Source organism: Paraglaciecola mesophila KMM 241, assembly GCF_000315015.1.
Taxonomy (GTDB): Bacteria; Pseudomonadota; Gammaproteobacteria; order Enterobacterales; family Alteromonadaceae; genus Paraglaciecola; species Paraglaciecola mesophila.
The window spans coordinates 1-57,671 of sequence record NZ_BAEP01000005.1 but is presented as its reverse complement, the minus strand read 5'-3'; the positions used below and the strand labels follow the sequence as shown (position 1 = coordinate 57,671).

At 44.1% G+C, this 57,671-nt stretch carries 53 protein-coding genes (1 of these 53 running past the window's edge); 26 read left to right on the top strand and 27 right to left on the bottom strand.

The window, feature by feature from the left end; all coding sequences use genetic code 11:
• Positions 1-279, top strand: the 3' portion of a protein-coding gene (locus tag GMES_RS01810) for a CIA30 family protein (protein WP_006990841.1). It extends 204 nt beyond the left edge of the window; the window shows 279 of its 483 coding nt (coding positions 205-483); the start codon falls outside the window, past its left edge; its stop codon occupies positions 277-279.
• Positions 280-328: 49 nt separating this feature from the next.
• Positions 329-2,620, top strand: coding sequence for an exonuclease domain-containing protein (locus GMES_RS01805; protein WP_006990840.1), 2,292 nt, complete (start codon positions 329-331; stop codon positions 2,618-2,620).
• Between the two features lie 98 nt (positions 2,621-2,718).
• On the opposite strand, the gene GMES_RS01800 is transcribed toward GMES_RS01805, so the two are convergent.
• Positions 2,719-3,123: a DUF1801 domain-containing protein gene (locus GMES_RS01800; protein WP_006990839.1), complete on the bottom strand. Its 405-nt coding sequence runs from the start codon at positions 3,121-3,123 to the stop codon at positions 2,719-2,721.
• An 84-nt stretch (positions 3,124-3,207) separates the two neighbouring features.
• Positions 3,208-3,915 (bottom strand): SOS response-associated peptidase family protein, encoded by a 708-nt coding sequence (locus GMES_RS01795; protein ID WP_039986275.1) that lies wholly within the window; start codon positions 3,913-3,915, stop codon positions 3,208-3,210.
• Positions 3,916-3,979: 64 nt separating this feature from the next.
• Between GMES_RS01795 and GMES_RS01790 the strand changes: the two genes are divergently transcribed.
• Both GMES_RS01790 and GMES_RS01785 read left to right on the top strand, forming a co-directional pair.
• Positions 3,980-4,384, top strand: a complete 405-nt coding sequence (locus tag GMES_RS01790) for a LexA family protein (protein ID WP_006990837.1) — start codon at positions 3,980-3,982, stop codon at positions 4,382-4,384.
• On the top strand, positions 4,384-5,649 hold the full coding sequence (locus GMES_RS01785; protein ID WP_006990836.1) for a Y-family DNA polymerase: 1,266 nt from the start codon (positions 4,384-4,386) through the stop codon (positions 5,647-5,649). Before GMES_RS01790 ends, GMES_RS01785 begins: the two co-directional genes overlap by 1 nt.
• Positions 5,650-5,752: 103 nt before the next feature.
• On the opposite strand, the gene GMES_RS01780 is transcribed toward GMES_RS01785, so the two are convergent.
• From GMES_RS01780 to GMES_RS01770, 3 genes are all read right to left on the bottom strand, one after another.
• Entirely contained in the window at positions 5,753-6,250 is a 498-nt protein-coding gene (locus GMES_RS01780) for a GAF domain-containing protein (protein WP_006990835.1), read from the bottom strand.
• 87 nt (positions 6,251-6,337) lie between these two features.
• A complete protein-coding gene (locus GMES_RS01775) occupies positions 6,338-6,574 on the bottom strand; it encodes a hypothetical protein (protein ID WP_006990834.1) in 237 nt (78 codons plus the stop codon).
• Between the two features lie 53 nt (positions 6,575-6,627).
• A complete protein-coding gene (locus GMES_RS01770) occupies positions 6,628-6,933 on the bottom strand; it encodes a hypothetical protein (RefSeq protein ID WP_039986273.1) in 306 nt (101 codons plus the stop codon).
• Between the two features lie 150 nt (positions 6,934-7,083).
• Here GMES_RS01770 and GMES_RS01765 point away from each other — a divergent pair, with 150 nt between their 5' ends.
• From GMES_RS01765 to GMES_RS01730, 8 genes are all read left to right on the top strand, one after another.
• On the top strand, positions 7,084-9,015 hold the full coding sequence (locus GMES_RS01765) for an alpha-amylase family protein (RefSeq protein WP_407636005.1): 1,932 nt from the start codon (positions 7,084-7,086) through the stop codon (positions 9,013-9,015).
• 48 nt (positions 9,016-9,063) lie between these two features.
• Complete coding sequence (locus GMES_RS01760; protein WP_006990831.1) at positions 9,064-9,930, top strand: alpha/beta hydrolase; 867 nt, start codon at positions 9,064-9,066, stop codon at positions 9,928-9,930.
• Positions 9,931-10,071: 141 nt separating this feature from the next.
• Entirely contained in the window at positions 10,072-12,498 is a 2,427-nt protein-coding gene (locus GMES_RS01755) for a glycoside hydrolase family 31 protein (RefSeq protein WP_006990830.1), read from the top strand.
• A 198-nt stretch (positions 12,499-12,696) separates the two neighbouring features.
• Positions 12,697-13,488 (top strand): substrate-binding periplasmic protein, encoded by a 792-nt coding sequence (locus GMES_RS01750; RefSeq protein ID WP_006990829.1) that lies wholly within the window; start codon positions 12,697-12,699, stop codon positions 13,486-13,488.
• Positions 13,489-13,637: 149 nt separating this feature from the next.
• Complete coding sequence (locus GMES_RS01745) at positions 13,638-13,973, top strand: excalibur calcium-binding domain-containing protein (RefSeq protein WP_006990828.1); 336 nt, start codon at positions 13,638-13,640, stop codon at positions 13,971-13,973.
• 173 nt (positions 13,974-14,146) lie between these two features.
• Positions 14,147-14,785 carry an HD domain-containing protein gene (locus GMES_RS01740; RefSeq protein ID WP_006990826.1) on the top strand — a complete coding sequence of 213 codons (639 nt, stop codon included), beginning with the start codon at positions 14,147-14,149 and terminating at the stop codon, positions 14,783-14,785.
• Positions 14,786-14,923: 138 nt separating this feature from the next.
• Positions 14,924-15,310 carry a ribbon-helix-helix domain-containing protein gene (locus tag GMES_RS01735; protein ID WP_006990825.1) on the top strand — a complete coding sequence of 129 codons (387 nt, stop codon included), beginning with the start codon at positions 14,924-14,926 and terminating at the stop codon, positions 15,308-15,310.
• A 222-nt stretch (positions 15,311-15,532) separates the two neighbouring features.
• Positions 15,533-16,453, top strand: a complete 921-nt coding sequence (locus GMES_RS01730) for a M14 family metallopeptidase (RefSeq protein ID WP_006990824.1) — start codon at positions 15,533-15,535, stop codon at positions 16,451-16,453.
• Between the two features lie 68 nt (positions 16,454-16,521).
• Here the strand turns inward: GMES_RS01730 and GMES_RS01725 are convergent, their stop codons facing one another.
• Positions 16,522-17,328, bottom strand: a complete 807-nt coding sequence (locus tag GMES_RS01725) for a class II aldolase/adducin family protein (protein ID WP_006990823.1) — start codon at positions 17,326-17,328, stop codon at positions 16,522-16,524.
• An 87-nt stretch (positions 17,329-17,415) separates the two neighbouring features.
• Between GMES_RS01725 and GMES_RS01720 the strand changes: the two genes are divergently transcribed.
• Both GMES_RS01720 and GMES_RS01715 read left to right on the top strand, forming a co-directional pair.
• Positions 17,416-18,333: a LysR family transcriptional regulator gene (locus tag GMES_RS01720; RefSeq protein ID WP_006990822.1), complete on the top strand. Its 918-nt coding sequence runs from the start codon at positions 17,416-17,418 to the stop codon at positions 18,331-18,333.
• Between the two features lie 495 nt (positions 18,334-18,828).
• Positions 18,829-20,109, top strand: a complete 1,281-nt coding sequence (locus GMES_RS01715; RefSeq protein ID WP_006990821.1) for a DEAD/DEAH box helicase — start codon at positions 18,829-18,831, stop codon at positions 20,107-20,109.
• A gap of 159 nt (positions 20,110-20,268) precedes the next feature.
• Here the strand turns inward: GMES_RS01715 and GMES_RS01710 are convergent, their stop codons facing one another.
• Together GMES_RS01710 and GMES_RS01705 are read right to left on the bottom strand one after the other, a co-directional pair.
• Positions 20,269-21,708 (bottom strand): MFS transporter, encoded by a 1,440-nt coding sequence (locus GMES_RS01710; protein WP_006990820.1) that lies wholly within the window; start codon positions 21,706-21,708, stop codon positions 20,269-20,271.
• Between the two features lie 108 nt (positions 21,709-21,816).
• Positions 21,817-23,550: an RluA family pseudouridine synthase gene (locus GMES_RS01705; RefSeq protein ID WP_006990819.1), complete on the bottom strand. Its 1,734-nt coding sequence runs from the start codon at positions 23,548-23,550 to the stop codon at positions 21,817-21,819.
• A 301-nt stretch (positions 23,551-23,851) separates the two neighbouring features.
• On the opposite strand from GMES_RS01705, the gene GMES_RS01700 reads away from it, so the two are divergent.
• Complete coding sequence (locus GMES_RS01700) at positions 23,852-24,259, top strand: DoxX family protein (RefSeq protein WP_006990818.1); 408 nt, start codon at positions 23,852-23,854, stop codon at positions 24,257-24,259.
• A gap of 132 nt (positions 24,260-24,391) precedes the next feature.
• Entirely contained in the window at positions 24,392-25,165 is a 774-nt protein-coding gene (locus GMES_RS01695; protein ID WP_006990817.1) for an IclR family transcriptional regulator, read from the top strand.
• A gap of 397 nt (positions 25,166-25,562) precedes the next feature.
• On the opposite strand, the gene GMES_RS01690 is transcribed toward GMES_RS01695, so the two are convergent.
• From GMES_RS01690 to GMES_RS01665, 6 genes are all read right to left on the bottom strand, one after another.
• Positions 25,563-27,032 (bottom strand): sodium:solute symporter family protein, encoded by a 1,470-nt coding sequence (locus GMES_RS01690; RefSeq protein WP_006990816.1) that lies wholly within the window; start codon positions 27,030-27,032, stop codon positions 25,563-25,565.
• A 79-nt stretch (positions 27,033-27,111) separates the two neighbouring features.
• Entirely contained in the window at positions 27,112-27,912 is an 801-nt protein-coding gene (locus tag GMES_RS01685; protein WP_006990815.1) for an SDR family NAD(P)-dependent oxidoreductase, read from the bottom strand.
• A complete protein-coding gene (locus tag GMES_RS01680) occupies positions 27,912-28,256 on the bottom strand; it encodes a cupin domain-containing protein (RefSeq protein ID WP_006990814.1) in 345 nt (114 codons plus the stop codon). Before GMES_RS01680 ends, GMES_RS01685 begins: the two co-directional genes overlap by 1 nt.
• A 91-nt stretch (positions 28,257-28,347) precedes the next feature.
• Positions 28,348-29,280, bottom strand: a complete 933-nt coding sequence (locus tag GMES_RS01675) for a 3,5-dioxohexanoate:acetyl-CoA acetone transferase (RefSeq protein ID WP_006990813.1) — start codon at positions 29,278-29,280, stop codon at positions 28,348-28,350.
• A gap of 3 nt (positions 29,281-29,283) precedes the next feature.
• Entirely contained in the window at positions 29,284-30,195 is a 912-nt protein-coding gene (locus GMES_RS01670) for a 3-hydroxyacyl-CoA dehydrogenase family protein (protein WP_006990812.1), read from the bottom strand.
• A 125-nt stretch (positions 30,196-30,320) separates the two neighbouring features.
• Positions 30,321-31,196, bottom strand: coding sequence for a cyclase family protein (locus tag GMES_RS01665; protein WP_006990811.1), 876 nt, complete (start codon positions 31,194-31,196; stop codon positions 30,321-30,323).
• A gap of 320 nt (positions 31,197-31,516) precedes the next feature.
• Between GMES_RS01665 and GMES_RS01660 the strand changes: the two genes are divergently transcribed.
• Positions 31,517-33,814, top strand: coding sequence for a TonB-dependent receptor (locus GMES_RS01660; RefSeq protein ID WP_006990810.1), 2,298 nt, complete (start codon positions 31,517-31,519; stop codon positions 33,812-33,814).
• A gap of 299 nt (positions 33,815-34,113) precedes the next feature.
• The gene (locus tag GMES_RS01655; protein ID WP_006990809.1) at positions 34,114-35,439 is read left to right on the top strand and encodes a transporter; all 1,326 of its coding nucleotides are present in this window, start codon (positions 34,114-34,116) and stop codon (positions 35,437-35,439) included.
• 112 nt (positions 35,440-35,551) lie between these two features.
• On the opposite strand, the gene GMES_RS01650 is transcribed toward GMES_RS01655, so the two are convergent.
• From GMES_RS01650 to GMES_RS01635, 4 genes are all read right to left on the bottom strand, one after another.
• A complete protein-coding gene (locus GMES_RS01650; protein ID WP_006990808.1) occupies positions 35,552-36,034 on the bottom strand; it encodes a hypothetical protein in 483 nt (160 codons plus the stop codon).
• A gap of 13 nt (positions 36,035-36,047) precedes the next feature.
• Entirely contained in the window at positions 36,048-36,719 is a 672-nt protein-coding gene (locus tag GMES_RS01645; protein ID WP_006990807.1) for a C39 family peptidase, read from the bottom strand.
• Between the two features lie 19 nt (positions 36,720-36,738).
• The gene (locus GMES_RS01640; RefSeq protein WP_039986265.1) at positions 36,739-37,086 is read right to left on the bottom strand and encodes a hypothetical protein; all 348 of its coding nucleotides are present in this window, start codon (positions 37,084-37,086) and stop codon (positions 36,739-36,741) included.
• Between the two features lie 81 nt (positions 37,087-37,167).
• Positions 37,168-38,904 carry a hypothetical protein gene (locus GMES_RS01635; RefSeq protein ID WP_006990805.1) on the bottom strand — a complete coding sequence of 579 codons (1,737 nt, stop codon included), beginning with the start codon at positions 38,902-38,904 and terminating at the stop codon, positions 37,168-37,170.
• Between the two features lie 620 nt (positions 38,905-39,524).
• Here GMES_RS01635 and GMES_RS01630 point away from each other — a divergent pair.
• Positions 39,525-40,352: a winged helix-turn-helix domain-containing protein gene (locus tag GMES_RS01630; RefSeq protein ID WP_006990804.1), complete on the top strand. Its 828-nt coding sequence runs from the start codon at positions 39,525-39,527 to the stop codon at positions 40,350-40,352.
• A 31-nt stretch (positions 40,353-40,383) separates the two neighbouring features.
• On the opposite strand, the gene GMES_RS01625 is transcribed toward GMES_RS01630, so the two are convergent.
• The 3 genes from GMES_RS01625 to GMES_RS01615 all read right to left on the bottom strand — a co-directional run bounded on the left by GMES_RS01625 (position 40,384) and on the right by GMES_RS01615 (position 44,989).
• Complete coding sequence (locus tag GMES_RS01625; RefSeq protein ID WP_039986306.1) at positions 40,384-41,319, bottom strand: LysR family transcriptional regulator; 936 nt, start codon at positions 41,317-41,319, stop codon at positions 40,384-40,386.
• A gap of 235 nt (positions 41,320-41,554) precedes the next feature.
• Entirely contained in the window at positions 41,555-42,676 is a 1,122-nt protein-coding gene (locus GMES_RS01620; RefSeq protein WP_006990802.1) for a zinc-binding dehydrogenase, read from the bottom strand.
• A 156-nt stretch (positions 42,677-42,832) separates the two neighbouring features.
• Positions 42,833-44,989, bottom strand: coding sequence for a tetratricopeptide repeat-containing diguanylate cyclase (locus GMES_RS01615; RefSeq protein WP_006990801.1), 2,157 nt, complete (start codon positions 44,987-44,989; stop codon positions 42,833-42,835).
• Positions 44,990-45,334: 345 nt separating this feature from the next.
• Here GMES_RS01615 and lepB point away from each other — a divergent pair, with 345 nt between their 5' ends.
• Positions 45,335-45,988, top strand: coding sequence for a signal peptidase I (gene lepB, locus GMES_RS01610; protein WP_006990800.1), 654 nt, complete (start codon positions 45,335-45,337; stop codon positions 45,986-45,988).
• Between the two features lie 60 nt (positions 45,989-46,048).
• On the opposite strand, the gene GMES_RS01605 is transcribed toward lepB, so the two are convergent.
• Together GMES_RS01605 and GMES_RS01600 are read right to left on the bottom strand one after the other, a co-directional pair.
• Positions 46,049-46,855 (bottom strand): alpha/beta hydrolase, encoded by an 807-nt coding sequence (locus tag GMES_RS01605; RefSeq protein WP_006990799.1) that lies wholly within the window; start codon positions 46,853-46,855, stop codon positions 46,049-46,051.
• Positions 46,856-46,868: 13 nt separating this feature from the next.
• The gene (locus GMES_RS01600; protein ID WP_006990798.1) at positions 46,869-47,987 is read right to left on the bottom strand and encodes a Zn-dependent alcohol dehydrogenase; all 1,119 of its coding nucleotides are present in this window, start codon (positions 47,985-47,987) and stop codon (positions 46,869-46,871) included.
• A gap of 153 nt (positions 47,988-48,140) precedes the next feature.
• Between GMES_RS01600 and GMES_RS01595 the strand changes: the two genes are divergently transcribed.
• From GMES_RS01595 to GMES_RS01580, 4 genes are all read left to right on the top strand, one after another.
• On the top strand, positions 48,141-49,016 hold the full coding sequence (locus GMES_RS01595) for an AraC family transcriptional regulator (RefSeq protein ID WP_006990797.1): 876 nt from the start codon (positions 48,141-48,143) through the stop codon (positions 49,014-49,016).
• Between the two features lie 221 nt (positions 49,017-49,237).
• Complete coding sequence (locus GMES_RS01590) at positions 49,238-50,395, top strand: cytochrome P450 (protein ID WP_006990796.1); 1,158 nt, start codon at positions 49,238-49,240, stop codon at positions 50,393-50,395.
• Between the two features lie 96 nt (positions 50,396-50,491).
• The gene (locus tag GMES_RS01585; RefSeq protein WP_006990795.1) at positions 50,492-50,800 is read left to right on the top strand and encodes a 2Fe-2S iron-sulfur cluster-binding protein; all 309 of its coding nucleotides are present in this window, start codon (positions 50,492-50,494) and stop codon (positions 50,798-50,800) included.
• A gap of 88 nt (positions 50,801-50,888) precedes the next feature.
• The gene (locus GMES_RS01580; protein WP_006990794.1) at positions 50,889-52,145 is read left to right on the top strand and encodes an NAD(P)/FAD-dependent oxidoreductase; all 1,257 of its coding nucleotides are present in this window, start codon (positions 50,889-50,891) and stop codon (positions 52,143-52,145) included.
• A 79-nt stretch (positions 52,146-52,224) separates the two neighbouring features.
• Here the strand turns inward: GMES_RS01580 and GMES_RS01575 are convergent, their stop codons facing one another.
• Together GMES_RS01575 and GMES_RS01570 are read right to left on the bottom strand one after the other, a co-directional pair.
• A complete protein-coding gene (locus GMES_RS01575; RefSeq protein WP_006990793.1) occupies positions 52,225-53,577 on the bottom strand; it encodes a sensor histidine kinase in 1,353 nt (450 codons plus the stop codon).
• Between the two features lie 2 nt (positions 53,578-53,579).
• Complete coding sequence (locus GMES_RS01570) at positions 53,580-54,314, bottom strand: response regulator transcription factor (RefSeq protein WP_006990792.1); 735 nt, start codon at positions 54,312-54,314, stop codon at positions 53,580-53,582.
• Positions 54,315-54,481: 167 nt separating this feature from the next.
• Between GMES_RS01570 and GMES_RS01565 the strand changes: the two genes are divergently transcribed.
• Positions 54,482-54,925 carry a Spy/CpxP family protein refolding chaperone gene (locus tag GMES_RS01565; protein ID WP_006990791.1) on the top strand — a complete coding sequence of 148 codons (444 nt, stop codon included), beginning with the start codon at positions 54,482-54,484 and terminating at the stop codon, positions 54,923-54,925.
• Positions 54,926-55,066: 141 nt separating this feature from the next.
• Here the strand turns inward: GMES_RS01565 and GMES_RS01560 are convergent, their stop codons facing one another.
• Both GMES_RS01560 and GMES_RS01555 read right to left on the bottom strand, forming a co-directional pair.
• A complete protein-coding gene (locus GMES_RS01560) occupies positions 55,067-55,654 on the bottom strand; it encodes a cytochrome b (protein WP_039986262.1) in 588 nt (195 codons plus the stop codon).
• Between the two features lie 595 nt (positions 55,655-56,249).
• A complete protein-coding gene (locus GMES_RS01555; protein ID WP_006990787.1) occupies positions 56,250-56,645 on the bottom strand; it encodes a hypothetical protein in 396 nt (131 codons plus the stop codon).
• 391 nt (positions 56,646-57,036) lie between these two features.
• Here GMES_RS01555 and sodC point away from each other — a divergent pair, with 391 nt between their 5' ends.
• On the top strand, positions 57,037-57,579 hold the full coding sequence (sodC, locus tag GMES_RS01550) for a superoxide dismutase family protein (protein ID WP_006990786.1): 543 nt from the start codon (positions 57,037-57,039) through the stop codon (positions 57,577-57,579).
• Positions 57,580-57,671: the final 92 nt, after the last annotated feature.

Below are 57,671 nucleotides of genomic sequence, written 5' to 3'. Positions count from 1 at the left end.
ATTCGTGTGATGGGTGATGGCAAGCGCTATCAGTTTCGATTGAAAGCAGCTAGTGAAAAAGGTGCGCCGTCTTATGGTGTCGGGTTCACCACTGAAGCAAATGAATGGCAAACATTCCACTTTAAATTGAGTGAGTTTAAGGCAACATTGCGCGGCAAAAAAGTGCTTGATGCCCCACCACTGAATTGGTTAGAAGTAAAACAGCTGGGATTTTTGATCAGCGATCGCCAAGAGGGTGATTTTTGTTTATTGATTGACAGTATCACTCTTGATGAATGATAAGACTGCCACCGCAAAAACCCCTATACCTCAATAGAACGTAACCTATATGCAAAGTCCTGTGAAATCAGCCCTAATACTGCCTGAGAAATACTACCTCGACCATTTTAACGAGTTCCTCGCTTATACGCAGACCCATTGCGCTGCATTATTACTGCCAGCCCATCACGATTTTATTCAACGCTTTGAGCAAATGGCACACAACACCCAATGCATGTTTGTGCGCGTGGTCAATCGTAAAGGCTCGTTCATCGCCTGCAGCACGTTAACCTACGGGGAAATTGAGGACTGCCAACGGGCGCTAGCGTTACTCACTGAGTGTGGCGTGTTACGTTCGATTGTCGCCAGCGATGTTAGTACATTGCTCGATACGCTGAACAAAGCGCAATTGGTCGAATTATTAAGCTCACAACAGGTGACGTTTAAAAAAAGTGCTGCCAAAGCCGTTTTATTAACGCTAGCCCGAGCGCTTAGCGCTGATGCAATCACCCAACATACCTTATGTGATGATTTCAAAGTAAAGACGTTCGTTAATGAGTGGCAATACTTACTGTTTTTATTCTTTGGTAATCTCAATAGCGCACTAGACAAGTTTTCCATGCGGGACTTAGGCGTCCTTAAAACCCGCAATAAATCTAAGCAACAAGGCCCGCGCTTTGACGGTATTGAAGAAGCCCAAAGTGCCTTCTATTTTGCCCAGCAAAAACAGCGTTTAGGGTTTCTGTGCCCTGAAGGGCTGATTGCATTGGCGCAACAGCAAGAATTACAACAAACGCCCATTGGGGCTACAGCCAATGAATATGCTGCACACTTTTGGTACGAGATAGGCTGTGCCTTATTAGCCATTGATTGTGAGAATGCCAAAACACAAGCGTTGGCATTTTGGCGTTTATCCTCACACCAAAAAGCACAAGAGCGCTTGATCAGAGAAACCTATAAATTTGATAAAGAGCGCGCCAAGTTGGCCCTTGAAACGTTACTTGATGCACCGAAAGACGACGAACTAAGTTTGTTTGCGTTTGATTTTTACCAACGTAAGTTCAATCAAGCAAAGTTAAGCGTTCGTACCCAGCGTTTACGCGAGCATAGTCACAAACTTTACATTGATGAAGTCTACAAAGATCGCGTGGAATTAGGCGTAAAACGCTACTACGAGGGGCAAAACCTGTGCGTCGATAATACTGTGCCTAGGGAAAAACAGCAAAGGGAGCTTCAGAGCGAACCTCTAGAGCAAAACCCTGTGCAACCGCTGGCAAACATATTCGCTTACAGAACCGAAAATCGCTTATTCAGGGCGTTATTTGGTTTAACGTTTTGGCATGAATTGTTTAATGAGGCCGAGCGCGCAACAGGGTCAGAGTTTGACCGCAGACCACGTCTGATAAAAGAAAACTGTTTGTATGATGAGTTAGGAGCTCAGGTGGAAGCGCGTTTAGCGCTGTTCACTCAATCTCAACGGCAAGCCCAATATCAGGTAAGCAGGCCAACCAGCCATGCCATGACATACCTGACGCAAGTTGCAAGTCGTTACTATGGTCAGCCTAACGGTATATTCCGTTGGAACCCTAAAATGCTTGAAATCATCAGTGTATTCTTGCAACACGTAAATGGACAGTGGGTAGCAAACCACTTAAGAGCAATGGCGAAAAATTACCAAGGGTTAAAAGATGGTTACCCCGATTTAATGGTGATTGAAAATCAGCAACTGCGCTTTGAAGAGGTAAAAGCGCCGGGGGACCAACTTCGCGCCAATCAGCTGGTGAGCATCGACGCACTGCAAAATGCCGGGTTTAACGTCGGGGTTTGTCAAGTAGAGTGGCGTTATAACCCCCGGCAACCCTATGTTGTGGTTGATGTTGAAACCACAGGAGGTTGTAAGCCAGGTCACCGCATTACAGAGATTGGTGCCGTTAAAGTCATAAACGGTAGAGTAGTCGACAGCTGGAGTAGCCTTATCAACCCTGAGCGTCGTGTACCCCATTTTATTACCCGTTTGACGGGGATCAGTAATGATATGGTCGAAGACGCACCGCTTTTTTGCGAAGTGATAGATGATTTAGAAGCGTTTATGCAAGACTGTATTTTCGTGGCACACAATGTGAATTTCGATTATGGATTTTTCAAGCTGGAATACGGGCGATTAGAAAGAGCGTTCTCTATGCCTAAGCTCTGTACGGTGCGTGAAATGCGCAAGTATTACCCAGGCTCAAAGTCTTATTCGTTAGGTAAATTAACCAAAGAATACGGATTGTCTCTTGATAATCATCACAGAGCTTTGTGTGATGCTCAAGCTGCCGCTGAACTACTGATCATGGTGAACGAGAAAAAACACACTGTATAGGGTTCGCTTAGCATTAGTTCGCGAGCGCATTTACTGTTGGATTTTAAGCATGGTGTCGCATAGCGTCGCGTGTGTAGGGGTTTGTAAATTGCATGTTCTTATGCAGGTTGAGCTCCCAGCAGCGGTAAGTGTTTTACCTTGTGGTAGGTCATCGCAATTAACAAGCACTGATTTAACGGGGTGTCATAGATGCTTTTGGTTAAAGGAATACTAAGTGCGCGATTGCCCTGATAAGTAAAACTGTTTGGGTACACCTCTTTGAATGTGTCGATTAGGCGAGTTTGGCAGTGAAAATAAACGTTGAAGATCTCTGGTGTTTTGTCTTTCCAGTCGATTCGGATAGGGCTGCCGCCTTGTACTGAAAAACTCGGCTCGCCCCATTTCAGTGACTCTTCCACTTTACCTAACTCATGCGCGGTCGCAATATGCCATATTTCATTTCGAATAGCGTTGAACTGCGCTCGTGCGATTTCAGGGTATTTATCAGGAATGATGATGGTCACAATGTAGGGTTTCTCCAATCTATGACGCTGGGTGATACAGCCAAGTACCGAGAACCTTGAACGCCAGATGACACGTGATGCATTTTACATTATGTCACGCGGGATCACGCTAGGCGCCCCAATAGGTTGGTGCAAGTTCGGTTTATTTATCTCAGTGGCAATCAAGTCTTGCCTTATTCTAGGGTGCATCAAGTGGTTGAAAGAGTCTACTTGTTGATAATCTGGGTCTAACCAAGCGTCTAAGGTGTCGTCCTGCGGCAGCATCATGGGGCTTGATTTGCTATGAAAATGTGCCAGTTTAGGGTGTGGGGGCAGGGTGATAATTGAACAACCAAGGTTGACCTCAGCGCTTTGTTTAGCAATATATTCTTTATATAAGCCACCAAATGTAATTGCGCCTTTGTCTGCGATAATGTCGTGGTAGTGCTTAGGTACTTTTTTATTCCCTTGCGATTCAAATTCAGTTTCACCAAACCCTTTGGCGACAATGATACAACGGGCCGTTCTAAACGGGGAGTAGCCAGCAGAATGTGGCACATTCAGCTTATCGCAGCGAGTATTGAAACTGGTATATTGGGAGGGTTTAAATCCAGTGTCACTCGGTTCAAGTAACAACCACCACCTTGCCTTTTGAAGCACTCGCTGACCATCGACCTCGCGGATGATTTGCACGTCGCTTGCAGCGCGAATAAATCGATTGGGCACGAGCGGCGTCATGGTTAAATCGATACCGAGGGTGACACATAAGCCTTGAACGAACTCATCGTCTATCACATTAAGTCTTCCACACATGTTGCACCGTAAAAATTAGCTAAAGTTATTTGAATTCACAGTATGCTGTATATAATAACAGTATATGTTGAAATTTATTCCTATTAAAGCCTCTGCCGGTATCGTTGGGTTCGAATCTCCTGCAACAGAATACACCCAGTTAAGCCTAGATTTAGACCAACTCTTGATTGACCATCCATCTGCGACTTATATCGGTATCGCGCAGGGGGAATCGATGAAGGGAGATGGTATTTTTTCCGGGGACTTACTGATTGTTGACCGTGCCCAAGATATTAAAGACCAAGATGTGGTGGTCGCGAATCTCAATGGTGTATTTGTGTGCAAAAAAATTGATAAAAAACAGCGTTGTTTACTGTCGTCCAGTAAGCGATTTCCCCCGTATTTTTTACGAGAAGGCGATGATTTCCAAATAGAGGGTGTGGTGACACGCTCTATCCGCTTGCATCGACCTTTTAAAAAGGCAATTTAATGTTCGCTCTGTGTGATGCCAACAGCATGTACGCGAGTTGCGAAAAAGTGTTTGATCCCAGTATTCGTAATAAACCAGTGGTGGTGTTGACCAACAACGATGGCTGCATTTGCGCTGCGTGCGGCATTGCTAAGCGAATGGGGGTCGGCAAGAAGTTCGTACCTTATTTTCAGGTCAAAAAGGAGCTAGAAGCAGCAGGAGTTGTTATTCGCTCAAGTAATTACGAGCTTTATGCAGACCTGAGTCAGCGCATGATGGATACATGCGCGCGCTTTGCCCCTGACATAAATGTGTACTCTATCGATGAATGCTTTTTAAATTATGGTAAAGAAGCCACAGCGCCCCAAGAAGGTTGGGATAACCTTGCGAGCACTATTCGAAAAACCGTGTGGCGGGAAGTCAGGTTGCCTATCTGTGTTGGTATAGGGCCGACGCCCACATTGGCTAAAGTGGCCAATCACGCGTCTAAAAATGTGAGTGGTTTTACCGGCGTGGCGGTGCTGGACAATGAAAATACGCGCAAGCATGTACTGAAGCAACTGGCCGTGACTGACGTGTGGGGTATTGGTATGCGGTTAGGCGCTAAGTTGAATGCGCTGGGAATTCACACAGCTTGGGAGCTTGCAAACCGTGACCCCTCGCAAATCAGGAAGGCATTTTCGATTATTGTAGAAAATACCGTACGGGAGCTAAATGGCGAGGTTCGTCACTGCTGGGAAACCGTAAGAGTGGCCAAGAAAGAGATATACAGTACGCGCAGTTTTGGTAACCGGGTGACTGACTACGATGAGTTGCGAGCAGCCCTTGCTGGTCATGCTGAGACCGTGAGTGTAAAACTGCGCAAACAAAAATGTGTGACCGGCAGTATGACGCTTTTTGCCACCAATTCGCCCCATGATAATGGCGGGTATGTGCGGCGCTCTTTCTTTCATCGCTTCACTGTGCCTACAAATGACACACGTAATATTCTGAATGTGATTGACAGTGCGATGTCTCAGCTTTTTCAACCGGGGGTGTATTACTATAAGTGTGGCGTTGGGCTGATGGACTTACATGAGCAAGGTTTATTTCAGTATGATTTATTCAACGCTTCAAATGACAACCCAAGGTTGATGGCATGCATGGACAATATTAACTCCCGGTATGGACGCTCGACAGTGCAAATGGCGGCCAAAGGATTCGAGCAACGCTTCTCCATGAAACGGGCATTTTTATCACCTCAATACACGACTCAGTGGCCAGATATCCCGAAAATTAAGTGTTAGTTTTTATAGGCGTAACAAACCAATAGCAAAGATTACCTGCAGTACTAAACAGTTAATCTTTAGCTATATGAAATAGGTAGTCAGAGCTCATGCTTAATGGGCGTTATCGAATGCTATAGCCTTCAATTAGTACTTTTTCTGCCGCTGCGCCGAAGCGTTGTAAATCGCTGATATCTTCATCACTGAATGTACGAGGTTTATCAAACAATAGACAAAATGTACCCACTTCGTAACCTTCACCTGTATGTAAAATACTTCCAGCGTAAGCACGAATAAAGGGGGCGCCTGTTACCAAAGGGTTATTTTTAAAACGCTCATCAGCGAGGGAATCTGGAATGATTAAATATTCTTCTTCAGCAATGGCATACGTGCAAAATGATATTTTACGTGGTGTTTCTGACACGTCCAACCCTTGTTTTGATTTGAACCACTGACGGTCTTCGGTAATTAAACTGATAAGGCAAGATTTGCTATTAAAATGATTTCTTGCCTCAAGGGTAATCGCATCAAGTAACTTGTCTTGTTCTGTGTCGATGATATTCATATTTTTTAACGCACGTAAGCGTTCTAACTCATGTGGTAACCGCGGGTAATCGGGCATGTGATACTCAGTTAACGTGACGGGATTTCAATATCGATTTCGTAGTCAGGTTGTGAAAAATAGGGGGCTTTAAAAACGCGGGCGATATTAACATATTGCACTATTTAAGATATAAAATAGTAAAGGAATTGCTGTTGTTCCTGTACCCGACGTACGTACCAAGTTCACTTGCGCAAACGCGTGTAGAACCGCACTATCAATAGCTGTAAAGGATTGGATATCGGCTAAGGTAAAGTCATTTGAGTGAGAGGCGATAGTGGTTAAGGTAAACGTTAGTACACTAAAGTTTGGTTGCGTAAAATCCAAAAAGACGATGAGAGACATTGCAACACCATATGATTGTTCGCTTACCTCAAAAATAAATGCTCCAGCATTTGCTAATTCACGGCCAACCGAATTAGGCGTGAGAGAAAAGAGACTCGGTCGTATTCGATTTCAAAACCCAGAGTACTGAACTGATCAACGTTTGTGGCTGATACGGTGACCGCCAGTGCATCGCTAATGTTTAATTCAGGCGAATTAATATCGAGGGTAAGCAAGTTCGCTTGGCTGGGGAGGCTAAAACACATTGCTAAGATCAACAGTAATTTTTTCGTGCGATATGTTCCATATTTTTGTCCTGTTTGAGTAAGGCGCACAGCGGGTTCGGGTACATGCGGTTTTTTCTTATGATGAAGCCTCACGCAGATACCTGAATAAGTTTGAATATCTTATCCGTGATGAATACGTATGTAGGACGCTATGCGCGATAACGGATGGCGAGTATCATTTGTGACTAATTTGTTAATTCACCTGTATTGGATACTATCCCCATGCGTTTACCGTTGTCATATATGCTCTCATATCCTTTTGCTCGCAAGTGGAGTGTGCCCCTTGTGATTTTTACCAGTAGTTTATTTGCCTGTTCGCACGAGCCGGGTAAGCGAGATGAAAACGTTCAAGATAAGGGGGACGTCGCAGTGTCGAGCATAACGGATGAGCACGTGAAGCCGGTGGTGTACCAGGTGTTTACTCGCTTATTTGGTAATACCAATACCACTAATAAGTCGTGGGGCACAATTGAAGAAAACGGCGTTGGGAAATTCAGTGATTTTACCGATGAAGCCCTGCAAGGCATTAAGGAACTCGGCGTCAGCCATATTTGGTATACCGGCGTACCCCATCACGATGTAATCACCGATTACAGCGCGTACGGTATTTCAAATGACGATCCCGATGTGGTTAAAGGCAGAGCGGGGTCGCCATATGCTGTGAAGGATTATTACACGGTCAATCCGGATTTGGCGGATGACCCAGCAAATCGGCTGGCAGAATTTGAGGCGCTGATAGAGCGCACTCATAAAAACGGTATGAAAGTCATTATTGATATTGTGCCTAACCATGTGGCGCGAAATTATCAATCGCTGGCAAAACCGGACGGAGCGAATGATTTCGGTGAAAAGGATGATGTAAGTCTTGAATATGCGCGGGATAACAATTTTTATTATGTCGTTGGGCAAGACTTTATGGTGCCAAAAGCCCCTCAAGGTTATCAACCTTTAGGCGGGGAAACTCACCTTTTAGCAGACGGGGAGTTCAAAGAATCACCCGCAAAGTGGACGGGCAATGGTTCACGCAAAGCCCAACCTGATGCCAATGATTGGTATGAAACAGTGAAAGTTAATTACGGCGTTAAGCCTGATGGAACATACGATTTCGCTATGCTACCAGCGCAATATGCTAACAAAACCGCTGATGAACATGTGGTGTTTTGGGCAGATAAGAGCGTGCCAGATTCATGGATTAAATTTCGCGATATTACCCAGTACTGGTTGGCAAAAGGTGTAGATGGGTTTCGATACGATATGGCTGAAATGGTACCAGTGGCGTTTTGGAGTTACCTAAATTCGCACATTAAACACATTAATCCGGACGCATTTTTACTGGCTGAAGTGTACGATCCGAGTAAGTATCGAGAGTATATAACTCTCGGGAAAATGGATTTCTTGTACGATAAAGTCGGCTTTTACGACAGTTTAAAAGGGGTTATGCAAGGTCACTTACCCGCTTCTGTCATTACAAAAGCACATTCAGAAGTAGCGGATATAGAGCAGCATATGCTGCACTTTTTGGAAAATCATGATGAGCAGCGTATCGCAAGCCCACAGTTTGTTGGCAGCAGTGAATTAGGCAAACCGGCATTAGTGGTATCAGCTTTAATTAGCCGCGCACCCACACTCATTTATTTTGGCCAAGAAGTGGGGGAAGATGGCAGTGAAAACATGGGCTTTGGCTCTGCCTCTCGCACCACTATTTTTGATTATGCTGGCGTTCCAGCGCATCAACGCTGGATGAACCAAGGAAAATTCGACGGTGGGTTGTTAGCGCCAAGCGAAAGAGCACTTCGGGATTACTATCGCCGGGTTTTGCGTATCTCTGCAAGCCAAAGCGCGATGGAAGGACACTACGTGGACTTGCATTCAGTCAATCTCAATCAGAATAACAATAATGATGTAGCAACGTACAACGAGGATCTTTACTCATTTAGCCGCTTCAATGACGAGCAAAAAATAGTGGTAGTCAGTAACTTTAGCCAAGCGGGTAAACAGTTCGAGTTAGTGATCCCCGAAAGGCTAGTTTCCAAGTGGGACCTACCCGATGGGGGATACACAATGTTCGATTTACTCAGTGATCAAAAAATGAATATTAGAGTGGAAAATCAAAAAGCTCGTATATCAATGACGCTAGGATCGTTACAATCTGTGGTACTGAACCTCGTGAAGTAAAACGCGCAGGTAGAATTTTTTGATAACGACATTGTAAAGGCAGGATAAATGCGGAATTGGGTAGCGAGTTTGAGTCGACTGTTGTTGGCAGTGATGGGTATGGTGTTCACGTTATTCGTGCTTTGGGGTTGCGGTGAAGTTGCCCAGCGCCCAACGTCGGCTGCACCGAATGTATCTGAATTACCTTTTCCATTTTTAATACCTGGACTAGATCGCCAAAGAACTGTTCGGCTGTACCTCCCACCGAATTATGAACATGAGACTCAGTCTTACCCCGTGATTTACATGCATGACGGCCAAAACGTGTTTGATAATGCCACGGCTTATGCTGATGAATGGGGAGTCGATGAAAGCCTAAATACGCTGGCTAAAACGTCGGGACGAAAGTTTATCGTTGTGGCTATCGATAACGGTGGTGATTTTCGAATGAACGAGCTTAGCCCGTGGACCAATAAACGCTTTGGTGAAGCACAAGGAAAAGCATATATGCAGCTGATTGTTGATGTAGTGAAACCTTATATTGACAATAACTATCGCACCAAAGCTGATGTAAAGAACACCGCGATTATGGGCAGTTCAATGGGCGGGTTAATAACGCATTATGCTGTTCATAATTATCCTGAAGTCTTCGGCAAAGCAGGCATATTTTCCCCATCTTATTGGTATTCGCAAGATGTATTCAGTGATACTAAATTACACCGTAGCAAGGATTCCCTGCGTTTATACGTGTTATACGGCAGTGATGAGGGGGACGGGATGATTGCTGACGCCGATAAAATGCAGCGGTTGATAAAGGGGCAAGGTCACCCCCGTGAAAACATGCAATTTGTGACCGTCCCAGGTGGGCAACATAATGAGCAACTTTGGGGAGGTTCATTTACCGATGCGATTGAATGGCTGTTTGAGATACATTAGGCTTGTAATCAGTTGGGAGTCACTTTATAGACTCCTGTAGTGAAGGAAAATGCTATTGCTACAAGGCATTGCAATTATCACATTAAAAAGAATTCACACCGACTTATGATAAAAATACACATTTCAACTGGACGAAAAATGATGATGCGGTTATTCGGTCTTAGCTTTATTTTACTGGTATTTACGGCGACGAGTAGTGAGTATCAATCACACGAATTGAATGGCCAAGTACTGCATATTCAAACTGATGATGGGCAACTTAGCATTACCGCACTGGCCGATGACTCATTTGAAGTGTTTTATCAGCCGAAGGATATAAAACAACTGCCATCATTTGCAATTGACGGTGTCGCAAAGCAAACAGAATTGACGATATCAGATGAGGCATCGCGCCTTACTCTGAGCGCCCCCGGTATTCGTGCACAAATAGATAAATCCCCTCTGCGGATCCGCTATTTTCGTGGTGATAAACTGCTGTTAGCTGAGCATCAGGGTTTCTACTTTGATGCTAACAAGCGGGGTTTTAGTTTCGATTTGCAAGAAAACGAAAAGCTACTCGGTGGAGGTGAGCGGATCCTGGGGATGGATCGTCGCGGACAACGCTTCCCCCTTTATAACAAAGCTCATTATGGCTACACCACTGAATCAAACCAGATGTATTTCGGTTTATCCGCTGTTATGTCGAGTAACAAATACGTGTTGATATTCGACAACTCCGCCCGCGGGGAAATGGATTTAGGTGCTAGCAATAGCGATGAAATGCGCTTTGAAGCTATAGGCGGGCGTACAAGTTATATTGTTGTTGCAGGAAAAACATACCCAGAGTTAATAGAAAATTTTGTCACTGTTACGGGTAAGCAGCCTTTACCGCCACGTTGGGCATTAGGCAGTTTCGCCTCGCGCTTTGGTTATCGTAGCGAACAAGAAGTACGAGATACGGTAAAAAAATATCAAGAATCTGGATTTCCGTTAGACGCACTCGTGCTCGACCTGTATTGGTTCGGAGCAGATATTAAAGGTCACATGGGCAATTTGAGTTGGGACGAAAAGACCTTTCCTACCCCAGTTAAGATGATCAGTGATTTGCGCAAAGAAGGTGTCAAAACGGTAGTGATAACTGAGCCGTTTATTCTGTCTTCTTCTAAAAACTGGCAAGACGCTGTCACTCACAATGCGCTGGTCAAAAATCCTGAAGGTAATCCGTATCAATTTGACTTTTACTTCGGTAACACCGGGTTAGTGGATGTGTTTGATAACGATGCCCGTGATTGGTTTAATCAAACCTACACAACGTTGTATAAACAAGGCGTGGCTGGTTGGTGGGGAGACTTAGGTGAGCCGGAAGTTCACCCAGCAGATGCGCTGCATAACCTTAACGGAATGTCTGCAACCGGTGACGAGGTGCATAATGCATACGGCCATAAGTGGGCAGAACAAGTATACCAACATCAAGTATCATTAGCGCCTAACGCCAGACCGTTCATCATGATGCGCTCTGGATTTGTTGGCTCACAGCGTTATGGGATGATCCCATGGACTGGTGATGTTAGCCGCTCTTGGGATGGGTTAAAACCACAAGTTGAATTATCGCTGCAAATGGGCCTGCTTGGCTTAGGGTACACTCACTCTGATTTAGGCGGATTTGCAGGGGGCGAAGTGTTTGACCCGCAAATGTACATTCGCTGGTTACAATACGGTATTTTTCAACCGGTTTTCAGGCCTCATGCACAAGATAATATTGCCCCTGAACCTGTGTTTCATCAGGGTAAAACGAAGGATATTTTACGTACTTATGTTGAGTTGCGTTACGCCATGATGCCGTACAATTACTCTTTGGCGTTTGAGAACAGTTTGACCGGTATGCCCTTGATGCGTCCGATGTTTTTTGAGAATGAAGATGATGTATCGCTAATCGATGTAAAAGATCAATATTTTTGGGGCGATGCGTTATTGGTTAAACCTATCACTCAAGCAAATCAGAAAGAGGTCAGCATCACCTTACCAAAAGGAGCATGGTTTAATTTTTGGAGTGATGAGCGCTATGAAGGAGGTAAAAATATTACCTTGCCCACCGACATCAAGTTATTACCTGTTCTAGCTAGAGGAGGCGCTATTATCCCCATGACGCTGCCGGTATTAAGTACAGATGACTACTCCACGAAGTCACTCGATTTACACTACTACGCTGACAAGAGCGCTTTGCACTCTACTTCAGTAATGTACAACGATGACGGTAAAAACCCTCATTCTATTCGCGATCAAGCGTTTGAAACGCTGACGTTTAACGCGGCGCGCCAAGAAGACGAAAGCAAGCCTGATTCGTTGGTCTTTAAATTGACGCGAACAGGGGAATTCAAAGGCATGCCAGGAAGCAGAATGGTGTCACTTTGGATCCATAATTGGCCGCAAGATATTAATCAAGTGCTGGTGGGTGATAAACAATTACCTCAGATTAAAGACAAAACGGCGTTTCTAAACGCAAACCGAGGCACCCGTTGGGACAGTGAAACCAACACGCTTGAGGTGAAATTTGGATGGAGCGGAGATACCTCAATTCAGGTGTTTTAATCTTCAGATAATACGCTGGTAGCCATCTCATGGTGGCTATACCCATAGTGATAATTTCACCTTTTATTATTCAAATCAGCTGCTTGCATTAATATCCATTTAATTTAAATTGGTGCTTTACATCATACTGCGTTATTTTTAATCACACTCAGGTCAACAATGAACTTTTGCAGTGATTAATTTTATCTAGGTTGATTTTTGAAATATAGATTAGTAGTTTGGTTAATGACGGGCTTAATAAGTTCTCAGGTTTCGAGCGCTGAGCACAAGTCTATCTTGAAAGCATGTGGACATCACGACTATGCACCATGGAATTGGCTTCAGGACGATAAGATTGTCGGTGTATGTGCCCGAGTCGCAACTGAACTTTTCGGTTCACTTGGGTACGATCTAGACCTCACTTATGTAGGGCCATGGAAGCGATGCCAACAAATGATAGAGAAAGGAGAGGTTGACCTTAATATATGTTCCTTCAAAAACTCAAATCGTGAAGGTTATTCTGTATTTTCCTCTGATCCAATGGCTTCGAATGAGAATGCTATGTTTGTCAATAAAGACAATTTCTTTGATTTTGAGGGCCTGGATACTCTCAAAGGTAAATTAGTAGGTTTAGTCCGTGGTGTAAGTTTAGGAAATAAGCTGGATGATTACTTAGCTAGCAACAGCCATGTTATTCGTGTCAAAGATTATCAAGCATTGTTATCGATGTTGAAACTCAACAGAATAGACGCAGTTATACTTGGGCGTCAATCCGGACGACATTTGCTCAACCTATATGGTCTCAATAATAAAATTGTCGACTCACCTAATGCATTAGTGAAGGGCGATCTGTACTTTTCCATTTCAAAGAAATCACCTCATACCGGCTTACTAATCGATGTGAACGAAACATTGAAGTCTGATGAGTATAGAGCATGGTTAGCCAGCCTATTGGTACAGTATTCCCAAATGCATAAAGAATATAAACAAAATCAAGGTGTAACAGATTAACCCGCTAGAGACAATGCGAGATAGAATTGCGCTGAATAGGTCATTGGGAAAATAGCTATGTACTTTTTTAAATACCTATCGCGCTGGTTTGAATGCAAAATGTTGTTATATTGTGGTCCTAAACTAGGGCATAGATAAAGAATTCGAAAATGGGAAAATTAATCATCTTAGCGGCTGTGCTGTTTGCCGCTCTTCAATATATTGGGGAGCCCGAAGCACAATTAAATACACAGCAACCGGAACAAGCGCCCAAACCAACGCGACAATCCCCCGTTGAAATGCGGGTTAATCAATCTCCTAAATTAGCAGTATCCCCAGCGAGAAAACCGGCACCTATGATAATGAACTTTCGTTGTGATGGCCGCCAATATTGTGGACAAATGACATCTCGTGCTGAAGCCGAATATTTTTTACAGCATTGTCCGGATACAAGAATGGATGGCGATGATGATGGAATACCGTGTGAAAATGACACCCGCTTTTAGGCTAGCGTTTAGCAAATATTCCGAATAATGTACTGTTTGTAATTCGAATTACTCGTTTTCATACAAATTTCAGTGCTTAATTCTTCAAGTAATTCGATAACCTTGCTAAAAATAGGTGATTTAAAAATATACAATCTTTGATGATGTAACGCACGAGATATTAGGTGATCAAAATGGACCTATTCGTGGTCAAAATGGCCGAGTTCATTCAAGCAGAAATGGACACCGATGCGGCACACGATTTTCAACACGTAAAACGCGTTGTTCTGAATGCGAAGCAATTATGTGAAGCAGAAAAGGCTAACGAGTGGGTTGTAATGCCCGCGGTGTGGTTACATGATTGTATGACTCTACCAAAAGACCATCCTGAAAGGGCGTTAAGTTCTGGGATGGCAGCGGATAAAGCTGTTACTTTCTTATCCGAAATCGGCTATCCCCAAACGCATTTTGACCATATCCATCATGCTATCGTTGCCCATAGCTACAGTGCTAATGTAGCGCCGAAAAGTTTAGAAGCTTGCGTAGTGCAAGACGCTGACAGACTAGACGCCATTGGTGCAATAGGTGTTGCAAGATGTCTGCAAGTAGGCACTTCGATACAGCGCGATTTATACGAACCTGATGATCCTTTTGCGCTGTATCGAGATGTCGATGATAGCCAATTTACTATTGATCACTTTTTTCAAAAATTACTCAGGATAGAGGAAATGCTTCACACCGATGAAGCGAAGAGAGAAGGGCGGATCAGAACTGATTTCATGCATCATTATTTACGTCAATTGCGTCACGAAATTGGTTTACGCAGGTCTTAAAGGCAGGAACTCAGATTGTGTAGTATAGTTTTGTTACCATGTCGAGTGTGCTTCATGGTTAACTTTGGTTGTGGTTCCATCTTGGAACACCTAATTTATCATTAAAATATGTCAGTACATCCTAAAAGGAGCTTTAGTATGTGTCAGTTGTTCGTTGAGGCGGAATCAGAGCAATGGTTAAGTAGAACAAAGTCATTGCGTATCGAAGGTGTTGTTACCTCAATTCGATTAGAAAATTTCTTTTGGGATGTGTTAGCCGAAATTGCCTTTCGCGATGATATGTCAGTTAATCAGCTCATCACCAAACTTTACTTTGAATCACGAGAAGCAGAGTTAGACTTGAGCAACTTCACCTCATTTTTACGGGTGTGCTGCAGTCGATATTTGTCGCTGGTGGCGGATGGTGAACTAACTCGTTGTGAAAAAACCCCGATGAAGAAAGACAACATAGACATTCTACTAAGCCAAGAAAATCAACGTACATTGGCTAGGCGTCGATGCTTTACCCGAGAGCCTTCCGTATAGCTTTCATCACTATATTTTATTGTGTGCGATGTTACTCAATTGAGTAGCATCGCCGGTGTTTTAGTTCATCAAGCCCCCAATCCTCCCAGTCAAGATAAGCTGACAGCGGTTTGTCTATTTAAATTTGAAGAATTCGGTCTCGCTCTGACACTACTCAGTAAATACTTTATGATACTGCGCATTGACACGATCGGCGTTTAGCTAAACCCTATAAGGTATTTCATGAATCAAGAGCTCACGTATCCTATCGGTACACCCGGTATCCCTTGGACCCAGCCTGAAAAATCCCAATGGTTAGCGCAGCAAACCATTAAGCGAAGCTATCAAAATGAAGTGGTTGTTCATATTGATAGCCTACGCGCTCAATTTAATGTGGAGCAGTACGGTACACTAAATTACAAAAGCGGCCCTTACGCCCTTTATGCTATTACCAGCAAAGAATTTGATCTCAATAAGCCGACTGTATTAATCACCGGTGGTGTGCACGGTTATGAGACAAGTGGTGTTCAAGGCGCATTACGTTTTGCTATGCGCCATGGAGTTGATTACCTGGCAGACTTCAACCTTATTATAGCGCCGTGTATCAGCCCGTGGGGGTACGAAACCATTAATCGTTGGAACCCAGTGGCGATAGATCCGAACCGTTCATTTGTGCCCCAAAGCATGTCACCGGAAGCAGCGCAAATCATGGCCTACGTAAGCAATCTGGGCCTAGTAATTCACGCTCATATTGATTTGCATGAAACCACTGATACGGATAACAGCGAATTCCGCCCGGCCTTAGGGGCACGAGACGGCCAAGAGCAAGAGGTCTGGCAAATTCCTGATGGCTTTTACACCGTCGGTGATACCCAAAATCCGCAAGATGCATTTCAACGTGCAGTGGTGAAAAGTGTCGAGCAGGTCACGCATATCGCCTTGCCTGATAACGAAGGTAAATTGATCGGTTCCCCTATGACACAACACGGCGTCGTTAATTATGCGCTGAAAGATTTGGGCTTATGTGCTGGGTTTTCTAATGCGCGCTACACCACAACCACAGAGGTTTATCCTGATAGCGAAACGGCTACACCAGAAGAGTGTATTTTGGCCCAAGTTGCTGCTGTAATAGGCGCATTAGATTACTTGCGTCAACAAGGCTGATAAGGTAAATAGATGAACAACGCGCATAAGCGTTGTTCATCTCGATACGCTAGGATCGGGCGTAAAGCCTACTCTAAGAAGCTGGCATCTTGTGCTAGCAACATCGAATATAAAGGTTGGAAATTGCCCCAAGTCACGAGCTCAGAGCCGTTTGCTGCTTTGGTCTTTCGGGCAATATCTGGATTTATCAAAGTCAATGGGCCCGCCGCTTGTGCCAGTAACTGACTTTGACAACAGCTATCCATCAAAATAAAGTTTGCCACAGCCGCATCAACCGATGAGCCCAGGGTGATCAGACCATGATTCTGTAAAATAACTGCTGTGTGTTCACCCAACGATTCTGCAATCAGATCGCCTTCATCTTTTTCAGCCACTACACCTGTAAACGTGGCAAAAATACCGTGGTTTTCAAAGAACATGCACGCGTCTTGAGAAATCGGCAGCAGTGGTTGGCCTAGTGAAGAAAATGCTCTGCCATATTTAGTGTGCGCGTGAGCAACAGCATTAACATCAGGCCGCGCCATATGAATCCGGGAGTGGATCGCAAACGCAGCATTATTAACCGCATGTGCACCATCAATGATATTCCCTGAATGATCAATACGCACTAAATCAGACGCTTTGATCATTGAAAAATGAATACCTAAAGGGTTGACCCAAAACGTATCAGGCTCAATGCAGTCGCGCAGGGTGATATGGCCAGCTAAACCCTCATCAAAATGATGCAGCGCAAACGCTCTAAAACCCGCAGCCAGGCGCTGTTTTTCATATTGACGCTGTTTATGTTTATCGCTAAACGAGGGGGGCATTGGAATCTTGAATTTACCTGCGCCAATAGCCAAGTGTTGCGCATCTTGTTGAATTTTATTGTTCACGTTCTACTCCAAGTTTAATGATTTGACACTAGTCTAATAATTATTAGAATAAATACGAATGATGCAATTTAATTCCAAAGTATAAATATGCTGCATAGTAAGATTGATTTAAATTTATTTCTTGTTCTTGTCGCTGTTTACCAAGAAGGCTCAATTACTGAGGCAGGTAAACAACTCCACCTTAGTCAACCCGCAGTGAGTCATGCGCTTTCTAGGCTCAGAGATAAATATCAGGATCCGCTCTTTGTGCGCCACGGTCGCAAAATGATACCCACCCAATTGTGCCAAACGATCATGCCAAGGGTGCTCAGCTCGGTGGCAGAGCTAGAATCCACTTTACACGATATTGGCGACTTCGATGTGCACCAATATCAGCGTGAAATGAAGTTCGGGTTTAGGGATATCCTCGAGTCTATTTTCTTTCCTGAGTTGGCCACGGATCTGATGGCTAATACGCCAAATATTACAGTGCACAGCCGCCAGGTGAGCCGCCTAGACATGGAAGCTGCCCTTGAAAGTCAAGCCCTTGATATCGTAATCGATGTGCTTACGCCTACCAATAATGACATCCAGCACACATTGATTTGTGACGAGCATTTTTCGTTAATTTGTCGTAAAGGCCACCCCATTTTATCTAATATGAGTTTGGCAAATTACATCAACGCCGAGCATGCGTTAGTGACCTTAAAAGACTCTGCGGTCAATACCGTGGATATGGCGCTGGCTAAACACGCTGTTGCGCGTAAGTTTGCGTTAAAATGTGAACATTATTTTGCTGCAACCAGTGTTATCAGTCGCTGTGATATGTTGCTCACCATGCCCAATGCCTATGCGCGATTGCTAAAACAACAAATGCCCGTTGAGGTTGTTCCTTTGCCGTTCGAGGTACCCATTTTGCCAGTACATATGTACTGGCATAAGCAAGCAGTGCACGACCCACTGAATAGTTGGATGCGGGAGAAGTTACTCGCTATCGCTAAGCGCGTTATTCCCCCGTCATCTTGAGTGAGCTAGAAGAAGAAAGCGCCTTGCAACAATACACTTCTTGGGCGCTCCACTAAGAATCGATGTGCGTAACTCAATACTTGTAATTAGTTCGCTTGGTTAGAGGTGCATGTATCCATTAAGTTTTTGGCTAGTAAGGACAATGACCATTTCTCACCAGTGCCAGTAAAGCCTATTTTCATGTTTACTTTCTGACGCGCGGCTCAGGGGATGATGGGTTCTAAATTTTCTTCGCAATAGGAGGTTATTTTGCATCATTTTTTACGCGTAATTTTTGGTTATTGCCATATTAGGCTCATTAAGTGCTGTATTGGTTGATATAGTTGTGAATCGAAACAGAATTTCCTGTATATTTCGCCATCGTTTTTTAACCCATCACGCAAATTCAACATTCAGACGTTAGGATATGATAAATAACGTCATGGCAACTATTTACACAGATAGCATGTAAACAAGTTGCGTCTATGTTTTTGTCTGCCAGAAAGAGAAATTAGCATGAACTTTTCATCATTAGATTTAGCGCCAGTATTGCAACAAGCCATTGATGCTTGCGGCTATAAAAAAATGACCCCAATACAGCAGCAAGCTATTGTGGTTGCTCGCCGTGGTCGTGACGTGCTAGCCAGCGCACAAACAGGTACTGGTAAAACAGCTGCGTTTGCTGTGCCTATTTTACAGCAAATGTTAAACAAGCCTAAAGAGACTGCACCGGGTACACCTAGAGCGCTCATTTTAACGCCAACCCGAGAGCTTGCCGAACAGCTAGCAACCAATATTGCCAACTACGCGCAATTCACTGACATTTCAGTGACGGCCCTTTATGGCGGCGTAAAATTAGGCGGCCAAGCCAGTAAATTGAAGGCCGGTGTAGACATTGTTATTTCTACTCCTGGGCGATTACTCGAGCACATGACGTTGAAAAACGTTGAATTGGCTAACGTGGAATTTGTTGTCCTTGATGAAGCAGACCGTATGTTAGACATGGGCTTTATTGCCGATGTACGCCAAATGCTTGCGCAAATTACCTCCGCACACCAAACACTGTTATTTTCAGCAACCATTTCCCCCACAGTGAACGAGCTTGCTCATAAGCTGCTCAAAAATCATCAAGAGATTCGTGCTACGCAACTAAATAGTGCTGCGGATACCGTGCAGCATGTGATGTATCCCGTGTCTGAAGAAGACAAAATTCGTTTGTTCAAAACGTTATTAGCTGAGCAAAATTGGTATCAGGTATTGGTCTTTACCAGTACTAAAGAGCAAGCCGATAAACTGATGGCCGCTCTTAAAACCAGTAAAATTGATGCTGCGGTATGCCATGCAGACAAAAGCCAAGGCGCGCGTCGTCGTGCAATCGCAGATTTTAAATCAGCCAAATTACAGGTGCTTATTGCAACGGAAGTGGCGGCCCGCGGCCTAGATATTCAAGGCCTTGATCATGTGGTGAATTACAACTTACCTTACTTACCAGAAGATTACGTGCACCGTATTGGTCGTACAGGCCGCGCTGGGCAACAGGGGAATGCTATTTCATTTGTGAGTCGTGAAGAAGAGCGCACAGTAGAGAGGATCGAGCGTTTAATCAATTGTAAAATTAAACGCATTTCACGCCCTGACTTTGCATTCAGTAGCCGCGAATCTTTGCTTAAAACGGTACGCAAACACAGTAAAAATAGCCGCACTAATAAGGCATCGCAAACCGTCATTCGTATGGATAAAAGCGCCACTAAGACAAAGCCAAAAGCAAAACCTAAGGCAAAACGAACCAGTAAATAAGCGCAATAAATGTAGAACAAAGCGCGGGCTTGGCTGATTGCCACAGTCAAAAAAGAGAGTTGCTCGTAGGTCAACTCTCTTTTTTTGTGTTGGCATAATACCAAACCCTTTAAATTTTCGCTGAGTGGCTAATTATTTAATGGAGTTGGCATAGCTCAACTAGGGGGCCGGTTCATCTTTGTCGTTTATTGTTGTAGAGCTGTCAGGTTTTGTTTCTCGCCCACGAAAGCCTGAAATGATGCAAGCGACAACTACACACCCGAACGATACATTTAAAGCAACAAGTACCGTTTGTAATAGAGCAGGGTACTGCTGCGGTACGATTTGCGCATCGCCAATATAATAATGCACTAATAAATTCACCATGCTCATGCCCACAAGATTACCTATGGTTCTGGCTAAATTTAATGATGCCGACGCCACGCCCAACTCGGTACTGTGTACTGCGCCCATAATGGCGTTGTTATTAGGGGTAGAGAACAAACCAAAACCAATACCAACAAGCAACAATGAGCTGCCGATATACCAAGCTTGGGTGTCAATATTCATTCGACTCAAAATAAAGAAACCACACGCCACAATAGCGCAACCTGTGGTCGCGAGTAATCTGGGCTGAACCTTATCTGATAGTTTACCCGACAGTGGCGCTAAAAATGCCATCGCCAATGCCTGCAATAAGATAATTTGCCCAGACTCAGACGGGCTAAATCCTTTAACGTATTGCAAATATAAGCTAAGCAAGAAGGTCAGAGGATAGTTGCTGGCATACATCAATAGTGACGTGGCTAAAGACATAGAGAATACTCGGCTTTCCTTAAACATTTGTACCCGTATCAGTGGTTGGTCGCGTTTTGACTGATGCACCACAAACCAGACCATAGAAATTAATGCTATACCCAGCAATATAAAGCCCATAACGGAAGGTAGTCGGCTTAATCCAAATACCAAGCAAGTTGAAGCAATGATGAAAATGCCTGAACCTCGCCAATCAAATCTAGCTTTGCGTTCGTTTTTCCATTCTCCGTGCATACGCATTTTTATTAGTACCAACAGCATGACGACTAAAGGGACTTGAAATAAAAATACTGAACGCCACCCCCACAATTCTGTTAGCCAACCGCCGACAGCAGGAGCGACCGTTAACCCTATGTACACGCACGCTGCGGCTATACCTAATGCGAATCCGCGTCTTTCGGCTGGGGTCACCGAGGTCAAAATGGCCACGCCGGTTCCAAATATCATCGCCGCAGCCGCGCCTTGCATAAATCGCCAAAACAAAAGCCATTCAATGTTAAAGGCTAAAGCGCACATGGTGGACGAAATAACATTAAGCACCAAACCATAGCTATAAATGCGCTTGCGCCCATAGTTATCCGCAAGTTTGCCAAAAGGCAGCATTAACGCCACATTCGCAAGCAAAAATATAGTGGGCAGCCAACTGATCATCTTCGCGTTGGCTTGAAGCTCAGCGGCAAGATCAGGGATCGCAATATTGACAGACGCCATACCCAAAGGACCGATAAAGGAGCCCGCACAGACCACGATAAGGGCTACCGTAGTTAGGGGCAGTTTTGATAAAGAAGGAAATAGAGAAGCCATATACACCGATAGTAGCGAAAAGAATCACTATAATACCCATTGCCGTGATGAGTTTCACTGCTCTAGCTATGAATAATCGACTTTTAGCAAATACGAAGGAGAGGCAGTTTAAAAATCAGGTTCGCAAGTAAACTCAAGCCACTGATTTGATACCGGATGAAACAAGCCCAGATACTGGGCGTGTAAATGTAAACGACGGGCGCGAGTACCGTACAAGTCGTCCCCCACAATCGGCATGTTTAACCCGCGCTCATGGGCGCAATGAACGCGTAGTTGGTGGGTTCGACCTGTTCTGGGATGCAAAAAGACCTTGGTTTGCAGTGTCTTGTGGCGCCGCTCAATTACTTGCCAAGTAGTATGAGCGGGCTTACCTGTTTTTTCACACACACATTGGCGGGGACGATCATAAAAGTCGCCGGCTAAAGGTAAGGTAATTACGCCATCTTCATCAGTTAAAATACCATCAATAAGGGCCATATAGCGTTTGCTGACTTGCCTACTGATAAACTGTTTTTGTAGCACCTTGTGGGCAGCAGTACTTAAGGCGATGACCATCAAACCTGATGTCGACATATCCAAGCGATGCACTATCAATGAGCCTGTGGCATGGGGCAGCATTGCTTTGATGCGGGAATAAACAGAATCATTGATATGCTTACCCGGTACAGATAACAACTGGGCAGGTTTATTGATGATAAGCATTTCATCATCTTGGTAAATGATCTCTATTTGCTCGTCGTCAGCTGCGTTTTTTAAGAGCTGATTTTCCTCTACCATTAACCCCTCAAGCATGTGATTCAAAATGGGTTGGCATTTACCAATACACGCAGGGTAAAACTGCATGTGTTTGCGCACTTGTGATTTAGGGGAGGCTCCCCACCAAAACTCTGCCATGGCGATCGGGGCTAAATTATGACTATAAGCATAATGCAGCAGTTTAGGGGCGGCACATTCACCCGCACCAGCAGGAGGCGTGCGCATAACTGTGTCACTGAATATTGCGGCCAACGATTTCTCATCGCCCAGCGCATTTAAAAATTGGTACTGCTCGAAAAGACGCTGCTGTAGCTGCGCTGAAAGGGTTTTGCGTTGCTTTTTTAGAGATTGTATTTTCTGTTCAAACTGATCGAGGGTGCTCTTAGCCAAGGCTATAGTGCTCAATAAATCGTTTTTGTCTTGGGTAAATTCAAGCTTATCTTCAATGCTTTGTGCTGCTAAGGTTTTGAGCAGTGCATCATGCACTGCGCCATCTGGTTCGGCACTAGGTGGCTGTGCAATATTTGACTCGACAGTGGCGTTGTCTCGTAGCGCTTTTCGTTTAGCGCGATTAGCTACAACACGTAAACGCTTTTGTTCAATTTCAGCAAGGCATCTCGCTTGGGTATCGGCAAAATTATCTTTGGCTACTTGGTATGCAGTGTCGTGCAAAATAGCATCAAACTGGGCCGTGAGCTGTTTAATCACATGCCGCTCATGATGGAAAAAACTATCGCAGGCCAGCATATCAAACACAGGAGGCACAAATTTGGGTAAGTGATTTTGATCAGCTAACTTGCCGGAAAAAGCGCTCAAATAACCCAACTCGCCGTCAAGGTTTTTGACCAACAATACACCGAACATTTTACCAATAATTAATGCAGGGTCGTCGCTTAAACCGAAATTATGATACCAATCACTTTGGGTCATCAAATGCTGTTGCAGCTCTTTTGCAGCAAGCAGACACAAAGGGTGGGGCTGGTAGTAAAATGGAAACGTAAATTTTTCGGGTAACGTGGAGGATAAAACATCTGCCGAAACATCAGCAGAAAACGTCGTAAAGCAAGAGGGTTGATTAGATGTCATTGGCGATAGGGTATCGTTTATATCGATTTAGCATTAGCGTATTAGCGTGAAAGAGCGGCAAGTCTATCATATTCATTGCTTTTACTTTAGGGACTATGACGCATTTATACGACGTTAAGGGCTTCTAATATATAGCCACCAGACTTGCAAGCATCTGCTTTTTCTAGATAGCTTATGGCTCGATAAAAAAATGCCCAGTAATGAGTAACCGTTCCTAGTTTATCCGTCTTTGCATGCTGTATTATCAGTGCGTTTGAAACAGTGCCTGAATGGCTTTTAACAATAATAATAAGGAAACCGAATGAATATGTTTGAAACCGCGTGTCTGCTAATGGGTAGGTTACTGCTTGGCTTATATTTTATAGCGCCAGGCCTACAAAAAATAGTAAGTTTTGACGCCATGAGTCAGTACATGGAGCATCATAACGTTCCGTTTGTAACGCCGCTTTTACTTCTGACCATTGTTATACAGTTAACCGCTGGGCTGGCGATTATCATCGGTTTTAAAGGCCGATTTGCAGCATTTTTACTAGCCGGCCTAACCTTGGTTATTAGTCTGTTGATGCATAATTTTTGGAACTTACCCGAAGGTGGCAATGTTGCTCACGAAACGCAAAACTTTGTAAAAAATATGGCCATTACGGCGGGATTGCTGATATTAGCCGCACGAGGTACTGGCCAAATGAGCCTGGATAACCGTTGGAAATAGCTAGGAGCGGTGCGCTCTACTTTAACCTAGGCTGATAACATGCATTTTTGCGCCAATAAAACTGGTTGTAATGTATTGTATCGTGATACATTTTAGTTATGTGTTTTCATTTTACTAATACGAGGTGACCATATGGAAAATGAACCTAGCTCGCGCCAAGGGATACAAGTAATCTCTCGTGCCGCTAACATCTTGCGAACGCTTGAAGGGCACCCAGAAGGGTTGAGCCTGAGCGCTATCGCCAAGAACGTCAAACTTGCGCGTTCAACCGTGCAGCGTATCGTTAACTCATTGGCTTCTGAAGGCTTTTTAATTGCAGCTAGTCCTACGTCTCGCGTGCGCTTAGGGCCGGGGCTCGTGTCTTTAGGCTCAGCGGCAAAGGCAGATATTGACAGAGTACTCATACCTCACATGAAGAATTTGTCAGATGAAGTAGGGGAGACTGTGGATTTATCTGTGCAAGACGCTGAAAACATGATCTTTATCGATCAGGTCACCACTGATACCCACCAACTACGTGCAGTCTCTGCAGTGGGACATGCCTTTTCTATATACAGTTGCGCTAATGGCAAAGCGATGCTTGCCACCATGAGTGACGAAGAGGTTATCGCTTTTGTCGAAGCTCATCCTATTAAAGCCTTGACCCATTCAACTATCACTAGCACTGAACAACTGCTCACTGAAATAGCCAGTATTCGTAAGAATGGTGTAGCGTTTGATAAGGAAGAGCACTGCGAAGGTGTGTGCGCAATCGGCGTGGCGATTGAAGACCCTTATGGACGCAATATTGCGATTTCCATTCCGGTTCCCACTGTGCGTTTTAATCGCAACAAAAAGCAACTGGCTAAGCAGTTGCGTGAATATAAAACCACCATTGAGTTAGCTTTGGGTAAAGGCGCCATGTAATCCGTTAAACCCATTTACAATTAAAAAGGGCGCCATAGTGAAGTGACCCCATAAAGTTGGACTCATTTCTAAGCGGCAACCAAGGCCTGATGTCGATATTGTATCGGACTCAGGCCTTTTTTACGAAGTGTGTCCCATCCAGAAATAGGGTGGCGTTATTTTTTGTATTTAACGTAGCCACTTAACGCGATTGCGCCATATGCGAACATCATAAAGACCACGCCAGCCATCCAAAATGTTGTTACTGTGTCCATAAATCACCTCTTTTTATTGTGTCTATCTAACTAGACTCACTGAGAAATTTTGCGACCAAAGTACCTAGCACCAGAATGAGTGCGATGATCACAAGGGTTGTTGAAAATATGCTCCAGAACATAAGTCACCTGTAAAATTTATGTTAATAATTTGTTTCTTTTAGGTCAAGGTAAGTTTGACTTTTGAAGTAAGCTTTTTCACCTTTAATCATAAGATTAGCCACACATCCCACTACTACGGAGGCAGTTAATGCCATAACTGCATTGCTTTTAAGTAATCCAAGGTTCAAAGCAATGTCTGAAAAAGACCATAAAAAATTACCTGCCCACACGGTGACCAATGTAATAAGCGCCGCCAGTGCGCTGCGTTGCCAGAACAAGCCGAAAATAATGATGAAAAATACCGGTATTAGCCATGCAAATAACCAAGTCATTGCGGCTAAAATAGGCGGTAAAAACGACGCTACCGCAATGGCAATACTGGCCAATACCACAATCGCGATTTGCGTCACTTTGGTCATTTGCGCTTCGGTCGCGTCAGGCTTAAATAGCCCTTTGTAAATATCATTGCTAAAAATGGTGGCAGGGCTTAGCGCAGTCATAGCGAAGGTCGATAAAATGGCCGCTAAAAATGAGGCTAACAGTAATGCTCCTAACCAAGGTGGAAGATATTCTACTAACATTTGTGTGGCGGCCTTTTTTGGGCCGAGTTCGGCAAATTCAGGAATAGTCATCGCGGTAAGACCCAGAACCACCGCAAAAACACCAAATAAACCATTAATTGGCGCGGCTATCCACAGCGCTTTTTTAATGGTTTTTTCATCTTTGGCGGACATCGCCGTTTGTAATAGCATTTGATTCACTGATTGGCTAAAAAGTACCGCGACCACCATGCCTAGGGTAAACGTCATAAGAATTTGTGAGTTGCCGAAAACGGATATCATGTAATCCATGTCTTGTGAGACGAAGTGCTCAGCGACTGAATCAAAATTACCGCCGGGTAGACGCAAGGCCATAAAAATTGTGGCGAGAATAAGCCCGACATACATCACAACGGCATTGATGAGGTTGATCCAACCGACTTCTTTCATACCGGCTAGTACAACGTAGAATATGCCGATAACCCCACCCGCTATGGCGCCATTGGTGATACCCCAGCCCGTCATCGCATTAATGATAATGCCAAGCCCTTGGGTCTCTATGGTTAGAATACCGAAAATGATCCCGGCCATGACGCAGGAAACGAGCACTCTTATCCCTTTGCCGAAAAGGTGCTCTAGCAGCTCTGGTACCGTGGTTACTCTAAGTCGGCGTACCCACAGCCCCGTGCTGTAACACACGACAACGAGTAAAATAACATGAGCGATACTGAACCAAATAGCAGCTGCGCCCACGCCCCAGACCATTTCAAAAACACCTAATATATGAGCCGTGCCCAGCACGGTTAGTGCCATGGTGGCCGCTACTACTCCCACAGGTAGGCTGCGACCGCCTAGCGCAAACTCACTGTCATTATGCGCGGATTGACTTTTTCCGCGTTTCAACCAAAGGGCGACGCCGCAGATAGTGACAATTTCATAAAGTAAAACAATGAACAACATGCTGGTTTTCATAAAATAGCTCTTCTTATTATTAACAGTCTGGGTGTGGGCGACCAGTTGGGGTGCCCAGCATGGCAATTTCATCACCATGCTAACCTGCTGAGTAACCGCCGTCTGCGTAAATTACATGCCCGGTATGAAAGCTCGACGCATCTGATGCAAGAAAAAGCAGGGGGCCGGCAAGGTCCTCTGGTTCACCTAAGCGGCCCATAGGAATGCGAGCGAGAATGTTTTCTCGGGTACTTTTGCCTGGTTCGTTGTCTTCAAACATCCAGGCTGTTAGGTTCGAGCGAAATACGGTGGGGGCGATAGCATTCACGGTAATGTTGTGTTTCCCCCATTCGCAGCCCAAGGCTCTGGTTAAGCCGTCAACCGCCGACTTAGATGGGCAATACGCTGAATAACCCGCAGGGTGACCCAATTTGCCTCGCGCAGAGGAAACCAATACAACTTTGCCACCGCCGCCTTGGCTCATAAACTGTTTGCCCGCTGCCTTACATAGCAACCACGAATCCCGCACATTGGCATCCATCACCTTTTGCCAGCGTTCTGTACTTAAATCTTGAATGGGATCTACGTCATTTACACCAGAGCCCACCACTAGAATATCGAGCTTGCCATAGGTAGAAACTGCTTGTTCCACCATGGCATCGCATTCTTCTTGGGTACTTGGACGGGTGTTACGAGTGGCAACATGAATTCCTTCTTGCCTAAGGGATTCAGCCAAAGATTCCAGTGCATCTTTGTTGCCGCCAGTGAGTAACAGGTTGCATCCGGAGTTGCCGATCACACGAGCGGCGACTTGACCAAATGCACCAGTGGCGCCTGTAATAAGTGCTACCTTTCCTTTTAAATCAAAAAGACTGGCTGGATTTACAAGATAGTTATTCATTATTTATTCTCCGGATAAGGCATGATCACTAACATGCTGACCGTTTTATTGGTTTTATTGATAAGTGTACGCTTGGCATTAGGGGGGATACGACAACTGTCTAAGGGCCCTAAAATGAACTCTTTATTGTCGTGGGTGATACTGATTGAGCCCTCAAGGACGACGTAAACTTTTTCTAGTGGGGAAACATCACCTTGTGCTCCGCCCCCAGGTAAAAAGTGCGAGAGTCCTACCCAAAAATTTTCGGCGTCACTTGCCTCCCAGCCTTGTAAGCGAAGACCGCAAACATCGAAGTGGCCTGGGGCTTGATAAGGCTTGGCGTCTTCTAATTTGGTTATATTCATCTGTTGCACCTGCTGTCATATATATGACTAACGTTCTTATAGATTGAGGCTAGGGAGACTTGCTCACGGGCCTGAGTATTGCCAGACAGTATCAAAAGCTGACGTTATTCTTGCCTTTGAGGTTCAAAATCTGACGAGCTTCTGTTGGCGTGGCAATTTCTAACGAAAATTCATTTAGGATGCGCTTGATTTTGGTGACCTGCTGGGCGTTACTGGTGGCGAGTTCGCCGCGTCCAATAAACAAGCTGTCTTCCAGACCGACGCGCACATTGCCGCCCATTAGAGCGGCTTGGGTAGAGAAGGGCATCTGATTTTTACCTGCCGCTAAAACGGACCAGTGGTAATCGTCGCCGAACAATTTATCTGCAGTTTTACGCATGAACATCAGATTATCTTCATCTGCGCCTATGCCGCCCATGATGCCGAAGATGGTTTGAATGAAGAATGGCGGTTTAATTAAGCCACGATCGGCAAAGTAAGCCAGATTATAAAGGTGACCCACGTCGTAACACTCATGCTCAAATTTGGTTCCATGGTCGCCCATAATGTTCATGATTTTTTCAATATCACGAAAGGTATTACGGAAAATAAAGTCATCACTGTTACGAACATAGGGTTCTTCCCAGCTGTATTTCCAAGACTTGTAACGATCGGCTAGGGGGAACATGGCGAAGTTTAAGCTGCCCATATTGAGTGAGCACATTTCAGGTTTAACTTCCATTGCTGCCCACAAACGCTCTTCAACCGTCATGGTAGGGCTGCCGCCCGTGGTGAGGTTAATGACTGCGTCGGTGCGCTCATTAATCGCAGGTAAGAATTGTTTATACACTTTTGGATCGCCCGTAGGCTCGCCATTTTCTGGGTTACGTGCGTGTAAATGAATAATCGATGCACCGGCTTGTGCGGCGTCAACAGATTGCTGGGCTATGTCTTCTGGCGTAAAAGGAAGCGCATCAGACATGGTAGGGGTATGCATAGCGCCAGTTACTGCGCAGGTAATAATGACCTTTTTATTCTTTTTCATGATTTATCCTTTCGAATTCACGGAATTTACAAGATATTTGCTGAGATTTTCTCGCAGGGTTTGGGCGCTTTCGTCAGTCCAATGTTTGAAACCTTGGCCGGTTTTTATTCCTAGCTCGCCTTTTTCAACCTTACTTTTAAGGATGTCAGAAGGGACGGTATCGCGGTTAATGCTGGCTAAAATGACATTGTGGATGTCCAAGGTTAAGTCCAGGCCCACTAAATCGGCATTTTCAATAGGGCCAAGAACCGGCATACGCAGACCGAAGCTATTTTTCACTACTGTGTCTATGCCCTCGGCCGTGCAAACCCCGTCATTAATCAGTGCTATCGCTTCTCGCCATAAGGCATGCTGCATGCGGTTACCGACAAAACCGGGTACGTCTTTTTGGATATGCACCGGTTTTTTCCCGGCAAAGGCTAACAGCGACATCATGCTTTCAACCGCAGCCAAAGAGGACTGCTCGCTTTGAACGACCTCCACAAGCGGCACTAAATAAGGCGGGTTCCACCAATGGCAACCAACAATGCGCTCGTTACAGTCCATGCCTTCAAAAATATCTTTGATAGGGATGACTGACGTGTTGCTGGCAAGAATGGCGTCTGGACGGGCAAAACGCAGAATATCTGTAAATATCTTTCGCTTTAAGGGGAGTTTTTCAGGTGCCGCTTCAATCACAAAATTGGCGTTGGCGACGGCTGTTTCTAAGTTGTCGCTTATGTGAACGAAATCAAGCGCACTTAGAGATTGGGATAGCGCAGTCAAATTGGCCGCGATTTTTTGCTTTGCAGTCTGGCGGGCACCTTCAATCGGATCATACAAGGTGACTTGTATTGCTTTACTGGCAAACACTTGCGCGATGCCACAGCCCATAAGCCCTGCGCCAATAACCGTAATGTGAGATGAGGAGAACATAGTCTTATTCCTGCTTGGTGTACTGAATCAGTAAGGTATTACATAGTGAAAAAGCATCGGGAAACAACATCGGGACACAACGCGGATTTATGTGCATGGCATATAAACCCGCGGTTTCGACATGTTTACTCTGTGTCGCCTTGCTCGATACGGTACTCGCCTTTGGGGTCAACCATAGCCACAAGGCGCACCATGCAACCGTCGCCGCCTTTCCAGCGCCAAGGGAATGCAGCAATGGTGCAGCGCTTACCAGTGACTTTGTCTAGTTCGCCACCTACGTTCTCAATGCCGCAAATGCCACTGTTTAACAGCGCTCTATGGCAAGGCTCCCAATCAGGAAAATCTTCTTTGATGCCACGTCCGCCAGTGAATTCACGGTACTCGTCTTCAAGGTGCGGAATAAGAGGGCCTGTGCCATGTGGACCGATTGCCGTACCCAGGGGATGATCAAGTGCTTGTACATCGATACCGACCATTTTGACTTTCTTCTTCGCTAACCATTCACCTGCTTCACGATACAGCCCCGGCCCATAATGGTAATACTCGGCAGAATCAGCATACGTATGGTGCCAACCTGTATTGATAATAACGATATCGCCTTCACGAATTTTTGGACGAACGTTTTCGAGATCTTCAGCCGTAATAACTTCCCACTTTTTCTTTGGAATAGACACCACAACACCTGCACCAAAAAATCTTGGCAGTGGCATTTGATCCATAAAGGGGGTGCCTTCAACTACGTGAGCCGGGGCGTCAATGTGGGTACCTGAATGCATAACCGTGGTAATTTTTTGCGTTAATACACCTGAACGTGAATGACCATGAAGACGCTCAATTTTGACATCTTCAAAGTAAGGCCAACAAGGCTGACCCAAACCCCATTCATGGGTTAAGTCGTAAAACTGCATTCCGGTATCGTTACTTTTATTTTCCTCATCGATCATTTTATCCATATCAACTTTAGGAATTTTGTGGACTCGTTTTATGTCATTAATTTTCATATTTCACCTGTTCGCTATGTGGTACATCTGTATCGAAAACCGAGATTAACAATGAATTTTTTATATGTCAACGAATAGTTAAATTCGTGTCTTAAGATGTTAATTCATTGTATTTATCCTGTTTAACAGTAACTTGCCCTCACATTTTAATGAGTTTTTGATGTGTTAATTATTTTTTTAACAAAAAATAAACATTAATTTGACACTGCATAAAGTGGCCTGTAGTTTAAAAATCGATCGATACACATATATCGCATAGTGGTTGAATTGAACTGCTTAGAGCGAGTCACAAATAAAAAAAACAGGACGGGCACATAAAAATGATAAAAATTAATCGAATAACAGCGAGTTTATTGACGGTACTGGCAGGCGCTATCTCGCCGGTTGCGATTGGCCAGACAGCTGACGCTCAAGCACAAGCAGGGCCTGCGCTAGAAGTGATTGAAATCACTTCTCAGAAGCGGGTGCAAACCTTACAAGAAGTGCCCGCGACGGTAACGGCTGTTTCTGGTGCCCTACTTGATGAATATGGTATCGATGACTTGTTCGAGATGGCAGATTTAGTGCCAGGCATGGTGTTTTCACGTGCGCCCGATGACGGCTTAGCACTGACATTGCGCGGTTTAGGTACGCCTGCTCGTACACAGTCTTTTGATCAATCGGTTGCCTTATTTCAGGATGGTATGTTCGTTGGAAAAGGGCGTATGTACTCAGCAGCTTTTTTTGATGTAGAGCGCATTGAGGTTATTAAAGGAACGCAAAGTACGCTATTGGGTAAAAATACCAGTTTGGGCGCCATAAGTGTTATTTCTAAAAAGCCCAGTGATGTGTTCGAAGGGAATATAAAGGTGGCTCGAGAGTTCGTCAATGACGGTTGGACGGTCGATGGCGGGCTGGATATGCCGTTGGCTGATAATTTTAGTGTGCGCATAGCCGGCCATTATGTGGACCAAAACGGTTGGGTTGAAAATCTAGCTACTGGGCGAGATGTGCCAGAAGATAACGACACTGGGCTGCGTATTACGGCGCTATATGAACCCACAGATTCAATTACCGTGACGGGGGTTTATCAACACTCAGACAGTGAGCGTATTGGCAATGGTTATCAGTTTGTTGATAACGGTAATTATTTCAGCGATGACGTGTTGGCTGTCATCGGTGAAGCGCAACTAGATGACACCAAAAGCGCGGTATGTACACAGTGCCCCAACGAAGAGAGTTACCACGATACCTCCGTTGATTCATTCAATTTAACCGTTGAAAAAAGTCTGGATGATTTTACGCTCACCTCTATTACCTCTTACGCTGAATACGACATTTTATTTTATGACGACTTTGACTTTGGCAATGCCTTTGACGAGTTGACCTACGTCACTACAGGTGAAGTTGACTATTACAGCACGTACTTTAAACGGGCAGAAACCTATGATCAGTTTTCACAGGAATTTCGATTAGCCTCAGAGGGGAGAGACGACTTTGATTATATGATGGGCTTGTTTTACTTTCAGAGCGATTGGGATTCTTTAGAGGAGCAATTTTATAATACTCCCAACTTTCCACCGGATAACGCAGGCCAGTTGTTTAATGGGTCTTTCGGCAATGATTTCAAACAGCAAACAGACACGCTGTCTGCGTTTATTCAATCAGATGCGTATCTGTCTGACAAATTAACGGTCTCTGGTGGTTTACGTTATACAAATGAAAGCAAAGACGTACAGTTTGATCGCATTCAAGGTGAGCTTGCAACGCTTTGGAATACGGTGGTGAATCCTCCGTTTGAGTCTGACTTAACATTTGATGACAGTTTTTTAAATGGCAATGTGAGTGTGAAATACGAGTGGTCTGATAATACTGTTGTTTACAGCTCCTATGGTCTAGGGAGCAAGACAGGAGGATTCGCAGAGTCTGCTGAAGTGAGCAGCGCAAATCCGTCATTAAACGTTGAAGATGGCGGGGCACGAGTGGCGACTGAAGAAACGCACACTTATGAGGTAGGCTCGAAGATGGTGCTATTAAACAACAGCATGAACCTTAATATTGCTTTGTTTTATACCGACATCGATGATTTTCAAGAAACCTCATTTTTAGTCACAGGTACCAGTGCCAGTTTTATTACTCAGAACACAGATGTGAAATCAAAAGGATTTGAAATTGACAGTAAATGGCAAGTTACCCAAGATATTCAATTAAATGGAGCGCTCACCTTTGCCGATTCAACCCATAAAGATGACGGCAGCGATTTAGCGCAAGCGCCAAAGTGGACCGGCAATATTGGTTACCTCTACACCAGTGAGCTCGAGTCTTGGGATATGCATCTGCGTTCAAGCGGCTCTGTGCGCTACCGAGACAGTATGTTCAGTCAAATAAATGAAACTTACGCGTCAGATAGTTTAACCACGTTAGATTTTACCCTAGGTTTATATTCTAACGACGATACTTGGGAAGTGATGTTGGTGGCGCAGAATCTCACAAATGAACGGGCAAGTGATTTTAGCGGGCCGCCGGCGGCACCCATAGGCGCTATTTTAGGTGCTCCAACGGGAGATCAAGGTATTACGTCAGAAACATTGAATACACAACGTACGATTAAACTGCAATTGAGCTACCATTTCTTTTAATCGCTACAGAGTTTAAATTACCAAAGGTATTTTAAGGGTCATTTTTACTGAGCTAATAAAGCGCCGTTTTAATTTACGTGCGTTAAAATTTATAACACCCAATATTAACTAATAGTATTGGGTGTTTTTTTATACTTCTGTTTTTTAGTTATTCAATCTTATTATTTAATTCGATAGTGTGAGATTTGATAGATTAAAATTTGAGTTTTATTCACTCATTCACTATTTTTAATGAAAGATAAATTAATTTACACATTGTAAAGGTTTAAATGTTTTCGTAAACGAATAAAGGATTAGTTATGGAAAACGCAGAAAATAACATAAACCCTCTTTTTTCTTTCACATTATCAAAAGTTGCGCTGGCTTTTTGGCTAAGTACATCGTCAACAAGTTATGCTGCACAGAATATTCCGAGCGACGTTAAACCCGTTAATCAATACGAGACTGAACTCGAACGGCAGCGCATTTTATTAGCCAAGCAAGGTGAGAAAATAGAAGCATTAACGCGCATGGTGAATGCCCTTATGGCCAATAGTCAGGCAACGGGGGCGGATAAAAACTCAAATAAAAGCCCGAATAAAGGTACGCCGTACAATGTGGCAGGTACTAACACATCAACAGCGAAACCTAAGCAACCTATGCCAACGCAATCAACAACCCCGAATGTGGCGCAAAACAAGCCCGTTGGTCAAGCCCCACCTAAGTCGTCAAATACGATTGACGCCAGCGCCATTCCTGAATTAGGAGATACCTTTAGCGGTGTGTTATCAGGGAAAGGCACATTCGTCTTAGAGCCTTCTTTTGGCTATTCATATACAGATAACAATCGGGTTTTCTTAGATGCTTTTTCTTTCATACCTGCGTTAGTTGTGGGCCTTATCGATCTGCGAGAAATTAAACGACATAGCTTTATCGGCAGTATTTCAGCCCGTTATGGAATAACTGAGCGCTGGGAAGTCGATTTAAAAGTGCCTTATCTAGCACGAAGCGACAGCCAGCGGTCACGACCTGTCAGTATAGGAGTGAGTGAGGATGAAATTTTTAATGCTGACGGTCATGGGCTAGGGGACATTGAAGTGTCCACTCGTTATCAACTTAATAACCCAAAAGACGGAGGCCCCATTTTTGTCGCAAATCTTGTGGCGACTATTCCAACTGGTACTAGCCCATTTGACGTTGAATTTATGCAATCGACCCCTGGAGCGGTATTTCCCACAGAGCTGCCAACAGGCTCGGGTTATGTGAGTATTCAACCTAGTGTTACTGCAATTTATGCGACTGATCCCGGTGTGTTTTTTGGAAATTTAAGCTATGGATACAACATGGACACAGACGAGGAGGTAGGAAATGTTGACCCAGGTGACAGCGCAGGTATCAGCTTCGGCCTTGGGGTATCGTTGAATGAACGGGCATCCATGAGTCTGAGTTATTCTCATAAACATGTGTTGAAATCAAAGATCAACGATATAAAAATAGACGGAAGCCAGCTTGATATTGGCCAATTGATTATCGGTTATTCGTTTCGATATTCGCCCTCCACAAACGTGAGTCTTTCATTGGCGATCGGTGTGACGGATGATGCACAAGACACACGTTTGAACTTCAGACTGCCGGTGACGTTTTAGTCTTCACCAATTTAATCGCGAGATGCACCTATTCATTCAGTCATGCGCCTTGTTCAAGCCCTTTTGCACTCTCGCTGAGTGATCACTTATTAACGTTGAATGCTAGTAGGTGTTATTGGTGCGCTATGGCGTTAAAGTAAGTGTTATATAACTGCTCTTGGGAAAAGGCTTGTTTTGCATGTTCTAGGTTCTTTATTGTTATATCAATATTGGTTATTGCCGATAATGTTTGGTTATCCAATGTGTTCTGTAATACGGTATTTAATGTATTGGTAGGCAAAATAGATTGTAAAGAAAATTGGTCTTTGCTTAGTAACGCAAAGTCTTGCGGGGTTTGAAAATAGGAATAACTGGCTAGTTCGCCGTTTCTGAATATGCTTTTTTGAAAATTTAAATCCACCACCACGCCATTACCCAGCACAAACCCTGCGCGAAGCTCTGCTAACGCGCTTTCTGCAACTGGCTCCCAATGAGTATGAGCAGTGAATTCATTAGCCGAAAGGGCGTGAGTTCCATAGGTGCAGATTGCCAAGAAAAGTACGCTAATAACGCTAAAGTGAGTCGTTACAGTGCGAATGGCTGCTGGCATATTCATATGAGTCCTTCACTTAAAAGTCAACGCTGGAGGGCTGTAATACGTTAAATAGCCCTAGGCTGGCATGGTCGATGGCCAAACCTAAGTTTGCCCTAACGAGATGATCATTTTGTTGATCGTTCTTGTAATGATTAACGGCTATGTTCTTTTGGTCTTGTATAACAAACACTATTCGGTCTCCCCACATCTGTTGAAAAGCATCTATTTTTATCGACTTTAAACCGACTGCTGGATCTCCCACTAGCACCTCGGAGTCATTACTGCCTTTGATGATCACGAAGTGCATATAACCGTTGTTATTGATAATCGTAATGGCAGGAAGCTGCGCACTGGCTAATTGTTCAAGGGTGATTTTGAAACCATTTGCGTTATAGCCACGACGGGATAGATAGTGTTTCATATCGAGTAAGGAGAACCCTTGATGCTTAATTTTTTCTTTGTTGCCATGTTCGAACATGTCTTTAAACACGCTTAATTCATTCACTTGGTCATCGTAATGGAACGATAATAAGCTTGCTAACGTGGCTGAGCCACAGCTGAAGTCGTATTGCTGTTTATAAATGGTTTTAAAGCGTAACTCAGCAATACTGAAAACTTTAATCGAAAATTGGCCGTTAAAATCTACCAAGCCGCCAAAAACAGGGTAAGTCGTTAATAGCATTATCAAACAAAGTAAAAGTCTCATGTGTACACCTATTCATCCGTTAATTAGGGGCAATGGTCACTGTGATAATGGTTGAGTCCTGAATAATGACATTGTTACCGGTATTTTGAATAATCGAAAAAACACCAGCCGCTTCATTGAATGAGCCGCGGTCAATCGTGTTATTTCCGGTCACACTATTTGAATTGTAATTGTTGGTAAGTACAGCCTCTAAGTGGCTGCTGTTTGTCACATCTACCACACCGCCCATGCCACGTTCTTGCTCTAAATCTTCAAGCAAAACCGGTAGTATTTCATCTATATTTGCTTGTGCAGTTGCACAAAATGAAACCAATAAAAGTAACGGTAACATAGATAATACACAGGTAACTCTCGATAATATCTTCATGGCTCGTATCCTTATTAATAAGTTACTGGCGTATTTGCCAGTAACTTATTTATCCTTAAAATGAAGCCTACAATAAGGGGCTTATTGTGGGTTCACATTGACATTTCCTTGGAAGGATACTTGCTGCTGAGCTAAGGCATTGTGTCCTAAGTTTTGCACGTTTTGGTTAATACCAGCTGTTCCATTGAACGTATCAGACATAGTATTGTTACTAGCAATGGTTGACTGATTATCAAAGCTGTATGTGACGTAGTTGCCTGTTACTGTGCCAGTCAAGTATGAATCATTGACACTGTAGGTCGTGGTGGCCACACCGCCGTTATTCGCTGCAGATGTTCCCCAGCCTTCTGACCAGGCCGAGCTACTGTCGCTATTATCACTGTTATCACTGTTGTCACTATTATCGACAGAGGCTGTGCTACCACCATTAGCAGACGCTCCGCCTTCGGCAGCATTAGCATAACTATTGTCGCTGTTATCGCTGTTATCACTGCTGTCGCTATTGTCTACGGTTGCTGTGCTGCCACCATTAGCAGAGGCACCACCTTCGGCTGCATTAGCATAGCTATTATCGCTATTGTCACTGTTGTCTGAATTATCTGAGTTGTCAGAATTGTCAGAGTTATCAACATTGGCGGTGCTACCGCCATTGGCAGATGCGCCTCCCATGGAAGAGTTAGCATAGCTGTTGTCAGCGTTATCAGAGTTGTCTGAGTTGTCGCTATTGTCAGTACTAGCAGTACTACCACCATTGGCTGAAGCGGCACCCATCGCATTGGCTCTGGCCATGCTGTTGTCGCTGTTATCACTGTTGTCTACCGATGCGGTACTAGCACCATTTGCGGCTGCAGAGCCCATCGCACTGGCACTTGCCATGCTGTGGTCTGAGCGGTCAGAGCTAGCGGTACTGCCGCCATTGGCTGCTGCGTCCGATGCTGACGCATAGCTGTTGTCGCTATTATTAGAATTATCAGAGTTGTCGCTGCTGTCTGAATTATCAGAACGGTCACTCATGGCGGTGCTGCCGTTATTTGCAGTCGCCTCGGTGCCCATAGCATAACTGTTGTCACTGCTGTCTGAGCTTGAGCTATCTGAATTGTCAGAATTGTCGCTATTATCGGAGTTATCAGAATTGTCACTGTTATCTGAGTTATCAGAACGATCAGTCATTGCCATACTGCCGTTATTTGCCGCAGAGTCGGTTGCCGACGCATAGCTACCATCACTCTTATCGCTATTATCGGAGTTGTTACTATTGTCTGAGCTGTCGGAGTTATCGCTATTATCCGAGTTATCAGACTTGTCGCTGTTATCCGAATTATCTGAGTGATCAGTCATCGCCATACTGCCGTTGTTCGCGGCGGTATCGGTTGCGGTCGCTGAGCTGCCATCGCTCTTGTCACTGTTATCAGAGTTATCGCTGTTATCCGAGTTATTAGAGCGGTCTGACATGGCCATGCTACCGTTGTTAGCGGCAGAATCGGTAGACGAGGCGTAGCTGCCATCGGATTTATCACTGTTATCAGAGTTATCGCTGTTGTCGGTTGCGGCCATACTGCCATTATTTGCTGCAACTTCAGACCCTGAGGCAGAACTTGCGTCGCTGTTGTCAGAAGAGTCAGTGCTGTTGTCGGTATTGGCGGTAGAGTTCTCATTTGCCGCAGCTGAAGAGTCTCCGGTGCTATCAGCACTGGCTGTCGCTGTTTGGGAATCAGCAACTTCGTTTGCGGTGTTGGTTGGATTTGCCCACACACTGGTTGCTGAACCGAGTATGATAGCCATGCTTGCTGCTAATAAACTTTTATTAAATGATTTCATCTTTTATGCTCCATTAAAAAACGATTGGTTACCATTCACTGCTCATCACTCTGAAAATAGCAACGCCTTAATATTCAAATTATGAAAAAGGAAATTGAACATTTATCTTGTTCTTAATCTCCCGCATCAACTGTAGTTAACTGGAAACTATAAATTCCATTAAACACAGATTAAATTAACCTCAAAAAATGCTTTAAGGGTCAGTGTTGGCTTGGTTTTTTAATTTTTAGGTAAAATAAACTCTCTTTTTTTGAGCGGTATAGATCAGTTTTATTTATCGAAATTTTAACTTAAAGAAATCTTGTTAATTAGTATATAAACAATGAATGAACATATTTTTTGAATGAATGCTTATGTTAGTGCTAAATAATTAAAAAATTCTGCACATTAACATGTCGGTTTTTTTTACATGAAAGGCTGATGACAATAATTAATATAATTAAGGTGTAGATTAAGTGTCAGTATTACTTAATGTTAATTTAAGTGGTTCGGTTATTGCTATCCTCTGAGGGCTACGTGAATTAATCAGACATTTCAGAATAGGATTCTGTTTTATTTACTCAAATTAGGCTGTCTTGTGAGTAGGGTCCATCTGGTTAAGACAATTAAAGGATGAGATCATGACGCTTACTCAAGCACAGCAAGGCGTGCTGGTGATATCAAACGACAGCTTTTTAATCGGTTTACTCACAGGTATCAGCATTGCCAATAATTTTTCATTTCGCTCTGTTTCACCGACGCATCCACTCAATATTGAAAGCGTCAATCATGTATGTAAGGTGGTATTGATCGATTTGCGAGCGGCATCGGCACAATCAATGGCATCGCATCTTCAAGTACTGCAGCAAATTCATATTCAATCAGAGATCCCCATATGTGCTATTTACCGCAAAAGTGACGCAGGATTTCATCCGCACTTATCCTGGGTAAACTATTTTGACGAGACGGATTTAAGTGGCCGTTTAGACAGATATCTCAGTCAGGTTATTGCAAATGACAGTCATCAAAGGGAAGAGAGACGCAATAGTGAACGGCGAAATGCTATTGATAGACGTGGTATTCCTGCGATATTTGGTTCTGTGAAAAGTAACTTACAACCAATGGTACTTAATAGCGCAATGCTAGATGAAGAAGAGCAGTACGTGGTTGGACCATTTGTCATAAATCACAACTGTAGAACGGTATTTTGTCAGGGCAAAGATGTGATGCTAACCAGCAAAGAGTTCAAATTGTTTACCTTGTTAGCGCAAGTGCATGACCATGTTTGCAGCACCGAAAAGATTATTGAGAAACTATGGCCAGATACGAGGCGCGCAAACAAGTCGGATTTATATCAGTATATGCATTTACTGCGGAAAAAAGTCGAAGTAGACCCAGATAACCCCAGATGGATCCTCACGGTCAAAGGGGTAGGCTACCGGTTGAATACCAACGAGTTTCTTTTATAGCAAATGTGACACTAAGGCCTATATAGCAGCGCTAGGCTTTCATTGTCAGTTTGTTGCGTCCAAGTTGCGTAAGCAGCGCAGCGACCTTTTGTTGTAGGTGGATTTTAAATGCGTTCACCGTTGGGCTGAGTAAGCGCCTTTCAGCACAAATTAAATTAAGGGGAAATGTTTCGCCTTGCCAACCATCTACATCAAGCTCAATCAATCGCCCTTGTATTAGGTCTTGAACGATATCCAAGTGAGACTTTCTAGCAATGCCTTTTCCGGCAATGGCCCATTTGCGTGTGATGTCGCCATCTTTACATTGCCGATTACCGGTTACATCTATGCTGGTGTTTTTGTTGTCTTTATTAAACACCCAGCGGGTATGCAAAGTATCATTGTGTCCGTGACATAAACAATTGTGTTGCGTGAGTTCTTGCAACGTTTTGGGCGAGCCAAAATGTTCAATATAACTGGGTGAAGCACACAATACCGGAACATTATCAGGGGCGATAGGGATGGCAATAAAGCCGGAGTCTTTTGGTTTGCCGTAACGCAGGGCTAAATCGACTGGCTGACTATATAAGTCCGCTGGGCTGTCAGATAACTGCAGTCGTATCTCCAATTTTTGATGTAGCGCCATAAACTCATCAAGCCACGGCAGTAGTAAATTTCGTCCTAAATCTGAAGGGGCTGAAAGCTGAATCACACCGCTTAACTCTGCATCTTCACTGTGCATTTGTGTGGTGGCTTCATCCAAAATAGCAAGAGCGTCAGTGCAATAGCGTAAAAACTGTTCGCCTTTTTGGGTTAATCGCAGGTTTCGAGTAGAACGAATAAATAATAGAACACCAAGATCGGCTTCTAAACGTTTCAACGAAGCGCTAACCACAGCAGGAGACAAGTCCATTTTTCTAGCGCAAGCCGATAAGCTGCCTTGTTGTGCGGTTTCACAGAATATTCTTAAATCATGCAGGTTTTTCAAAGGGCATTCTTCACTTTCAATATGATTTTGAAAGTTTTCCATAACACGGTTTTATTATCAATGTATCGATAGTAATAAAATACAGTTGAAAATCAAATTCGTGTTGAAGGGATAAGGCTAGGGGCTAGAAGTTGAGCGTTATAGCAGGGTGTAGCCTCACTACGCAGGGCGAAGTGACGGAAGGAAGAAATAGCTCACTGAGGGCGATACCCTCAGTGAAACATCAGGCAATAAGTTAACCCATATTAGGGTTCAATATATACTTACCGCCAGTTGATTTAGCAAAATATTTAACAACCGTTTGCGGGGTTAAGGCTTCTTCAAAGGTCAGCTCGACGCTTGATTCTATCGCAAACGTTGTGTTGATTTCATCTGCTACGCGTTGATGTAATTCAGCCACTTTGCTGGCATCTAATTTGCCTAAGAAGCGCATCAATAACCAACCGCCGACGCTCCACGTCATGCCAAACGCGCGATTGAGTGTGGTAGGTGAGAAATCAAGACCGCCGTATATGTACACTTGTTTGTTATCCAAGGAGCCGTAAGTATTGAATCCTGTAGCATCTTTGCTACCTACCGCTTCCATAGCAGATAAAATATCACTTGCTAGTTCTCCGCCGCCAATTGCATCAAATGCGAGGGTTGCACCCGTTGCATCTATCGCTTTGTACAAATCTTTTTTGAACGTCTCGCTAGTAGAATTAACAACGTATTTAGCCCCTAGCTTTGTTAGTAAATCTACTTGTTCTTGTTTACGAACGATGTTGACCAACTGTACGCCTTCTTTGAGGCAAATTTTATTCAGCATAATGCCTAAGCTTGACGCTGCAGCGGTATGTACTAATGCTTTATGCCCTTCCATGCGCATGGTTTCAACCATACCCAATGCCGTTAACGGATTAACGAATGACGAGGCCGCCGCCAATGGCGTCGTATCATCGTGATGTACAATGCAGGCTTGAATAGGAACGCAGCAATACTGGGTGTAACAAGCGCCCGTTAACACAGCCACTGTTTTGCCTAATAATGCTTGAGCTTTTTCGCTATCACCAGCAGCCACAACCACACCGGCACCTTCATTGCCGATAGGCAAGGTCTGGTCTAATCGCGATTTAATTCGCGGTAACATACCCGGGTGTACAGGAGCAGTTAGGGTTGTTTTGTCATCGCTTAGCGTTGCTTTTGATAGATCCGCCGGACCAAACATGGGCCACATATCAGACGGATTGATTGGCGCTGCGTGCATTTGCACCACTATCTCATGGGGTTTTGGCTTAGGTACGTCGACCTCTTTAAGCGTGATATTGAGTTCGCCTTGTGACGAAATATGGGTAAATAGTTGTTTGGTTTTATTCACTTTTTTGATCCTGTCGTGGTTTTCTTCGAAAACGACAGACAAAATCGTTGCTCGAAGAGATGATGAATGAATTGGGTACAAAAAATTAACATGGGGATTGAAGACGTACGAGTCAATAGAAATGTTACATGATCATCACTGTGATAAATTATTCGCTTAGGACGATTTTTGCGAGGTCAACACGGTTATTTTGTTAGTGTGAGCCGAGTCCTCAAAATATTGTGCACACTGCTCAATAAGGTTCAACGTCGGTTGGTCAACCTTTTCAATGCCCACCCATGCATTGCGTCCGATTTTTTTGGCTTGATATAAGCATACGTCAGCTAGGGCTATCAAGGTTTTCCAATCTGTTTGCTGGCTGTGTTCTAAAATCGGCGGATAACACACATAACCGATAGAGCAGGTGTAATGAGACTTTACCTTATCTGAAAGGCGAAATGCATTAGCACTGACTTCATTAAGTAAGCGCTGAGCTAATAAAGGCGCGTCACTGCGATCTATAAAACGCGCAATCCCAACAAACTCTTCACCGCCCCAGCGGACCAAATAATCTGATTGCCTAAATACACGTGCTAGGCGCTTTGTAAGTTGCTGTAACACTTCATCACCAACATGATGACCGTGTTCATCATTCACCCGCTTGAAGTGATCCATATCAATCATGAAAACGACAATATCCCCTTGTTGAGGGGAGGGGGTTTTACCATCTCGCCAATCATTATAGAGCCGCTGACTTTTTTCCAAATCAGCCACTATATGATTTTCTAAAAAGCGCCGATTGTTGATGCCAGTAAGCTTGTCGGTTACGCTAATGGCTTCCATTTCCTGATATGCGGTTTGTAACTCGACATTTTTCTGGCTCAATTCAAGCGTGCGAAGTGCCACTTCTTCGGTAAGTCGCTTGTTTAATCTGCGCTGGGAAATACGACCGTATACAAGGGCAAATAAAATGACACTGATGACAATTGACGCTAGCCAAACGTTTCTGCTCCATTTTGCTTGTTTCAAAGTGACTTGAGATAGCGCCTGTTCTTTTTCCAATAATTTAATTTGTTGTGCACGGCGCACGAATTCTGTTTGAGATTGCAATGTCGCTATAGTTTTAATACGAGTGGTGTTGAGTATTTCATCATCTAACTTTTTTTGATAAAGCAGTGCATTAAAGGCTTGTCGAAGGGCATCTTCCTGCAGATACACTTCTACCCGCAACGCTTCCAGCAGTGCTTCGTCATGGGATTCATTATTATCTTTGGCTTGCATTACCCCTGCATCAATATGCTGCAACGCCAATTCGGTGTCTTCGTTAAGTAAGGCTAGCTGTGCAGATGTGCGATAAGCATCGACCAATAAGCTCTTATATTGCTTATCATTTGCCCGCTCGATAACACCGTTTAACATGGTGCGAGAAAGGATCAAATTACCCAAATTCATTTCTAAGGTGGCCATGGATAATATTGCCCAATCTGTGTCTCTTGGGGCTTCAATTTGCTGAAATAGTGTCAAAGCTTCTGTTAAGTGATATCTAGCTTGCTCATAATCGGCGAGTTGAATGAACTGGAAGCCCACTTTATTGTGACTATAGGCAATGTACTTCTTATCCCCAGAGGCTAAATCTATTTTGAGAGCGTCTTGAAAATAAGTGAGAGCGAGTTTGTCATCTCCCATCAGGCGACGAAGATCGCCAAGGTTATAAAGGGCGCTGGCGATGCCATTTTTATCATCCAACTCATGATGTATTTCTAATGCACTTTGATGTGCTTGGGCTGCACCTTCCAGGAGTCCCATCTTCTCCAGCACCAGTCCTATACTATTATAGGTAGATGCGACGGCAGAAGTATCATTTTGTTGCTGACTGATTTGCATCGCTGTATAGATGTATTCTAAAGCCTGAGGGTAATTAGATTGGTAGCGAAAGGTCAATCCGAGCTGACGATATGCTCTAGCGAGTCCGGCCTTATCGCCTTGTTCTTGATACAAATTAATGGCTTTATTTAACAAGTCATGTGCGGGCGCATAAAGATTGCGCTCCATGGTATTCCTTGCTTGTTCAAAATACACATCAGCGAGTGCTAAGGCGTCGTCTTTGCTAACGGCTAGCTGCTGAAACTGCTCGGTGAGCGCTTCGGCTTTGTTCATTTTGCCTTGCTTACGGGCAAGCTCAATAGCACGTTTAAGTGGATTGATTTCGGTATAAATAGGAATTGGGTCGACGTGAAAAGGGTTAACACCTACTTGAGCTGAAACACGGCCTTGGCATAGCAGTACGCACAAAAAAATAGCACTTTGCTGTGCTAGTTGTTTCCTCCAATCCAAAATGAACTCCGTTTACATAATGCTAAGCAGATACTCGCGTTTTACACTTGCGTAGAATAAGCGCGTAAAAAAGTGCGTAAAGAGAGCGCCGTATAAATAGTATTCAATTATTACATGAGTAAAAAGTCATAGGTAGGATTAAACGCTTGTTTTTCACACAAATATCAATGGAGATCATGAGCCTAATGTGAATGAACGTTGCTATTTGTACATCAATGGTAACAATTTAACACGACATTATTAGTTCTCAACTGCAATATTAAATAGCTGAGTGGCGATGACAAAACGCAGTCGACAGCAGCATTACTGCACCGATGAATGATGCTTAAAACAACAAGGCTTAAGATGATTATCAAATTAACAAAAATGTATAAACACAACAGAGGCACGTTGCTATTTATTGCTTTGATGTGCGTATTTAGAAGCGCTGTGGCCGATTGGAACGAAGTCCCCACGGGCTCGATGTTACCGACGATAGTCGAGGGTGACCGCATCCTCGTTAACAAATTAGCTTATGACTTGAGTACGCCCTTCGTACATCACTCTTTGTACAAGTTAGCTGACCCGATGCGTGGTGATATCATTGTGTTCGACTCTGCGGTATCAGAAAAAAGACTGGTCAAACGTGTGATAGGGGTGCCCGGAGATACCGTCGCATTAATTGATAACGTCCTGTTTATTAACGACAAGCAAATTGACTATGAAGATTCAGCCAACAAAGACGATTTTAGTGAGATCACGGAGGATCTGCTGGGCGTAAAACACCGTATTCTCGTGGCTAACAACGGTTCTGGGCTATCAAATTTCAGCGCGGTAGACATTCCCTCAAATTATTATTATTTGGCCATGGGCGACAATCGCGATAACAGTGCGGACTCGCGGGTGATTGGTCTAATACCACGCGATGAAATTATCGGCAGGGCAAAACAGGTCGTAATGTCACTGAACTATCACAACTACTACCTGCCAAGATCCCAGCGTTTCATGCATGATTTGTAGCAGTGACAAAGTGTGATGTTAGCAAAGCGCTTTTAACCTTATTAGAACCAATGCTGGCCGTTAAACGTAGCTTTTTTCAATCTTTGAAAACCACTGAAAGCTTTTTGCCACATGCTCATGCCAATATGACCATTGATGCGACCCTGGATACTCGTGGCACATGTGATCGATGCCAAAGGTAAGAAATTGGCGATTTAACCACCGGTTCGATTCAAGCAGTGTGTCATCAGTGCCGCAGTCGAAACGAATAGGGGGCAGAACAGTGGCACTTTTTTCGGCCCAATATAATATGTTTGTTTCTTTGGCATCGGCGCAATCATAAAAGGACAAAGGGGTATCGACAAATTGCGCCATGTCCTCAATGCGGGTTATAGATGAATGAGCAGATATGGCACTAAATTGCTCAGGATATTTTACCCCTAAGCGCAAAGCGCCGTAACCGCCCATGGATAAGCCACTAATATACCAGCGGCTTTTATCTGTTACATAGGGGGCCTTTATTTGCTTTACCGCCTGAACGACATCATCGATTATCCACTTGTCGTAATCACCCTTTTGTCCGAGGGGCAGATAAGCAGAGCCATCTTTTAACCCCCCATCCGATGGCATCACCAGTAAGAACTCCTGTAAACCTTGCTTTCGCAGGGCGTCATAAACCTGATGTATGCCCCCTAAATTCATCCATACCCAGTGGTTGCCATACACACCGTGCAAAAACAGAATGACTGGGATATCTCGCTTAGTTGAGTAAGCATTATAAAGGCTGATATCGTGGCGTCCATCTAAATGGCTAGAATGGACAGTCAGGAACTGTGTCTTTGACGGGCTATATTCAGGGGCTGATACTTCTAGTCGTTCAATGCTCACGGGGGTCTCCTGATTAATCAAATATGATAACGCCTTTAGCGATACGCCCATTGAGCATATCGTCAAAGCCATCAGCCACGTTTTCCAGTGAATAGGTTTTTGTCACGAGCTCATCGAGCTTGAGTTGACCATCTGAATATAAGTCCAATAATGTTGGAAAGTCCGTTTGTGGGTTACATTTACCGTATAAAGGGTTGATGTAAATTTTATCCCATTCGAATAACTCACAGTTAAAATCAATGCGCTGTTCAATACCGCTAACTTGTACCGCAGTGCCCGCATTTCGAATAAGCGCTAACGGAGCCGAGCCTAACGCGGGAATAGCTGTGCATTCAAACGCATAATCGGCTCCCCGTCCTTGGGTCAATTCTTTTACTAGTGCACTCATTTGGGCAAAATCCAGATCGTTTTGAATAGAGATAAGTCCGTGGGAGGCACCAAACGCTTTGGCTTGCTCGAGTCGTTGCTGATTGATGTCAATTGCGATGATCTTTCGCGCGCCAGATATACGCGCCGCTTGAATCACGTTCAAACCCACACCGCCACAGCCAATGACACACACCGTACTGCCTGCTTTAACGTGCGCTGCATTAACCACAGAGCCATAGCCTGTCATTACCCCGCAACCCACAATAGAGGCAGATGAAAAGGGGATATCATGGTCGAATTTAACGACCGCCGCTGCTTTGACAACTGTGTATTCACTTAACGTCCCCAAATGAAATGAACGCTCGATTGCTTTACCTGATTGCGTTGTAGCGCTGTCGTGTGCATGTCCGCAAAGGCCATTACCGCACACCGGCGAGTTATTTTCACAAATGTGTACATTTCCTTGCTGACAAGCAAAACAGTCCCCACAGGGGATTGACCAATTAAGTATCACCTTATCGCCTACGCTCAATCCGGTGACCTCTTCACCAACAGCGTCTACTACGCCCGCTCCTTCATGACCAACAACAAAGGTTTTATCCCAATTCTGAATTGAGTCCCAATCGGTGTGGCACAAACCAGAGGCCTGTATTTTGACTCGCACTTCACCTTTACCTGGTGCTGACACCTGCAAAGTGACCAGTTCATATTGGCCTCTACCATTTGACAAGATTGCTTTGGATTGGTGTACCACTGGTTGCATAAGGGGCTCTCTTAACGGTTTCTATTCTGTAAAAGTGTCAAAATTAGAGCATGGATCCGTAGGAATTTATGTCACATTCCGGTGACAAAGTATCACAAATGAGGGTAGACTGATTTACATTGCTAGTGATTGACTGTTAACAATGAGATTTCAATGAAGCAACAAAATGTCTATTGTGAGCCTTTGTGTATTGCCAAAGAATACTTGTTCGATATTCAAAAAGTGAGTTATCAAGACGAAGAGCCGTATTCGTGTTTGATGCACTTTCATGAGGTACATGAACTGATTATTTTTGAAGACATTCAGGGCAGCTACTTTTCAAGTCAAGGGGACTCTGCATTACAGAATAGCGACATAGTGCTAACACCCGCGTTAGAGGTACATAATTATGAGATAGGCCCTAAGGCTAAGTCTTGGTACCTGATTCAGTTCTTACCTGAGGTTCTTAATTTGCCGCAATTTCAATCCATCAAGCCTTTGTTTAACCGCGGCATGCATCTGAGAATGGACAGCAAGAATACCTTGATTGTACAGCAGCAAACTCGGTGGCTAGTGGAATGTTTCGAGCAGCAACCTCGTAGTGATAAGAGCCTTGCGTTACTGTCATTATTGCTTTTGTGGATTGCAGATCAGGCGCAAGCGGTGACTCAAAATAGCGAGCATACTCTAAAACAATCTCAAGGATTTTCGCGTTTGTTGCCGGTGATTAATCTATTTAAACACGATGAATATGTTAATTTATCGGTGGGAGAGGCTGCTGAAAAATGTCACTTATCGACTTCTCATTTTTCTCGTTTATTCAAAAGTGTCTTTCGCCACACTTACGACAATTATATTTTGCAACACAAGCTCTACCATGGGGCGCGAATGCTTGGTCAAAGCAATTACTCTGTCACTCAAATAAGTTATGAGATGGAATTTTCCAGCCCATCCCATTTCATCGCTCATTTTAAGAAGTACTACGGCGTAACGCCTTATCAGTACCGCAGCGATATAAACCGAAGAATGTTAATGGCAGAAACCGCCTAGAAGTCGTTATTCTCTAACCGGCCTTCGTATACGATTATGTGTACATCAATATGTTATTTTTCGGGCATATATGCTTATTTCTAGCTCATTACCCTTCAATCAAGGTCGAAATTTGATACTTTTGGTGAGTATCTAGGTATTTATCTTTCTTTTACGCTCTTAATATAGCCCTCAAGTTGTTAAACAGTTGTTACCGACATTAAGACTGCATGGGGCTAATAATGAAAAAATACCAATCTTCTGATCCGTTTAAAGACGCTCGCGTGACAAGTGGGTGTGCGCATATGAACGATCAAGATGATCCTGTGACCATGATTTTACGCCTCAAAGATGTGCGTAAGACAGCGCACAACTGGAAGACCTTTCAATCTGGTGCTACTCCAGGTCGCATCGTTATCCCCTCTGAAGTGAATATTCGCGACACGAGGCAAATACCTTTCGAAGTAGACCCGCCATTACACGGCTCTTTTCGCTCCTTGCTTGACCCTTGGTTTAAACGCCCCTTGGAGGAGCATTACCAAGAAACTTTGGCTCAGCAAGTGAATGCCTTGGTTGATGACGTATTAAAGGCCGAGAGCATTGACGTGGTTGAAGACTTTGCTCTATGCCTGCAATCGCGTGCGCTTACCTTATTACTTAATACCGATGTCGGTGAAGCTGATACCTGGATTAGCTGGGGTACGCATGTGTTTCGCAGTGAAGATGACCCACTAGATGGCGACAAAGCGGCCATCTTATATGATTACATTGATGAAAAAATAAAGGCCTCATCCCCCAATCCAGAAGGCGATTTGTACAGTGTATTGTTAGCCGCAGAGGTTGAAGGCAAAAAGCTAACACACGAAGAAATCAAAGGGATCATGATTTTAACGTTCGCTGGTGGCCGAGATACTGTCATTAATGCAGTGACCAACACCATTAGCTATTTTGCACAGCACCCTGAATCATTAGACAGATTACGCAAGGAGCCTGAAATTATTGGCCGTGCGATTGAGGAACTTATTCGTTATTTCACGCCGCTCACTCAGATGGGCCGAGTGGTCACGCAAGACACTCAAGTATGCGAACATGCGATTAAGGCTAATTCCCGTGTGTCCCTTTGCTGGGCATCGGCTAATCGTGACGAAAGTGTTTTTGAATCGCCGAATGACGTTATCTTAGATAGAAAGTTAAACCCACATGTGAGCTTTGGTTTCAGTCATCACAATTGTTTAGGGGCCACCCATGCTAGGCAAATTATGCGGGTATTGATTGAAACCTTGGTTGCTAAAGTGGGCTCAATCGACATTATCGATTTTGAAGAAAACATTGAAAATTTGGGCGAATTTGAACGTAAAGTTGGGTTTCGTCAATTGAACATAAACATTCACCCTCGATAAACTCCCACACTACTCATCAAGTGGGTAGTTCACTTTACCAGCGATCCGCGTGCTTGATTGTCGCGCGTGAAAGCGAAAAATAGAAAGGATGAGAAAATGGCAAAAATTACATTTATTACACAAAACAATATTCCTGTTGTGGTCGAAGGCGAGGCCGGTTCAGTGATGGCTCTAGCAGTAGAAAACAATATTGCGGGTATTGATGGGGACTGCGGAGGCGTGTGCTCTTGCGCAACCTGTCATGTGCATGTGGCACAGGAGCAGTTTGCTTTAGTGGGCGAAGCCAGTGAGATTGAAAAAGACATGCTAGAGCTTGACGATGACGCGAATGAATACAGCCGTCTGTGTTGTCAAATTGACATTACGCCAGCGCTAGATGGTTTGGTGCTGACCGTAGCCGGCTAGAGCGCAATAACCTACTTTGTACCCAAGCAACGTACCCATGAATATGAGTTGGCATAGAATACTAATGAGCATAAAAGGTGACTGAGTCATGACAAGCACAACGATTTCCAAACAAAGTTGCATCATAGTTGGTGCAAGTCATGGTGGCGTTAATCTAGCGTTTGCCTTGCGTAAAGAGGGTTACGAGGGGCGTATTGCCCTTATTGATGCAGACTGTAATCTTCCGTATCACAGGCCACCTCTGTCAAAAACTCATTTGATCGCAGATGAACCTGCAGGCCAATTGCTGAAACCTGAACAAGGTTATCAAAAAGCGGACATTAGCTTGGTGCTAGGGGTGAGGGTGGTGGAGGTTGAAAGTGAGCATAAACAGGTTTTGCTTGATGATGGTACGCGCCATCCGTATACCCAGTTGGTACTAGCCACTGGGGCAAGTCCTATCATTCCGCCCATCCCCGGGATTGACACTGCTAAGCACCTATACACTATACGTACAGCAGATGATGCACTTGCCATTGCCACCGCGTTTAAAACCAGTGAACAAAAACGTGTTGTTGTTATTGGCGGGGGCTATGTGGGGCTTGAAACTGCCGCTTCGTTGCGAAAATCTGGCGCGGTAGTGACGGTGCTTGAACGAGAGCCTAGGTTATTGGCAAGGGTGACTGCACCTATTATGTCTGACTACTTTTATGCCTTGCACCGCCAGCACGGCGTAGAGGTACATAACGGCAAAAATGTCAGTGAGATAAAAACAAACGCTACTGATAATCGCGTTGTGTGCAGTGATGGTAGCGAATACCCGGCGGATATCATCATTGTGGGAGTGGGTGTGCGAGTGAACACTGCCCTAGCGGAACGAGCCAATTTGGAGATCAACAACGGCATAGTGGTTAATGAAGCTAATCAAACCAGTGATCAAAGTATATTTGCTATCGGTGATTGTTGCGCCCAGTTTAACCCGCACTATCAACGATGGTTGCGACTTGAATCAGTGCAAAATGCGTTAGATCAAGGCAAAGTGGCCGCTGCTGCTATCTGTCATAACGCGTTTAAAACTCAGCCTGTACCTTGGTTTTGGTCGGATCAATATAATGTTAAATTGCAAATGGTGGGCTTATCACAAGGCTACGGTGATGTTGTCATGCGCAAAGAGTTAGATAAACCTGATAGTTTCTCAGTTTGGTATTTTAACGGGGATGAGTTGTTAGCCGTGGATGCCGTCAATAATGCGAAAGCTTATGTACTGGGTACCAAGTTTATTAACGCCATGGCACAGGTAGATAAAGATAAACTCGTGGATAATAGCGTGCCTTTGTCTGTGTCTATCATTAAAGAACTGGCCTAAAAAGGCGTTTTTACTGCGTGCTATGAATACACCAAATCTATATTCGCGCTCTGCAGCCGTGCGCAAAGAGCCCGAAATGCTAAGCAACCGTATCTCTAGGCAGTATTATTTCAACAAGCAATCCACCACCGTCAGGTGTTGAAATACGAAGTTCTCCGTGATGTTTGTTAATGGCCTTAAGCGCAATACTCAACCCTAATCCGAAACCATTGGTGTGCATTTTATTGCCTGCGCGATAAAAGGGTTGCAGTAATTTAGACATCTCACTTTCATCCACGCCTGGTCCATGATCACGGACACTGACGACGATACTGTTTTCTCTATTGTTCACGCTAATGTCTACTGGTTGCCCGTCAGATGAATATTTACAGGCATTACCAATGATATTGTCGAATGCTTGTAATAATGCTTCCGGGTAGCCATTCAGCTGTGCCTTGTTATCCGCTTTGAATGTCACTGGAATATCTGGATAGGTGACGGCCATGTTCTTAATCACTTGCTCACACAAAGCGTTAATATTACAAGGCTCCTGGGCTGGGTTACCCTGTTCAAGCTTAGAGTAATCGAGGATCTGTTGGATAAGCTGATCAATGCGCAAACAATCATTGTGTATTTGTTTAACGTGACGACTGTCTGGGCTTTTCTGCTCGATAAGTGCAGCGGATACTTGCAAACGGGCCAGCGGGGCACGCAATTCATGGGATACATCATGCAATAATTGTTGCTGGGCAGTGGCTGCCGCATGGGTTTTATTGATCATAAATTCGATATCTTGTGCTAAATCAGCCACCTCATCGCCTCGGGTGAGCAGCGCTCGCGGCAGTGGCGCAACTTCTTGCTTATTGGCATAGTGGCGACTAAATGAACCGAGATAATTTAATGGCCGCGTTATGCTCCAGCTGAGTAACGCACTGACCAATGCAGATGCAAAAAAGATAAAAACGAACTGCAACGATTGAAACCGATACATCAGTTGCGTGTATATCCTCGGCGCTTGTGGTTTTTTGCTGAAGACTTGATAGCTGCGCCCCGAAGGGCCAAACACCGAATGCGCGAGACGGTCTTCAGGTTTTACTTTGTTCAGGCGGTAATGGTAAATGCGCTGTTTAGTGTCATCCATTATCAGCATCGACATTAGATGGCCGCGGCGATTCTCTTTTTTATTGATCCAATTTTTTAATTTTACCGATCGGTTCGCTTGTGGGACCAACGTCTGTTCATAGCGCCACACGATCCGCTCCGCTTGGGTGAGTACGTCATTGCTGTAGCGTTTGGCATAGTCTTCTGAAGAATATTTACTGATGATCACAAAGCTGGTGGCAAACATCACCAACAAGCTGGATAGCCAAAACCAAATAAAAACGCGCCAGAACAAGCGTCTGAAGCCTAGCTTGTGATACATAGCCCCTAATAAAGTGCTAAATCTTACCATGATTAATCGTCGCTTTGGGCTGGTTGTTGCTCGGTTAACATTTGATAGCCCACCCCGCGAATTGACTTGATCACGTCGTTGATCCCCTCTGAGGATAGTTTTTGTCGAATTCGGCTAATGTGCACGTCCATGGCGCGATCATAAGCTTCAAGGGGGCGGTTTAATACTTCTTGGGTCATGTCTTGCTTAGTAATTGTTTGCCCTGCACGCTCCATTAATAAACTCAATGCATTAAATTCTGCGCTGGTTAAGGGCAGAATATTGTTATTTACAACCGCGGTACGTGTGCCAGTATCGAGCTCGATTCCATGTAATAGAGTATGCACAATCGCTTTGCCCGGTGCGCCGTTAGCAAGAGAATTTTCGGTGCGACGAATGATGGCCTTAATGCGTGCACTGAGTTCTCTTGGGTTACAGGGTTTGCCTAAATAGTCATCGGCGCCCATTTCAAGACCTACAATTCTGTCGATGTCGTCGCCACGTCCGGTTAGCATTAATATGGGAACCTGGCGTTTAGCGCGCACGTTACGCAATACGTCCAAGCCGGACATGCCTGGCATCATTATATCGAGCACTACTGTGTCAAATTCATCACTTTGCAATAAGCGCTCTGTGGCGGCATTGCCCGAATGCAGCGTTTCAACTTCAAATCCCTCTTCTTGCAAAAACTCGCTCAGCAAGGCACAAAGGGTTTCATCGTCGTCTACTAGTAAGATTTTGTATTTTTCATTTTTCATAGGGGGAGATTAACCGCTTTACTTTCAACTGGGTTCAACTTTACTGAACTTTACACTAGCTTAACCCTACTTATCGAACCTAATGTGCATACTGAGTCCTGTTGATTAGACAAACCTGTTACCCACGTCATTTATTTTAATGACCCAAACCAAGTAGGAATATTAAGATGAAAAAATTAATTACTGGCGTTTTATTAAGTGCATGTATTGCAACAACAGCTTTTGCGGGTGGAAAGCATTCTGACGGTCACAGAGGCCAAGGCTTCTTACCCATTCATAAAATGGTACGTGCGCTCGATTTAAGCGATGAGCAAAAAGATCAACTTAAAGCGTTGAAAGAAGAAATGAAAGCAGACCGCCCAGAGAAAGGCACTCAAACCTCGATCAAAACGCAATTAGCCGCGCTTGATGCCAGCGATGCCAATTATGAACAAGAACTCAATCAACTCGCGGATTTAAGTGCTGAACGAGCAAAAGCACGAGTGCTGAAAATGGCTGATATGCGTGTCAAAGTGCAGCAAATCTTAACAGCTGAGCAACTTGAAAAGTTTAACGAGATGACTGAAAAACGCGCCAAACGTGACGGGAAAAAGCGCCACGATAAGGCTTAAGCGAACTAAGTCGGCTTAACGTCCGGCACATTGTAAAAATGATACTGAGCATCTTTTAGAGATGCTCAGTTTTTTGTGACAGTGTGCGGTAACTAAAAGGTTAAGCATCATTGCTTGTGATAAGGCTCAGGTGCTGCGCAATTACTTACCTGTGGTCATTTTCTTTAAGGTTCGGTCATTTTTCACAAAGTGATGATAAAGCGCAGCGAGAACATGGCCTAAGATCAGTAACCACACTATCCAAGCGCCTAATAAGTCTTTGTGGATAAAATCCATCGGCTTTTCAAAGTCACTAAATGTCATACCCAAGCCATTTTCAACCAAAGGTTGATACAGCATCGTGCTTTCAAATTTAGGCAGCTCGAACATAAAAAAATAATTTATGTCGGAGCCCGTTCCTAAGTATCCCGTTATGGGCATGACGATAATCACAGCATACAAAGCATAGTGACCTAGGTGCGCTGCTAGGTGCGCTAATTTTGAGCCGGGCTCTTCCTTAGGCATTGGATTTGCTGAGCGCCAAAGTATGCGCAATACCACAACAACAGCGACTGTAACGCCAATTGATAAATGAATCTGTAAAGCATTGAAGCTCTCAGGTGTTCGGGGCTCTAAAAACCAACGTGAATAGTAGATACTCCCGTATGAGCCTATAAACAAGACGGCGGTGGACCAATGTAACCATTTCGCTATTGTTCCGTAATTTTGGGCTGTGTTTTTTATACTCAAGAGTCTCTCCATATTGTTGAAAGGGTATTAGATACTAATTTTCCGGTTTGTCGTCTGTAGCTGCCCAATTCTTCAACCAAATAAGACCATCAGATACATTGTCAAAGCTGCAAACGTTTTGCTTCGTCTTCGCTGGAATACGGACATCGTTAATTTTACGAATGGCACCGGAAGGAACCACCAAGGCTCTTGCTATTAGGTTTTGCTCGCTCAACCATCCATTATTTTTGTTGGTCTCTTCGTGTGCGTCTGGTGCGTTGCCTTATACAGTTGTGTCAATCAACATAATGGTAAATGACTTACCTTTGAGGTGGAAAATCATACGTTTCATGTCATTCGTAAGGGCTTTTGCGCCAGCCTGATAAAACTATCAGTAAGGGAAACCGTTACGATGTGCTCATCAACCACGATTGAATAATTCCCATTTGGTAGTTCCATACGGTTCATCTTTCTAATTCTCGGTCACTGTTTAACGTGCGTATATGTTGGTTATCTGCGTTTGAAATCAAGAGGTTTGTATACTATTAAATAGGTTGCATAGCACAAAGTATAAGTGTCGTAGGTGAAGAGAAATAATTGAGCATAACGCCACCTGTTATGTATCGGTGCGTTTTGTTTGTATCTTTAGCCAATGCATGGCGTCAGGCATATTTCTAAAGGATTTAATATTTTGCTGGGCTCTAGCAGGAATACGTGATTTCTCCATTTTTAACAATACGTCAATTTTGACCACCGTTGCTTTAGCAATCATATTTTGAGTATTTAGCCACACATTATACTCATCGATTTTTTTGTAGCCTTCTGGCGTTATCCCTTCTAAGGCGAAGTCGTTTAGCAATATGCAGAAAGGGGCCCCTTTGAACTTCTTAATTGTCCTTCTTATATCGTCGGTAAGTGCTTTGGCACCGTATTCATTAAAGCTACCTGCCAGTTCAATTACAATTATATTGTCCTCAACTGTTATTGAATGATGTCCGTGCTCAAGGCTCATGTGATCTCCTTCCTAATTGGATAATAATTACATTGAGGTATCAAATTTACACAGATGCAAGTTAAATCTAACCGAGGGTAATTTTGCATAAATTTACGCAACATGAAAGAAATAGCCGTACATGTTAGCTAAGACATTGCTAAGGCTATGTAAATTATTCATCCATCTATGTAAATAAATGCTTTTTCCTGTTGTTCACCGGGCTTAATAAATAGACGGCAAAGGAGACAGGTTGAGCTAACGCCCTTGAAATAGACAGCTTTAAGGGGCCAGTCAACATATATGCAGGATTGGTGTATTTTATGCTCCCAAATCTGTGTCAAACAAGTTTTACCGTATCTCGGCTACTCAATGCCTGCGGTAATTTCAGTCGCAAATTTTGGAGGACGTTATGAAGAAGTTTTTATTACCAGTATTAGTGGGATCAATCTCTTTGGCTCTTAGCTCAACAAGCTTTGCAGCGCATCATGAAGAAGGTAAAAAAGTGGTGATGAATAACCTGAGTACAGGTGAGAGCATCGGCAGCGTGATGGTGCAGGACTATGACGATGACGGTGTGGTTTTTACGCCTAACTTAAGCGGATTAACGCCAGGTATCCATGGGTTTCATATCCACCAAAACGGTGATTGTTCGTCCGCTATTAAAGATGGCAAAAATGTACTTGGTGGGGCGGCTGGGGGACATTTTGATCCTGAAGAAACAGACAAGCATAGTGTGCCGTGGTCTGAAAAAGGTCACGAAGGTGATTTGCCCACACTTTATGTAGATGAAAATGGTAAAGCCACTCAGCCAGTGTTCGCACCTGAATTAGAGTTAGAGGACATTGAAGGCCGAGCCATCATGATCCACGCGGGCGGTGATAACTATTCTGACTCTCCCAAAGCACTTGGTGGTGGCGGCGAGCGTGTCGCGTGTGGGGTTATCTCAGAGTAGCCCATAGAGTCTCAGCGTTATCTAAGAATGAACCGCAATGGCTAGATGCCTATAAAGCATTCATTTAATTAAATATGAAAGCGACTAATCAG

Coding starts and splice junctions, on each gene's coding strand:
- GMES_RS01805 (WP_006990840.1), top strand. CDS start 329: ATGCAAAGTCCTGTGAAATCAGCCCTAATACTGCCTGAGAAATACTAC.
- GMES_RS01795 (WP_039986275.1), bottom strand. CDS start 3,915: ATGTGTGGAAGACTTAATGTGATAGACGATGAGTTCGTTCAAGGCTTA.
- GMES_RS01790 (WP_006990837.1), top strand. CDS start 3,980: ATGTTGAAATTTATTCCTATTAAAGCCTCTGCCGGTATCGTTGGGTTC.
- GMES_RS01785 (WP_006990836.1), top strand. CDS start 4,384: ATGTTCGCTCTGTGTGATGCCAACAGCATGTACGCGAGTTGCGAAAAA.
- GMES_RS01780 (WP_006990835.1), bottom strand. CDS start 6,250: ATGCCCGATTACCCGCGGTTACCACATGAGTTAGAACGCTTACGTGCG.
- GMES_RS01775 (WP_006990834.1), bottom strand. CDS start 6,574: ATGTCTCTCATCGTCTTTTTGGATTTTACGCAACCAAACTTTAGTGTA.
- GMES_RS01765 (WP_407636005.1), top strand. CDS start 7,084: ATGCTCTCATATCCTTTTGCTCGCAAGTGGAGTGTGCCCCTTGTGATT.
- GMES_RS01760 (WP_006990831.1), top strand. CDS start 9,064: ATGCGGAATTGGGTAGCGAGTTTGAGTCGACTGTTGTTGGCAGTGATG.
- GMES_RS01755 (WP_006990830.1), top strand. CDS start 10,072: ATGATGCGGTTATTCGGTCTTAGCTTTATTTTACTGGTATTTACGGCG.
- GMES_RS01745 (WP_006990828.1), top strand. CDS start 13,638: ATGGGAAAATTAATCATCTTAGCGGCTGTGCTGTTTGCCGCTCTTCAA.
- GMES_RS01740 (WP_006990826.1), top strand. CDS start 14,147: ATGGACCTATTCGTGGTCAAAATGGCCGAGTTCATTCAAGCAGAAATG.
- GMES_RS01735 (WP_006990825.1), top strand. CDS start 14,924: ATGTGTCAGTTGTTCGTTGAGGCGGAATCAGAGCAATGGTTAAGTAGA.
- GMES_RS01730 (WP_006990824.1), top strand. CDS start 15,533: ATGAATCAAGAGCTCACGTATCCTATCGGTACACCCGGTATCCCTTGG.
- GMES_RS01720 (WP_006990822.1), top strand. CDS start 17,416: ATGCTGCATAGTAAGATTGATTTAAATTTATTTCTTGTTCTTGTCGCT.
- GMES_RS01715 (WP_006990821.1), top strand. CDS start 18,829: ATGAACTTTTCATCATTAGATTTAGCGCCAGTATTGCAACAAGCCATT.
- GMES_RS01710 (WP_006990820.1), bottom strand. CDS start 21,708: ATGGCTTCTCTATTTCCTTCTTTATCAAAACTGCCCCTAACTACGGTA.
- GMES_RS01705 (WP_006990819.1), bottom strand. CDS start 23,550: ATGACATCTAATCAACCCTCTTGCTTTACGACGTTTTCTGCTGATGTT.
- GMES_RS01700 (WP_006990818.1), top strand. CDS start 23,852: ATGAATATGTTTGAAACCGCGTGTCTGCTAATGGGTAGGTTACTGCTT.
- GMES_RS01695 (WP_006990817.1), top strand. CDS start 24,392: ATGGAAAATGAACCTAGCTCGCGCCAAGGGATACAAGTAATCTCTCGT.
- GMES_RS01690 (WP_006990816.1), bottom strand. CDS start 27,032: ATGAAAACCAGCATGTTGTTCATTGTTTTACTTTATGAAATTGTCACT.
- GMES_RS01685 (WP_006990815.1), bottom strand. CDS start 27,912: ATGAATAACTATCTTGTAAATCCAGCCAGTCTTTTTGATTTAAAAGGA.
- GMES_RS01680 (WP_006990814.1), bottom strand. CDS start 28,256: ATGAATATAACCAAATTAGAAGACGCCAAGCCTTATCAAGCCCCAGGC.
- GMES_RS01675 (WP_006990813.1), bottom strand. CDS start 29,280: ATGAAAAAGAATAAAAAGGTCATTATTACCTGCGCAGTAACTGGCGCT.
- GMES_RS01670 (WP_006990812.1), bottom strand. CDS start 30,195: ATGTTCTCCTCATCTCACATTACGGTTATTGGCGCAGGGCTTATGGGC.
- GMES_RS01665 (WP_006990811.1), bottom strand. CDS start 31,196: ATGAAAATTAATGACATAAAACGAGTCCACAAAATTCCTAAAGTTGAT.
- GMES_RS01660 (WP_006990810.1), top strand. CDS start 31,517: ATGATAAAAATTAATCGAATAACAGCGAGTTTATTGACGGTACTGGCA.
- GMES_RS01655 (WP_006990809.1), top strand. CDS start 34,114: ATGGAAAACGCAGAAAATAACATAAACCCTCTTTTTTCTTTCACATTA.
- GMES_RS01650 (WP_006990808.1), bottom strand. CDS start 36,034: ATGAATATGCCAGCAGCCATTCGCACTGTAACGACTCACTTTAGCGTT.
- GMES_RS01645 (WP_006990807.1), bottom strand. CDS start 36,719: ATGAGACTTTTACTTTGTTTGATAATGCTATTAACGACTTACCCTGTT.
- GMES_RS01640 (WP_039986265.1), bottom strand. CDS start 37,086: ATGAAGATATTATCGAGAGTTACCTGTGTATTATCTATGTTACCGTTA.
- GMES_RS01635 (WP_006990805.1), bottom strand. CDS start 38,904: ATGAAATCATTTAATAAAAGTTTATTAGCAGCAAGCATGGCTATCATA.
- GMES_RS01630 (WP_006990804.1), top strand. CDS start 39,525: ATGACGCTTACTCAAGCACAGCAAGGCGTGCTGGTGATATCAAACGAC.
- lepB (WP_006990800.1), top strand. CDS start 45,335: ATGATTATCAAATTAACAAAAATGTATAAACACAACAGAGGCACGTTG.
- GMES_RS01600 (WP_006990798.1), bottom strand. CDS start 47,987: ATGCAACCAGTGGTACACCAATCCAAAGCAATCTTGTCAAATGGTAGA.
- GMES_RS01595 (WP_006990797.1), top strand. CDS start 48,141: ATGAAGCAACAAAATGTCTATTGTGAGCCTTTGTGTATTGCCAAAGAA.
- GMES_RS01590 (WP_006990796.1), top strand. CDS start 49,238: ATGAAAAAATACCAATCTTCTGATCCGTTTAAAGACGCTCGCGTGACA.
- GMES_RS01585 (WP_006990795.1), top strand. CDS start 50,492: ATGGCAAAAATTACATTTATTACACAAAACAATATTCCTGTTGTGGTC.
- GMES_RS01580 (WP_006990794.1), top strand. CDS start 50,889: ATGACAAGCACAACGATTTCCAAACAAAGTTGCATCATAGTTGGTGCA.
- GMES_RS01575 (WP_006990793.1), bottom strand. CDS start 53,577: ATGGTAAGATTTAGCACTTTATTAGGGGCTATGTATCACAAGCTAGGC.
- GMES_RS01570 (WP_006990792.1), bottom strand. CDS start 54,314: ATGAAAAATGAAAAATACAAAATCTTACTAGTAGACGACGATGAAACC.
- GMES_RS01565 (WP_006990791.1), top strand. CDS start 54,482: ATGAAAAAATTAATTACTGGCGTTTTATTAAGTGCATGTATTGCAACA.
- GMES_RS01555 (WP_006990787.1), bottom strand. CDS start 56,645: ATGAGCCTTGAGCACGGACATCATTCAATAACAGTTGAGGACAATATA.
- sodC (WP_006990786.1), top strand. CDS start 57,037: ATGAAGAAGTTTTTATTACCAGTATTAGTGGGATCAATCTCTTTGGCT.